At 72.3% G+C, this 54032-nt stretch carries 59 protein-coding genes and 1 pseudogene (1 of these 60 cut by a window edge); 24 read left to right on the forward strand and 36 right to left on the reverse strand.

Annotated features, from left to right (window positions below):
* Positions 1-444: 444 nt before the first annotated feature.
* Both ACZ63J_RS01820 and ACZ63J_RS01825 read left to right on the forward strand, forming a co-directional pair.
* Complete coding sequence (locus tag ACZ63J_RS01820) at positions 445-828, forward strand: effector-associated constant component EACC1 (RefSeq protein ID WP_465407987.1); 384 nt, start codon at positions 445-447, stop codon at positions 826-828.
* Positions 828-2813, forward strand: a complete 1986-nt coding sequence (locus ACZ63J_RS01825; RefSeq protein ID WP_465407985.1) for a caspase family protein — start codon at positions 828-830, stop codon at positions 2811-2813. The genes ACZ63J_RS01820 and ACZ63J_RS01825 overlap by 1 nt, the downstream gene beginning before the upstream one ends.
* Positions 2814-2822: 9 nt before the next feature.
* Here the strand turns inward: ACZ63J_RS01825 and ACZ63J_RS01830 are convergent.
* Positions 2823-3595 (reverse strand): annotated as a pseudogene (locus ACZ63J_RS01830) (isocitrate lyase/PEP mutase family protein).
* A 111-nt stretch (positions 3596-3706) separates the two neighbouring features.
* Here ACZ63J_RS01830 and ACZ63J_RS01835 point away from each other — a divergent pair.
* Positions 3707-4498 carry an FkbM family methyltransferase gene (locus tag ACZ63J_RS01835; RefSeq protein ID WP_465408030.1) on the forward strand — a complete coding sequence of 264 codons (792 nt, stop codon included), beginning with the start codon at positions 3707-3709 and terminating at the stop codon, positions 4496-4498.
* A gap of 3 nt (positions 4499-4501) precedes the next feature.
* Here the strand turns inward: ACZ63J_RS01835 and ACZ63J_RS01840 are convergent, their stop codons facing one another.
* Positions 4502-5227 (reverse strand): SDR family NAD(P)-dependent oxidoreductase, encoded by a 726-nt coding sequence (locus ACZ63J_RS01840; protein WP_465407983.1) that lies wholly within the window; start codon positions 5225-5227, stop codon positions 4502-4504.
* Between the two features lie 53 nt (positions 5228-5280).
* Here ACZ63J_RS01840 and ACZ63J_RS01845 point away from each other — a divergent pair, with 53 nt between their 5' ends.
* The 7 genes from ACZ63J_RS01845 to ACZ63J_RS01875 are packed head-to-tail and all read left to right on the forward strand — an operon-like array spanning position 5281 to position 11225.
* Entirely contained in the window at positions 5281-5817 is a 537-nt protein-coding gene (locus ACZ63J_RS01845; RefSeq protein ID WP_465407981.1) for a MarR family winged helix-turn-helix transcriptional regulator, read from the forward strand.
* Between the two features lie 40 nt (positions 5818-5857).
* Positions 5858-6490 (forward strand): helix-turn-helix domain-containing protein, encoded by a 633-nt coding sequence (locus ACZ63J_RS01850; protein ID WP_465407979.1) that lies wholly within the window; start codon positions 5858-5860, stop codon positions 6488-6490.
* 60 nt (positions 6491-6550) lie between these two features.
* Positions 6551-7702, forward strand: a complete 1152-nt coding sequence (locus ACZ63J_RS01855) for an NAD(P)/FAD-dependent oxidoreductase (RefSeq protein WP_465407977.1) — start codon at positions 6551-6553, stop codon at positions 7700-7702.
* Positions 7703-7757: 55 nt separating this feature from the next.
* Positions 7758-8033: a (2Fe-2S)-binding protein gene (locus ACZ63J_RS01860; RefSeq protein WP_465311771.1), complete on the forward strand. Its 276-nt coding sequence runs from the start codon at positions 7758-7760 to the stop codon at positions 8031-8033.
* Positions 8030-9316 carry an FAD/NAD(P)-dependent oxidoreductase gene (locus ACZ63J_RS01865; RefSeq protein WP_465407975.1) on the forward strand — a complete coding sequence of 429 codons (1287 nt, stop codon included), beginning with the start codon at positions 8030-8032 and terminating at the stop codon, positions 9314-9316. Before ACZ63J_RS01860 ends, ACZ63J_RS01865 begins: the two co-directional genes overlap by 4 nt.
* Positions 9313-10224, forward strand: coding sequence for a dihydrodipicolinate synthase family protein (locus ACZ63J_RS01870; protein WP_465407973.1), 912 nt, complete (start codon positions 9313-9315; stop codon positions 10222-10224). Before ACZ63J_RS01865 ends, ACZ63J_RS01870 begins: the two co-directional genes overlap by 4 nt.
* A complete protein-coding gene (locus ACZ63J_RS01875; RefSeq protein ID WP_465407971.1) occupies positions 10224-11225 on the forward strand; it encodes a proline racemase family protein in 1002 nt (333 codons plus the stop codon). The genes ACZ63J_RS01870 and ACZ63J_RS01875 overlap by 1 nt, the downstream gene beginning before the upstream one ends.
* Here ACZ63J_RS01875 and ACZ63J_RS01880 read toward each other — a convergent pair.
* Complete coding sequence (locus tag ACZ63J_RS01880) at positions 11222-11572, reverse strand: darcynin family protein (RefSeq protein ID WP_465311767.1); 351 nt, start codon at positions 11570-11572, stop codon at positions 11222-11224. The genes ACZ63J_RS01875 and ACZ63J_RS01880 overlap by 4 nt on opposite strands.
* Positions 11569-12459: an SDR family oxidoreductase gene (locus tag ACZ63J_RS01885; RefSeq protein ID WP_465407969.1), complete on the reverse strand. Its 891-nt coding sequence runs from the start codon at positions 12457-12459 to the stop codon at positions 11569-11571. The genes ACZ63J_RS01880 and ACZ63J_RS01885 overlap by 4 nt, the downstream gene beginning before the upstream one ends.
* A gap of 133 nt (positions 12460-12592) precedes the next feature.
* On the opposite strand from ACZ63J_RS01885, the gene ACZ63J_RS01890 reads away from it, so the two are divergent.
* Complete coding sequence (locus ACZ63J_RS01890; protein ID WP_465407967.1) at positions 12593-13363, forward strand: methyltransferase; 771 nt, start codon at positions 12593-12595, stop codon at positions 13361-13363.
* On the opposite strand, the gene ACZ63J_RS01895 is transcribed toward ACZ63J_RS01890, so the two are convergent.
* The 8 genes from ACZ63J_RS01895 to ACZ63J_RS01930 all read right to left on the reverse strand — a co-directional run bounded on the left by ACZ63J_RS01895 (position 13360) and on the right by ACZ63J_RS01930 (position 23062).
* Positions 13360-14745 carry a family 2B encapsulin nanocompartment shell protein gene (locus ACZ63J_RS01895; RefSeq protein ID WP_465407965.1) on the reverse strand — a complete coding sequence of 462 codons (1386 nt, stop codon included), beginning with the start codon at positions 14743-14745 and terminating at the stop codon, positions 13360-13362. The two genes, ACZ63J_RS01890 and ACZ63J_RS01895, sit on opposite strands and share 4 nt — an antisense overlap.
* A 5-nt stretch (positions 14746-14750) precedes the next feature.
* Positions 14751-16154, reverse strand: a complete 1404-nt coding sequence (locus tag ACZ63J_RS01900) for a family 2B encapsulin nanocompartment shell protein (RefSeq protein ID WP_465407963.1) — start codon at positions 16152-16154, stop codon at positions 14751-14753.
* A gap of 39 nt (positions 16155-16193) precedes the next feature.
* Positions 16194-17309, reverse strand: coding sequence for a family 2 encapsulin nanocompartment cargo protein terpene cyclase (locus tag ACZ63J_RS01905; RefSeq protein ID WP_465407961.1), 1116 nt, complete (start codon positions 17307-17309; stop codon positions 16194-16196).
* 29 nt (positions 17310-17338) lie between these two features.
* The gene (locus tag ACZ63J_RS01910) at positions 17339-18190 is read right to left on the reverse strand and encodes a geranyl diphosphate 2-C-methyltransferase (RefSeq protein WP_465314551.1); all 852 of its coding nucleotides are present in this window, start codon (positions 18188-18190) and stop codon (positions 17339-17341) included.
* 241 nt (positions 18191-18431) lie between these two features.
* Entirely contained in the window at positions 18432-19979 is a 1548-nt protein-coding gene (locus ACZ63J_RS01915) for a multicopper oxidase family protein (RefSeq protein ID WP_465407958.1), read from the reverse strand.
* Positions 19972-20364: a hypothetical protein gene (locus ACZ63J_RS01920; RefSeq protein ID WP_465407956.1), complete on the reverse strand. Its 393-nt coding sequence runs from the start codon at positions 20362-20364 to the stop codon at positions 19972-19974. The genes ACZ63J_RS01915 and ACZ63J_RS01920 overlap by 8 nt, the downstream gene beginning before the upstream one ends.
* A 75-nt stretch (positions 20365-20439) precedes the next feature.
* The gene (gene ligD / locus ACZ63J_RS01925; protein WP_465407955.1) at positions 20440-22419 is read right to left on the reverse strand and encodes a DNA ligase D; all 1980 of its coding nucleotides are present in this window, start codon (positions 22417-22419) and stop codon (positions 20440-20442) included.
* Positions 22420-22504: 85 nt separating this feature from the next.
* A complete protein-coding gene (locus ACZ63J_RS01930) occupies positions 22505-23062 on the reverse strand; it encodes a TetR/AcrR family transcriptional regulator (protein ID WP_465407953.1) in 558 nt (185 codons plus the stop codon).
* A gap of 121 nt (positions 23063-23183) precedes the next feature.
* On the opposite strand from ACZ63J_RS01930, the gene ACZ63J_RS01935 reads away from it, so the two are divergent.
* A complete protein-coding gene (locus ACZ63J_RS01935; RefSeq protein WP_465407951.1) occupies positions 23184-23888 on the forward strand; it encodes an alpha/beta fold hydrolase in 705 nt (234 codons plus the stop codon).
* A gap of 93 nt (positions 23889-23981) precedes the next feature.
* On the opposite strand, the gene ACZ63J_RS01940 is transcribed toward ACZ63J_RS01935, so the two are convergent.
* Genes ACZ63J_RS01940 through ACZ63J_RS01975 form a run of 8 tightly spaced genes read right to left on the reverse strand, consistent with a single transcriptional unit; the run spans position 23982 to position 30998 of the window.
* On the reverse strand, positions 23982-24314 hold the full coding sequence (locus ACZ63J_RS01940) for a hypothetical protein (protein WP_465407949.1): 333 nt from the start codon (positions 24312-24314) through the stop codon (positions 23982-23984).
* Positions 24315-24342: 28 nt separating this feature from the next.
* A complete protein-coding gene (locus ACZ63J_RS01945; RefSeq protein WP_465407948.1) occupies positions 24343-25299 on the reverse strand; it encodes an NAD(P)H-dependent flavin oxidoreductase in 957 nt (318 codons plus the stop codon).
* Positions 25296-26876 (reverse strand): AMP-binding protein, encoded by a 1581-nt coding sequence (locus tag ACZ63J_RS01950; protein ID WP_465407946.1) that lies wholly within the window; start codon positions 26874-26876, stop codon positions 25296-25298. Before ACZ63J_RS01950 ends, ACZ63J_RS01945 begins: the two co-directional genes overlap by 4 nt.
* A complete protein-coding gene (locus ACZ63J_RS01955) occupies positions 26873-27625 on the reverse strand; it encodes an enoyl-CoA hydratase/isomerase family protein (RefSeq protein ID WP_465407944.1) in 753 nt (250 codons plus the stop codon). Before ACZ63J_RS01955 ends, ACZ63J_RS01950 begins: the two co-directional genes overlap by 4 nt.
* A complete protein-coding gene (locus ACZ63J_RS01960; RefSeq protein WP_465407942.1) occupies positions 27622-28812 on the reverse strand; it encodes a CaiB/BaiF CoA transferase family protein in 1191 nt (396 codons plus the stop codon). Before ACZ63J_RS01960 ends, ACZ63J_RS01955 begins: the two co-directional genes overlap by 4 nt.
* Entirely contained in the window at positions 28809-29528 is a 720-nt protein-coding gene (locus ACZ63J_RS01965; RefSeq protein ID WP_465407940.1) for an enoyl-CoA hydratase/isomerase family protein, read from the reverse strand. Before ACZ63J_RS01965 ends, ACZ63J_RS01960 begins: the two co-directional genes overlap by 4 nt.
* A complete protein-coding gene (locus ACZ63J_RS01970) occupies positions 29525-30454 on the reverse strand; it encodes a hydroxymethylglutaryl-CoA lyase (protein WP_465407938.1) in 930 nt (309 codons plus the stop codon). Before ACZ63J_RS01970 ends, ACZ63J_RS01965 begins: the two co-directional genes overlap by 4 nt.
* Positions 30455-30506: 52 nt before the next feature.
* Positions 30507-30998: a MarR family winged helix-turn-helix transcriptional regulator gene (locus ACZ63J_RS01975; RefSeq protein WP_465407936.1), complete on the reverse strand. Its 492-nt coding sequence runs from the start codon at positions 30996-30998 to the stop codon at positions 30507-30509.
* Between the two features lie 98 nt (positions 30999-31096).
* On the opposite strand from ACZ63J_RS01975, the gene ACZ63J_RS01980 reads away from it, so the two are divergent.
* Positions 31097-32440, forward strand: coding sequence for an MFS transporter (locus tag ACZ63J_RS01980; RefSeq protein ID WP_465407933.1), 1344 nt, complete (start codon positions 31097-31099; stop codon positions 32438-32440).
* 9 nt (positions 32441-32449) lie between these two features.
* On the forward strand, positions 32450-33520 hold the full coding sequence (locus ACZ63J_RS01985) for a WD40 repeat domain-containing protein (RefSeq protein WP_465407931.1): 1071 nt from the start codon (positions 32450-32452) through the stop codon (positions 33518-33520).
* Here the strand turns inward: ACZ63J_RS01985 and ACZ63J_RS01990 are convergent.
* Positions 33509-34387, reverse strand: coding sequence for an RNA polymerase sigma-70 factor (locus tag ACZ63J_RS01990; protein WP_465407929.1), 879 nt, complete (start codon positions 34385-34387; stop codon positions 33509-33511). The genes ACZ63J_RS01985 and ACZ63J_RS01990 overlap by 12 nt on opposite strands.
* A gap of 146 nt (positions 34388-34533) precedes the next feature.
* Between ACZ63J_RS01990 and ACZ63J_RS01995 the strand changes: the two genes are divergently transcribed.
* Positions 34534-35007 carry a carboxymuconolactone decarboxylase family protein gene (locus ACZ63J_RS01995; protein WP_465314561.1) on the forward strand — a complete coding sequence of 158 codons (474 nt, stop codon included), beginning with the start codon at positions 34534-34536 and terminating at the stop codon, positions 35005-35007.
* A gap of 31 nt (positions 35008-35038) precedes the next feature.
* Positions 35039-35656 (forward strand): class I SAM-dependent methyltransferase, encoded by a 618-nt coding sequence (locus tag ACZ63J_RS02000; RefSeq protein WP_465407927.1) that lies wholly within the window; start codon positions 35039-35041, stop codon positions 35654-35656.
* On the opposite strand, the gene ACZ63J_RS02005 is transcribed toward ACZ63J_RS02000, so the two are convergent.
* The 3 genes from ACZ63J_RS02005 to ACZ63J_RS02015 all read right to left on the reverse strand — a co-directional run bounded on the left by ACZ63J_RS02005 (position 35610) and on the right by ACZ63J_RS02015 (position 37275).
* Entirely contained in the window at positions 35610-36167 is a 558-nt protein-coding gene (locus ACZ63J_RS02005) for a sigma factor-like helix-turn-helix DNA-binding protein (RefSeq protein ID WP_465407925.1), read from the reverse strand. The genes ACZ63J_RS02000 and ACZ63J_RS02005 overlap by 47 nt on opposite strands.
* Complete coding sequence (locus tag ACZ63J_RS02010) at positions 36164-36388, reverse strand: hypothetical protein (protein WP_465407923.1); 225 nt, start codon at positions 36386-36388, stop codon at positions 36164-36166. Before ACZ63J_RS02010 ends, ACZ63J_RS02005 begins: the two co-directional genes overlap by 4 nt.
* 245 nt (positions 36389-36633) lie before the next feature.
* The gene (locus ACZ63J_RS02015) at positions 36634-37275 is read right to left on the reverse strand and encodes an HAD family hydrolase (protein WP_465407921.1); all 642 of its coding nucleotides are present in this window, start codon (positions 37273-37275) and stop codon (positions 36634-36636) included.
* An 86-nt stretch (positions 37276-37361) separates the two neighbouring features.
* Between ACZ63J_RS02015 and ACZ63J_RS02020 the strand changes: the two genes are divergently transcribed.
* Together ACZ63J_RS02020 and ACZ63J_RS02025 are read left to right on the forward strand one after the other, a co-directional pair.
* A complete protein-coding gene (locus ACZ63J_RS02020; protein ID WP_465407919.1) occupies positions 37362-38084 on the forward strand; it encodes an ATP-binding protein in 723 nt (240 codons plus the stop codon).
* Positions 38085-38262: 178 nt separating this feature from the next.
* Complete coding sequence (locus ACZ63J_RS02025; RefSeq protein WP_465407917.1) at positions 38263-38676, forward strand: hypothetical protein; 414 nt, start codon at positions 38263-38265, stop codon at positions 38674-38676.
* Here ACZ63J_RS02025 and ACZ63J_RS02030 read toward each other — a convergent pair.
* Genes ACZ63J_RS02030 through ACZ63J_RS02055 form a run of 6 tightly spaced genes read right to left on the reverse strand, consistent with a single transcriptional unit; the run spans position 38667 to position 44913 of the window.
* On the reverse strand, positions 38667-38867 hold the full coding sequence (locus ACZ63J_RS02030) for a DUF2188 domain-containing protein (RefSeq protein ID WP_465339233.1): 201 nt from the start codon (positions 38865-38867) through the stop codon (positions 38667-38669). The two genes, ACZ63J_RS02025 and ACZ63J_RS02030, sit on opposite strands and share 10 nt — an antisense overlap.
* A gap of 36 nt (positions 38868-38903) precedes the next feature.
* Entirely contained in the window at positions 38904-39770 is an 867-nt protein-coding gene (gene couO / locus ACZ63J_RS02035; RefSeq protein WP_465339234.1) for a 4-hydroxyphenyl-beta-ketoacyl-CoA hydrolase, read from the reverse strand.
* Between the two features lie 13 nt (positions 39771-39783).
* Positions 39784-40671 carry a 3-hydroxyacyl-CoA dehydrogenase NAD-binding domain-containing protein gene (locus ACZ63J_RS02040; RefSeq protein ID WP_465407915.1) on the reverse strand — a complete coding sequence of 296 codons (888 nt, stop codon included), beginning with the start codon at positions 40669-40671 and terminating at the stop codon, positions 39784-39786.
* Positions 40668-42587 (reverse strand): acetoacetate--CoA ligase, encoded by a 1920-nt coding sequence (locus tag ACZ63J_RS02045; protein WP_465407913.1) that lies wholly within the window; start codon positions 42585-42587, stop codon positions 40668-40670. The genes ACZ63J_RS02040 and ACZ63J_RS02045 overlap by 4 nt, the downstream gene beginning before the upstream one ends.
* Positions 42584-43360, reverse strand: coding sequence for a crotonase/enoyl-CoA hydratase family protein (locus tag ACZ63J_RS02050; protein WP_465407911.1), 777 nt, complete (start codon positions 43358-43360; stop codon positions 42584-42586). The genes ACZ63J_RS02045 and ACZ63J_RS02050 overlap by 4 nt, the downstream gene beginning before the upstream one ends.
* Positions 43357-44913 (reverse strand): acyl-CoA synthetase, encoded by a 1557-nt coding sequence (locus ACZ63J_RS02055; RefSeq protein ID WP_465407909.1) that lies wholly within the window; start codon positions 44911-44913, stop codon positions 43357-43359. The genes ACZ63J_RS02050 and ACZ63J_RS02055 overlap by 4 nt, the downstream gene beginning before the upstream one ends.
* Before the next feature lie 365 nt (positions 44914-45278).
* On the opposite strand from ACZ63J_RS02055, the gene ACZ63J_RS02060 reads away from it, so the two are divergent.
* Positions 45279-45704: an STAS domain-containing protein gene (locus tag ACZ63J_RS02060; protein ID WP_465407907.1), complete on the forward strand. Its 426-nt coding sequence runs from the start codon at positions 45279-45281 to the stop codon at positions 45702-45704.
* A gap of 6 nt (positions 45705-45710) precedes the next feature.
* On the opposite strand, the gene ACZ63J_RS02065 is transcribed toward ACZ63J_RS02060, so the two are convergent.
* Genes ACZ63J_RS02065 through ACZ63J_RS02075 form a run of 3 tightly spaced genes read right to left on the reverse strand, consistent with a single transcriptional unit; the run spans position 45711 to position 46622 of the window.
* Positions 45711-45908, reverse strand: a complete 198-nt coding sequence (locus ACZ63J_RS02065; RefSeq protein ID WP_465407905.1) for a hypothetical protein — start codon at positions 45906-45908, stop codon at positions 45711-45713.
* A 37-nt stretch (positions 45909-45945) separates the two neighbouring features.
* Positions 45946-46275: a hypothetical protein gene (locus tag ACZ63J_RS02070; protein ID WP_465407903.1), complete on the reverse strand. Its 330-nt coding sequence runs from the start codon at positions 46273-46275 to the stop codon at positions 45946-45948.
* On the reverse strand, positions 46272-46622 hold the full coding sequence (locus ACZ63J_RS02075; RefSeq protein ID WP_465407901.1) for a hypothetical protein: 351 nt from the start codon (positions 46620-46622) through the stop codon (positions 46272-46274). The genes ACZ63J_RS02070 and ACZ63J_RS02075 overlap by 4 nt, the downstream gene beginning before the upstream one ends.
* Before the next feature lie 59 nt (positions 46623-46681).
* Here ACZ63J_RS02075 and ACZ63J_RS02080 point away from each other — a divergent pair, with 59 nt between their 5' ends.
* Positions 46682-47359 (forward strand): TetR/AcrR family transcriptional regulator, encoded by a 678-nt coding sequence (locus ACZ63J_RS02080; RefSeq protein WP_465407899.1) that lies wholly within the window; start codon positions 46682-46684, stop codon positions 47357-47359.
* A gap of 13 nt (positions 47360-47372) precedes the next feature.
* On the opposite strand, the gene ACZ63J_RS02085 is transcribed toward ACZ63J_RS02080, so the two are convergent.
* The gene (locus ACZ63J_RS02085) at positions 47373-48635 is read right to left on the reverse strand and encodes a low temperature requirement protein A (RefSeq protein ID WP_465407897.1); all 1263 of its coding nucleotides are present in this window, start codon (positions 48633-48635) and stop codon (positions 47373-47375) included.
* 482 nt (positions 48636-49117) lie between these two features.
* Here ACZ63J_RS02085 and ACZ63J_RS02090 point away from each other — a divergent pair, with 482 nt between their 5' ends.
* The 4 genes from ACZ63J_RS02090 to ACZ63J_RS02105 are packed head-to-tail and all read left to right on the forward strand — an operon-like array spanning position 49118 to position 53734.
* Positions 49118-52075: a sensor histidine kinase gene (locus ACZ63J_RS02090; RefSeq protein WP_465407895.1), complete on the forward strand. Its 2958-nt coding sequence runs from the start codon at positions 49118-49120 to the stop codon at positions 52073-52075.
* A complete protein-coding gene (locus tag ACZ63J_RS02095; RefSeq protein ID WP_465339244.1) occupies positions 52072-52569 on the forward strand; it encodes a roadblock/LC7 domain-containing protein in 498 nt (165 codons plus the stop codon). Before ACZ63J_RS02090 ends, ACZ63J_RS02095 begins: the two co-directional genes overlap by 4 nt.
* Positions 52566-52958: a DUF742 domain-containing protein gene (locus tag ACZ63J_RS02100; protein ID WP_465407893.1), complete on the forward strand. Its 393-nt coding sequence runs from the start codon at positions 52566-52568 to the stop codon at positions 52956-52958. The genes ACZ63J_RS02095 and ACZ63J_RS02100 overlap by 4 nt, the downstream gene beginning before the upstream one ends.
* Positions 52959-52969: 11 nt before the next feature.
* A complete protein-coding gene (locus tag ACZ63J_RS02105) occupies positions 52970-53734 on the forward strand; it encodes an MHYT domain-containing protein (protein ID WP_465407891.1) in 765 nt (254 codons plus the stop codon).
* Here ACZ63J_RS02105 and ACZ63J_RS02110 read toward each other — a convergent pair.
* Together ACZ63J_RS02110 and ACZ63J_RS02115 are read right to left on the reverse strand one after the other, a co-directional pair.
* Positions 53724-53984, reverse strand: coding sequence for a hypothetical protein (locus ACZ63J_RS02110; protein WP_465407889.1), 261 nt, complete (start codon positions 53982-53984; stop codon positions 53724-53726). The genes ACZ63J_RS02105 and ACZ63J_RS02110 overlap by 11 nt on opposite strands.
* Before the next feature lie 9 nt (positions 53985-53993).
* Positions 53994-54032 carry the final stretch of a DUF7617 domain-containing protein gene (locus ACZ63J_RS02115; RefSeq protein WP_465407887.1) on the reverse strand. Its footprint extends 2346 nt past the window's final position, so the window shows 39 of its 2385 coding nt (coding positions 2347-2385); the start codon falls outside the window, past its right edge — the gene reads right to left on this strand; it ends in the stop codon at positions 53994-53996.

Genomic DNA, 54032 nt, shown 5'->3' on the forward strand with positions numbered 1-54032 from the left:
GGGACAACACGAGGGAGGGACGGGCTCCGGTGGTTTTTTTCTTTCTTTCTGGTTAGGGGGCCCGGGGGGGGGGGGGGGGGGGGCAAAAACCCCCCCCCCCCCCCCCCCCCCCCCCCCCCCCCCCCCCGAGCTGAGCTCAACCCCCCGGCGACGACGACGCAAAGCCCGAACGCGCCGACCACAATGGACTTCGAAGCCGCGAACATGCGGCCGGCCCGATGCCCAGGCCCACAACGGGAACGGCAGTGCCACCGCCGCGGGCTCCTCGGCTGCCGGCCTCCGACTGTCCACAGTGCACTCGATCGCCCCCGCCCACCAGGGCTGGGTGGCCGCCGTCCTCGACGAGGACGGCGGCCTGCGGGTCGACGTGGTGCGGCCTTGAGCGCGGCCCCTTTTCCGAACCGAGGCCGCTATGCTGGGGCGATCCAAGCCACTGGGGGAGACGTGGAGAGCAGCGCCGAACTGACTGTCGCGGCAGGCACGGAGAAGTTCGACCCGGACGATCCGCGCTGGCTCGACCAGGTTTCGACCCTGCACACCGCGTTGCGCGACGAGGTCGGTGCGGTTCGGCGGGAGGGGCGCCCGGTACCCGGCGGGAAGGGTGCGGCCGACGCCGTGATCCTTGCCCTCGGCTCGTCCGGTGCCCTCACGGCTGCCGTGGCGAGCTTCCGGGCGTGGCTCAGTCGTGACAAGACTCGCACGTTGTCGGTGACCTGGACCGGCGAGGACGGCGCCGAACACACGGTGACGGTCTCCGGCACCAACGTCGACCAGGCCTCGTTCCGCACGCTCACCGACGCCGTGAGCAGGCGCCTCGGGTCTCGCTGATGGCGGCCGACCCACACTATCGCGCACTGCTGATCGGTAACGGCCATTTCACGGGTGACACGCGTTCACTGGCGAAGCTCGAGGGGCCGGCCACCGATGTCAAGGAGCTGCGACGGGTACTGACCGACGACGAAGTCGGGCTATTCCCGCGAGAGAACGTCGTCCCACTCGTGGACAACGCGATCCAGGAGCTGCGGGAGGGACTGGACACGCTGTTCTCCACCGCCGCGCGCGATGACGTCGTCTTCGTGTACTACAGCGGTCACGGTCTGCTCGACGTGAACGGCGGCCTGTACCTGTGCGCCCGGAACACGAACGAAAGATTGTTGACAACAGCGCTCGGCGCGGCCGAAATCACCGCGATGATCGATCGGTCCGCTGCCACCACCGTGATCATCGTGCTTGACTGCTGCTACAGCGGCGCGTTCAAGTCCGTCCCGCAGATCGCGGCCGGAGTCGCCGGGCGAGGCCGCTACGTCCTCGCCAGCAGCCGCGCCACGCAACTCGCCCGTGACGCCGAAAAGAACAAGGCCAGCCCGTTCACCGAAGCGATCATCGATGTCCTCCGTCATGGCGAAGCCACGGGTCACCTCACGATCGGCGAGTTGTACACACAAGTCCACGAGCGGCTGACGCGGCGGGGCGTCATCACCCCGCAACTGAAATTCGCGGGTGAGGGGGACATCGTGATCGCCCGGCGCCCCGGCGCTCGGGAAAAGCCATCGGCACCGCTTCGGCAAGCGCAGTCGCGGTGGACGGCCGAACGTGTCCGGACCGGCGGATCGAGGTGTTTGCTGCGCGTGTCGGATGGCCACGAGGTGTACTTCGTCGAGTACCGGTCGCTGTCCGACAGTGCCGCAGTCGTTCTCAACGACGGGCGGCGCGCTTACCGCGGCATCAACCTGGTCAACTGCGAATTCACCCTCGGACGCACCGGACCTCGTGCCCGGCTGGACGTCACCTCGGAACCTGACATCCGGCTGTGGGTGGGCGATGAGGAGATCTACCGCCTCAGCACTGCACCGCGTGACGCCGAGCACCGCGCGGCCGCGATCCGCGCCGCACTTCTCGCGCACTGCGCCGAGTTCGGCACAAAAATCGACGTCGCGCCGTATTTCGTTCGCGACAACCGATCGATTCTCTCGACGGTCGGCCGCTCGGCCCGTGTCTCGTCCGAGGTGATCGGGGTGGCGGAGTTCGGGAGGAAGAAGATTGTTTTCACCGACCGGGAAGTCGTCTTGAGAAGCGAACCGGTCCCGTGCTCCATCCCGTACGACACTCTCGTGACGCTGTCGGTGCAGGGGTGGCGGGGCGAGCTCGAACTCGGCGAGCGCAAGGTCCGAGTCGAGTACGGCGGCGACGAAGCCGCCAAGATGATCAACGCGGTCAAGGCCGCCGCGGAACACCAGGAGACCGGGCTCGGTGAGCCGCCGCCGGTCCACCGGTTCAGCGGCCCGGTCCGGGCGCGCCGCCGACGCCACGACTGGGCCGAGTCCTGGGCGTTCGCCGGCGGGGTCACCGCGCTGCTCGGCGTGATCGCGACGGTCGAGAGCACGTTCCAGGGGCCTCCGAAGTCGTCTTGGGCGGGACCGTGGCAGCTGCTGGTCTCGGGCATGTTCTTCGGAGCCGCCGCGTTGCTTTTGTATTGGCTGGTCGTCGTCGTGGACAGGGAGATCTACCGCGCGGGAACCACCGTGGTTCTTCTCGGTGGCGCGTGCTACGCGGTGGTGACGAGCGCGGTGTTCACGTGGGGACCGCCGGACTGGGACTGGCTGGCGCCCCACAACGGCTGGCCCGCTTTCGAATGGAGTGTGCGGCTGGCCGGCTCGGTCGTGTTCGCCATCGGCAACACCGATCACGTCGCCTCGTTCGGAGCCGGCGCCCGCGTCCTCGGCACGCTGCTCGTCACCACCGCGGCTTGGGTCCCGATGGTCGTGTGGTGCTTGGTCCGGCGCCGCCGAACGCTGAATCGGCAGGGTGAGTGACCCCCGCCCTCAGTTGAGCTTGCGGGTGTCCGCCGGCAGGCCGCCGCCGGCGTAGACGTCCTCGGCCAGCTTGGCCAGGGCGGTCAAGGCGACGTTCTGGCTCCACGGGCCGTACGACACGCGGGAGACGCCGAGCTCCTGCGCGCGGGCCAGCGGGATCGAGCCGGGGATGCCGATCAGGTTGACCTTGCGCTCGCCCAGCGCCTCGACGAGCCGCGCGACCTGGCTCTCGTCGAGCTTGCCGGGGACGAAGAAGTTGGACGCGCCCGCGTCGAGGTACGCGCGGCCGCGGGTGAGGGCTCGGCCAGCGCCTCTTCGGGGTCGGCGACCTTGAGGAAGGCGTCGGTGCGGGCGTTGAGCACGAAGTCGACGCCCGCCGACTGCGCGGCCGCGACGGCGGCTTCGACCGCCTTCACCGCGTCGGCCAGCGGCTTCATCTGGTCTTCCAGGTTGGCGCCGACCGCGCCCGCTTCGATCGCGCGGGCGATGGTGCCGCCCGGGTCGCCGTAGCCGGCTTCGAGGTCGGCCGACACCGGCAGGTCGCCCGCCGTCCGGACGATCAGCGCGACCTCGGCGATCATCTCGTCGCGCGGGATCTTCTCGCCGTCGGGGTAGCCGCGCGAGGCGGCGATGCCGTGGCTGGGGGTCGCGAGGGCCTTCGTGCCCGGGGTTTCGGCGACGACCTTGGCGGTGATCGCGTCCCAGACGTTGACAACGAGCAGCAGCTCCGGCGCGGCGTGCAGCTCCTGCAGGAGGGTGGCCTTCTCGGCGGTGGAGGTCATGCCGCCAATCTAGGCGGACCCGCGGCGGCGCGCCGACCCCGACTTAAGTTCCGTCGGCCGCCCGGAGGCTGGACCTCGGCCGCCGGTGCTGGTAGTCCTCTGCGCGTGACCATGGACACGATCGCCCTCCACAGCATCAACCCGTGGGAAGTCTCCTTCCTCCGTGAGGAGGTCGGCGGCTACTTCGCCCACGGCGTCGAGCTCGCGCCCGGGGCGACCGTCCTGGACGTCGGGGCCAACGTCGGGGTCTTCTCGGCCGCCGTCTACGAGCGGCTCGACGGCGACGTGCGGATCTTCGCCTTCGAGCCGCTGCCGCCGCTCCACGAGACCTTGGCGCGCAACGCCCGCGACTTCTTCGGCGGCCGGCTGACCGCGCTGCCGTTCGGGCTCGCCGCGGCCGAGGACGAGCTCTCGTTCAGCTACTTCCCGGCGGCGACGATCTTCTCGTCGTCGCTGCGGGACGCGGGCAACGTCGAAGCCGAACGCAAGCGCGTCACGGCCAGCATCGTCGAGATGATCCGCCAGGGCAGCCCGGCCGCGCGCCGGGTCCCGGGCCCGGTGCTGCGCGGGCTCGTCGGCCGCAAGCTGCGGGTGATGCGCGAGCTCGAGACGCACCGGGTCCGCGTCCGCCCGCTGTCGGCGGTCCTCGACGAGCACGCCATCACCGCGATCGACCTGCTCAAGGTCGACGTCGAAGGCGCGGAGCTCGACGTGCTGCGGGGCATCGAAGACCGGCACTGGCCGCTGGTGCGCCAGGCCGTCGTCGAGGTCGAAGGCTGGGCGCGCAACCGCGACCTGGTCCGCGACGTGTTCACCGCGCGCGGCTTCACCGTCGAGGCGCAGCAGGACACCGTCCAGGAGGCGGCCGACATCGGGATGGTCTTCGCCCGCCGGGCCGGCTGAGGCTCAGCGGGTGGTGTGCGCGCCGCCGTTGACGTGCAGGGTCTGGCCGGTGATGTGGCGCGCCCCCTCGGAGGCGAGGAAGAACGTCGTTTCCGCGATGTCGCCGGGCCGTCCGGCGCGGCCGTTGTGGGTCTTGCCGATCAGGGCCGTGCGCCGCTGGTCGCTGAGCTTGCCGTGGAAGAAGTCCGTCTCGGCGATGTAGCCGGGGGAGATCAGGTTGGCGGTCAGGCCCTTCGGGCCCACCTGGGCCGAGAGCCCGGCGGTCCACGCCGCGAGCGCGGCTTTCGCGGCGCCGTAAGAACTTGCGGCGTACTCGGCGCCGATGGACCCGACGTTGACGATCGAGCCGCCCGGGCGCAGCTTGCCGAGCACGGCCGTGGTCGTGAGCACGGCGCTGAGCAGGTTGGCGTCGAGGTTCGCCCGCCACGCCGAGAGCACCTGCTCCAGACCCGACTCGGTGGTGTCCGCGGGGACGAAGTCGGTGTTGCCGCCCGCCATGTTGACCACGACGTCGAGGTCCGGGCCCAGCTCGTCCGCCAGGTGCGTGACCTGCGCGGGATCGGTGCCGTCGCACGGGATCGCGCGGACGTCGAGCTGCGCGGCGGTGCGGCCGAGGCGTTCGGTGTCGCGGCCGGTGACGACCACGGTGTCGCCGTGCGCGCGGAACCGGGCGGCCACCGCCTTGCCGAGGCCGTTGCTCCCGCCGGTGACCAGCACTGTCCGGCTCATGAAGGCCCTCCTCTGCTATGTTTAGCTCTAAACGTAGCAACGAGGGAGCGCGGATGTCCAACGACGGCTACCCGATGGACGCGATCCTGCGGTGGCCCGCGGCCGACATCGCCGCGGCCTGGCAGCGGGAGCTGCCCGGCGTGCGCACCGGGTCGATCGAGATCATCACGCCGGTCTGGCGCATCGCGAAGCTCCTCGCCGACGACCGGCGGCGCACCCTCGCCGCACTGGACATCGATTCGTCCACTTTGGACCTGCTGAGCGTGATCCGGCGCGCCGGGCCGCCGTACGAGCTCACGACGCGTGAGATCACCCACCGGACGCTGGTCACCGCGGGCGCGATCTCGCAGCGCATCACCCGCGCCGAGCAGGCGGGGCTCGTCGAACGGTCGCCGTCCGCGGCGTCGCGGCGCGCGGTCGCCGTGCGGCTCACCGACGCCGGGCACGAGCTGATCGAAACGACCGTGCGCCGGCTACTCGACCACGAAGCGGACCTGATCGCCGCGCTGACGGCGGCCGAGCACGACGCTCTCACCGGCCTGCTCGCGAAGCTGGAGGCGACGCTGAGCGGCCCCGACGTGGCATCATGACGCTGGCTTCGATCGGTAAGCCGAACGGAGGACCGGCAAGATGTACGCTTTACCGAACGGCGGGCAGAAGGTGGCAGAAGACGGCGGGCCGTCCATCCGGGACATGCTGGCGGTGAACCTGCGCGCGGCGCGGGCCGCGCGCGGGCTGTCGCTTTCGGAGCTGTCGCGGCAGTCGGGCATCGGCAAGGCGACGCTGTCGCAGCTGGAGGCCGGCACCGGGAACCCGACGATCGAGACCGTGTTCAGCCTGTCGCGGGTCCTCGAGGTGGCGATCTCCGACCTGCTCGACCACCGGCCGCGCGGCGGCCTGACCGTGGTGCGCGCCGCCGATGTCGAGGTGCTCCGCGGCGAGGGTGTCGACCTGCGGCCGCTGCGCCGGATCGAAGCCGACAACAGCGTGTTCGAGGTGTACGACCAGCTCGTCCGCGGGGATGCGCCGCAGCGCTCGCAGGGGCACGTCGGGATCGAGCACACCGTCGTGCAGACCGGCGGGCTGCGGGTCGAGGTGGCCGGACGGACCGTCGAGCTCGGGCCCGGGGACTACGTCGCCTTCGACGCCCGCGAGCCGCACAGCTACACCGCGCTCGAGGCGCCGGTGCATTCGGTCCTGCTGCTGCAGTACCGCGCGGACGAGCGGCTCGACGGCCGCCCGCACCCCGTCCTGCAGGATTGACACCCTTCCCGCCGGAGATCTACCCTCCGATCGTTCGCTATACCGAACGCTGGAGGGTCGATGAACCGAACGCGGGTGGTGGTGATCGGGGCCGGCATCGTCGGCGCGGCCTGCGCCCGGGAGCTCGGCCTGGCCGGGTTCGACGTGGTCGTCGTCGACCGTGGCCGGCCCGCGGGTGGCACCACTTCGCACGGTGAAGGGAACCTCCTCGTCTCGGACAAAGGGCCAGGAGCGGAGCTCGCGCTGGCGCAGCTGTCGGCGCGGTTGTGGCCGGAGCTGGCGGCGTCGCTCGGCGAGGAGTGCGAGTTCGACCCGAAGGGCGGCATCGTCGTCGCGACCACCGAAGCCGGGGCGGCCGCGCTGACCGCGTTCGCCGCGGCACAAGCGGCGGCGGGGGTGCGGACCGAGCCGCTGTCGGCGGCGGAGCTGGCGGCGGCCGAACCGGCGCTGACCCGCGAGGTGACGGCGGCCGTCCGTTACCCGGAGGACGCCCAGGTCCAGCCGGCCGGCGCGACGCTGGCCCTGCTGCGCGCGGCCCCGGGGGTGCGGCTGCGTCCGGAGACCGAGGTGACGGGCGCGGTGGTGACCGGCGGCCGGATCACCGGAGTCCGCGCGGCGGGCGAGGTGATCCCGGCGGACGTGGTGGTGAACGCGGCGGGCCCGTGGGCGGGGCCGGTCTCGGAGCGGCTGGGCGCACCCATCGCGGTCCGGCCCCGGCGCGGCGAGGTGCTGGTGACGACGCCGATGCCGGGAGTGGTCCGCCACAAGGTGTACGACGCGGACTACGTCGGCGCGGTCGGCTCGGACGCGGGCGAGCTGCAGACGTCGGCGGTGGTGGAGTCGACCCGGGGCGGCACGGTGCTGATCGGCTCGTCCCGCCGCCGCGTGGGCTTCGACGAGAGCCTGCACCCGGCGGCCCTGAGCGCGATCGCGGCGAAGGCGCTGCGGCTGTTCCCGGCCCTGGCGGATGCGGCGGTGATGCGGGTGTACGGCGGGTTCCGGCCGTACGTCGATGATCATCTGCCGGTGCTCGGCGAGGATCCACGGCTGGGAGGACTCTGGCATGCGACGGGGCATGAAGGCGCGGGAATCGGCTTGAGCGTGGGGACGGCGCGGTTGCTGCGGGAGATGTTGACGGGGGTGGAGCTTTCGATGCCGGTGGGGGAGTTCACGGTGAACCGCCCGGCGGTGCTGGCGGAGGCGGCGGCATGAGCATCCGCCCCTGCACCGGAGATCCGGCGGACCTCCTGCTCACCGAGGCTGCAGCATGACCATCCCCCGCATCGACATCCCGATCCACATCACCGTCGACGGCGTGCCCGTCCCCGGCATCGCGGGCCAAACCGTCGCCGGGATCCTCCTCGCCGCGGGCCGGACCTCCTGGCGCACCACCCGTTCCGGCGCGCCGCGCGGGGTCTTCTGCGGCATCGGCGCCTGTTTCGACTGCCTCCTCACCGTCAACGGCGTCCCCGACGTCCGGGCCTGCCGTCGCCGGGCCGCCGACGGGGACGACATCCGCACCCAGTCGAGGCAGGACGCATGACCCACGTCCTCGTCGTCGGCGCCGGGCCCGCCGGGCTCGCCGCCGCCGAACACGCGCTCGCCGCCGGGGCCGAAGTCACCCTTCTCGACCAGGCCGACGCCCCCGGCGGTCAGTTCCACCGGACCCTGCCCGCCGTCCGGCAGCCAGCCGGCCGGACGCCGCGCCGCCCGGTGCCCGAGCGCTGCACCTGGCTGCCCGAAACCACCGTCTGGGCCCTCGAAAACCGGAAAGTCCACGTCCTGCGCGGCGAACCCGACGGAACCGGCCGCGAAAAACTCGTCCTCGAGCCCGATGCACTCGTCCTCGCCACCGGCGCCCACGACCGCACCCTGCCCTTCCCCGGCTGGCAGCTCCCCGGTGTCTTCACCGCGGGCGCCGCCCAGGCGCTGGCCAAGGGGGACGGGGTCGCCGTCGGACGGCGGGTGCTCGTCGCCGGGGCCGGGCCCTTCCTGCTGCCCGTCGCCGAATCGCTCCTGGACGTCGGGGCCGAGGTCGCGGCCGTTCTCGAGGCCAACCGCGCCACGACCGTCCTCAAAGGATGGGGCCTCCACACCGAAAAGGCCGGCGAACTGGCCCACTACCTGGCGACGCTCGCCCGCCACCGCGTCCCGTACTGCTTCGGCCGCGTCGTCGTCGAGGCTCGCGGAGACGACCGGGTCCGCGAGGCCGTCACCGCCCGCGTCCACGCGGACTGGTCCGTGGTGCCCGGCACCGAAAGGACCTTCCAGGTCGACGCCGTCTGCGTCGGGCACGGCTTCACACCCCAACCCGAACTGGCCGTCGCCGCCGGGTGCGAGCTCGACGGTGGTTTTGTCCGCGTCCGCGACGACCAGCGCACCACCGTCGCCAACGTCTTCGCCGCCGGGGAGATCACCGGGATCGGCGGCGCGCTGAAAGCCGCGGCCGAAGGCGCGGTCGCCGGGTGCGCCGCCGCCGGGGGCACGCCGAGCCCGGAACTCCGCCACGCACGCGACCGCGCCCGCGTCTTCGCGAGCCGGCTCGCGAAGGCCCATCCGGTCGGCGCCGCCTGGCCCGGCTGGCTGCGGGACGACACGATCGTCTGCCGCTGCGAGGAAACCACCTACCGCGCCCTGAAAGACGCGGCCGACGCCGGCCCGCACGCGCTCAAGCTCGGCACCCGCGCCGGACTCGGGCCCTGCCAGGGCCGGATCTGCGGCCCCGCCGTCGCCGAGCTCCGCGGCGGCGCCGAGCGCCACCACCGTCCGATCGCCCAGCCGATCCGCCTGGGCGAGCTCGCCGACCCGAAGGAGACCCACCCATGAGCACCCGCGACCTCGGGGGTGTGGTCGTCGCGGCCGCGCTGCCCTACCGGGTCGACGACACCGCCCCGGCCGGGCTGGCCGTCGACTACGACACCTACGCCGAGCACTGCCGCTGGCTCGTCGCCAACGGCTGCCGCGGCGTCGGCCCGAACGGCTCCCTCGGCGAGTACTCCTCACTCACCGACGACGAACGCCGCCGGGTCGCCCGCACCGCGATCGAGGCCGTCGGCGCCGACGGGATCGTGGTTGTCGGTGTCCACGGGCCCGGCGCGCACCAGGCCCGGCACTGGGCCGAAGCGGCGGCCGAAGACGGCGCGCACGGGGTCCTCTGCCTCCCGCCGACGCTCTACCGCGCCAACCGCCGCGAAGTCGTCGCCCACTTCGAAGCCGTGGCGTCGGTGGGCCTGCCGGTGATGGTCTACAACAACCCCTTCGACACCAAGGTCGACCTCACGCCAGACCTTCTCGAAGAGATCGCGCAGATCGACAACGTCGTGGCCGTCAAGGAGTTCTCCGGGGACGTCCGGCGGGTGCTGGAGATCCGCGAACGCGCCCCGGAGCTGGCCGTGATCAGCGGCGCCGACGACGTCGTCCTGGAGAGCCTGCTGATGGGCGCGACCGGCTGGTTCGCCGGCTTCCCCAACGTCTTCCCGGCCGAGTCGGCGCGCCTGTTCGAGCTCGCCACCGCCGGCAAGCTCGACGAGGCCAGGGCGCTGTACGAACCGCTGGTGGCCGCGTTCCGGTGGGACTCGCGCACCGAGTTCGTCCAGGCCATCAAGCTCGGCATGGACCTGGTCGGCCGCTACGGCGGCCCGTGCCGCCCGCCGCGGGGACCGCTGTCGGACGTCCAGCGCGAACAGGTCCGCGCCGACATGGGCCGCGCGCTCGACGCGCTGGGGGTGGCGTAGTGCGGTCCTCACGCGCGATCACGGCGGTCGACTCGCACACCGAGGGCATGCCGACCCGGGTGGTGACCGGCGGGGTCGCCCCGATCCCCGGCGACACCATGGCCGAGCGCCGCCGGTACTTCATGGCGCACCTCGACCACATCCGGCAGTTCCTCATGCACGAGCCGCGCGGGCATTCGGCGATGAGCGGCGCGATCCTGCAGCCGCCGTGCCGCGACGACGCCGACTGGGGTGTCGTCTACATCGAGGTCTCCGGCTGCCTGCCGATGTGCGGCCACGGCACGATCGGCGTGGCCACCGTGCTGGTCGAGACCGGCATGGTCGAGGTGACCGAGCCGACGACCGTCGTGCGCCTGGACACCCCGGCCGGGCTCGTCCACGCCGAGGTCACGGTCCGCGACGGACACGCCGAGCGGGTCAAGCTCCGCAACGTCGCGTCCTTCCTCGCCGAGCGTGACGCTGTGGTGGACGTGCCCGGCCTCGGCGAGGTGCGTTACGACCTCGCCTACGGCGGCAACTTCTACGCCATCCTCGACCTGTCCCAAGTGGACATCCCGTTCGAACGGTCCGAAAAGGACCGGATCCTGGCCGCCGGCCTGGCGATCATGGGCGCGATCAACGAGCAGCGGCCGCCGAAGCACCCGGCCGACCCGCTCATCGGCGGCTGCAAGCACGTCCAGTTCCTCGCCCCGGGCTCGGACGCGCGCGTGTCGCGCAACGCCATGGCCATCCACCCCGGCTGGTTCGACCGGTCGCCCTGCGGCACCGGCACGTCCGCCCGGATGGCCCAGCTGCACGCGCGCGGCGAGCTGCCGCTGCACACGCCGTTCGAGAACAGCTCCTTCATCGGGACGACGTTCACCGGCGAGCTGGTCGGCGAAACGACGGTCGGCGGGGTCCCGGCGGTGGTCCCGGAGTTCTCCGGCCGGGCCTGGATCACCGGGACCGCCACCTACCTGCTCGATCCCGATGACCCGTTCCCCGCCGGTTTTGTCCTCTAGGTGGTGATGGTCGTGACGGCGTCCGTCCCGTAGGTGCGGGCGTAGCCGTTTTCGACCCCGACGAGGATTTCGGCGACTTCGAAGTACCGGTCCCAGAAGGGGGTTTCGCGCAGGGCGTCGACCAGGCGCTGGTAGGCGTCGTGGTCGACGGCCTCCCAGACCCAGACGTCGGTCACGCGCGCCGAGTAGAACTCGGTGTCGTAGAAGCGCGACCGGACGCCCTCCGTCTTTTCCTCGACCACCGGGACGACCTCGGTGCGGAAGGCCTCGATCCGCTGCTCGACGGTCAGGGCCAGCCACTCGGGTGTCGTCTTGACCAGCATGAACGCCGTCACGGTCGCCTTCACGCGTATGCACCCGCTTTGATGTCCTCGACCAGCGTCGGCCCGGTCGGTGTCCAGCCGAGCAGCTCCCGGGTGACCGCGCTCGACGCGGCCATGTCGGTCGCGAAGAACCGGCCGACAAACCCGAAGTGCTCCGCGGCTCGCTCCGGCTCGACGGACACCACCGGCAGGTCGAGCGTGTGCCCGACCGCTTCGGCGATCTCGCGCGTCGTCACGGCTTCCTCGGCGACGGCGTGCAGCCGCGACCCCGCAGGCGCGCTTTCCAGGCCGAGCCGGACGAGCCGGGCCGCGGCCGGGCGGTGGACCGCGGACCACGCCGTGGCGCCGTCGCCGGGGTAGGCGGACACGCCGTGCTTGCGGGCCGCCGCGGTGATGGCCGCCAGGAACCCGTGGTCGCCGGCCCCGTGCACCGACGGCGCAAACCGCACGCTGACCACCCGGACACCCTTGGCCACGTACTCGAGCGCGAGGTTCTCCCCACCGCCGCGCATCGAGTCCGGGCCGACGGCGGGGGAGACGTCGGACTCGAGCGCGGGCCGGCCCTGGACCAGGCCCGCGAGCGCGCCGGCGAACAGGAACGGCCGGTCGGTGCCGGCGAGCGCGCCGGCCATCGTCTCGATCGCGGCCCGCTCGGTGCGGTTGTTCTCCGCGGGGTTGGCCCAGTCGTGCTTGTTGCCGAGGTGGATCACGGCGTGGGCGTCGAGCGCGCCGTCGCGGAGGCCGTCGAGGTCGTCGAGGTCGCCGCGGCGGACCCGCGCGCCCTTCTTGCCGAGGGCCAGCGCGGCGTCGTCCGAGCGGGCGAGGCCGGTGACCTCGTGCCCGGCGCCGAGCAGCTCGTTGACGACGGCCGTGCCGATCCACCCCGTCGCTCCGGTGACGAACACGTGCATGTCTTGCTCCTTCTTCGGGGAACTCGGGACAAGTCCGAAGTTAGGAGCTGCGACGGTGTTCATGCCACGCAATTTTGGCAATAGATGATTGCGTTGGGCGCAAATCGGAGCGTGTGAACGGTAGTTTGGTGCGGTGAGCGAGGACACCTGGGCCGCCCTGGCCGGCCAGTTCGCCGACGGCGCCTACGCGACGGTGAAGGGGCGCGTGCGCACGTACGTGCTGCACCGCCAGCTGCTGGAGCATCTGCCGCCACCACCGGCGACGGTGCTCGACGTCGGCGGCGGCGCCGGTCACCAGTCGTTCCCGCTGGCCGGTGCCGGGTACGACGTGACGCTCCTCGACCCGTCCGAGGCGATGCTGGACAAGGCTCGCGAGCGGCTGACCGACACCATCCGTCCGAGAGTGACGTTTGTGCACGCTTCGGGCGAGAACGCCGAGGAAGCCGTGCAGGGGAGGCACTTCGACGCGGTGTTGTGCCACGGGGTGCTCGGGTACCTCGACCGGCCGGAGCCGCTCGTCGAGCAGCTCTGCCGGTGCGCCGCTCCCGGCGGCCTGGTCTCGATCATGACGGGCAACGCCCACACGATGGCCGTGCGGCCGGCGCTGGAACAGCGGTGGGACGACGCCCTGGCGGCGTTCGACCGCACCACCGAGATCGGCGTGCTGGGGGTGCCGACCCGCGCCGACACGGTCGAGGAACTGAGCGAGATCCTGCGAAGCCGGGGTGTGGAACCGCTGGACTGGTACGGAGTCTGGCTGTTCGTCGACTGGCTCGGGTTCGGTGGCACCGAACCCGAGCCCGCGGACGCGGAGCGGGTGGCGGCGGTCGAGTTCGAAGCCGGCCGCCGCGACCCTTACCGCGCGCTCAGCCGTGTGTTCCACCTCCTGGGGCGCAAGGGTTAGCGCCCGATTTCGACGTCGTCGAGCACGCCGAGCGCGTCCGGGACCAGGACGGCCGCGGAGTGATACGCGCTGACCAGATACGAGGTCACCGCGCGGTCGTTGATGCCCATGAACCGGACGTTGAGCCCGGGTTGGTATTCGTCGGGCAGGTCTTTGGGGCGGAGGCCGATGACGCCGGCGTCGTCTTCGCCGACGCGCATGGCCAGGATCGAGGTTGTCCCGGTGTCGGTGACGGGGATTTTGTCGCAGGGCAGGATCGGGACGCCGCGCCAGGCCATCACGCGTTTCCCGTCGAGCAGGGCGGTGTCGGGGTAGACGCGGGTGGCGGTGCATTCCCGCCCGAACGCGGCGATCGCGCGCGGATGGGCGAGGAAGAACTTGGTTTTGCGGCGTCGGCAGAGCAGGTCGTCGAGGTCGAGGGGGGTGGGTGGGCCGGTGCGGGTGGTGAGGCGGTGTTTGAGGTCGACGTTGTGCAGGAGCCCGAAGTCGGTGTTGTTGACCAGTTCGTGTTCTTGCCGTTCCCGCAACGCTTCCACGGTCAGCCGCAGTTGTTGTTCGAGCTGGTTCATGGGCTGGTTGTAGAGGTCGGTGACGCGGTTGTGCACGCGCAGCACGGTTTGGGCGACGGCGAGGTCGTATTCGCGGGGTGAGGGGTCGTAGTCGACGTAGGTGCCGGAGAGGATCGGTTCGCCGTCGTGGCCGGCGGAGAGGTCGATGTTGGCTTCGCCTTTGGGGTTCTGCGGTTTCCGTGGCCGTCTGATCGCTTCGGCGACGTGGGCGCGCAGGGATTCGGAGCGGCCGTTGAGGCGGGCGTAGGTGGTGGCGGGCAGGACGAGGGCGATGACGCGGGTGGCGGCGCGGGCGGTGAACGCCCAGGTGGTGTTGTCGCGGGCGAGCAGTTCGGCGCCGAGGTGGTCGCCGTCGGTGGCGGTGCCGAGCGTGGTTTCGTCGCCGTATTCGCCGCGGCCGTGGCGGGTGACTTTGCCGTGGGCGATGAGAATCAGCGTGTCGAGCGGTTCGCCGGCGGTGAGTAGGGTGGCGCCGGGTTCGTACTCACGTTGTTCGAAAGCGTCCGCCAAGGCGGCCAGGGCTTGTTCGTCGCCGAAGCCGCGCAGGAGTTCGAGTTCGGTGAGTTCGGCGGGTACGACCTGGACTCGGGAGCCGGTGGTGAAGAAGCTGACTTTGCCGTCGCCGATGGTGTAGGTGAGGCGGCGGTTGACGCGGTAGGAGCCGGCGGGGACGTCGACCCAGGGCAGCTGGGAGAGCAGCCAGCGGGTGGTGATGCCGCGCATCTGCGGCAGGGTTTTGGTTGTCGTCGTGAGGGTCCGTGCGGCTGTGACGCTCAGCGACAGCTGCACGGACGCCTCTTCGGTGACCGTCACGGGTCTCAGCTCTCCCGGCCGATTTCGGCGCTTTCCAGCACCGCCAACGCATCCGGCACCAGCACCGCCGCCGAATAGTACGCCGACACCAGATACGAGATGATCGCCTGCTCACTCACACCCATGAACCGCACGTTCAACCCCGGCTGGTACTCATCCGGCAACCCCGTCTGATGCAACCCCACCACACCCTGGGCCTGCTCCCCGGTCCGCATCAGCAACACCGAACTGGTCCGGGTCTCGGTCACCGGGATCTTGTTGCACGGCAGGATCGGCACCCCCCGCCACGCCGGGACCTGGTGCCCGCCCAGGTCCACCGCGTCCGGATACACCCCGGCCTTGGTGCATTCCCGCCCGAACGCCGCGATCGTCTTCGGGTGCGCCAGGAAGAACCCGGGGTCCTTCCACACCAAAGCGAGCAGCTCGTCGAAGTCGTCGGGGGTCGGTGGCCCGGTCCGGGTCGGGATCCGCTGGGCGAAGTCGGCGTTGTGCAGCAACCCGAAGTCGGTGTTGTTGACCAGCTCGTGTTCCTGCCGCTCCCGCAACGCCTCCACCGTCAGCCGGAGTTGTTGCTCGATCTGGTTCATCGGCTGGTTGTAGAGGTCCGCGACCCGGGAATGGACCCGCAGCACCGTCTGGGCGACCGAGAGTTCGTATTCGCGGGGGGAGGCTTCGTAGTCGACGAAGGTGCCGGGCAGGGTCGGTTCCCCGTCGTGGCCGGCGGCCAGGGAGATCTCGGCTTCGCCGTGGTCGTTGCGGGCACTGGCCCCACCCGCAACGTAGGCGTCCAGATGCGCCTGCAGGGTCTCGGAGCGGGAGAGGACGTCGTCGAACACCTGCCGGGGGAGGGACAGGACGGTGCAGGTGGTGACGGCTTTGGCGGTGAACTCCCAGATCCCGTCGGTGCGGACCAGGGTGGTGTCGCCGAAGTAGTCGCCGTCGGCGAGGGTGCCCAGGACGGTCTGGTCGCCGTAGGCGCCGGTGCCGACCTTGGTGATCTTGCCGTGGGCGATGAGGAACACCTGCTCGGCCGGGGACCCGAACTCGACCAGGGCGTCGCCGGGCAGGTATTCGTGCTGGGTGAAGCGGGAGGCGAGTTCGGTGAGGACCTCTTCGTCGTCGTAGCCGCGTAGCGGGGCGAGCTCGCCGAGTTCGGGTGGGATGACGCGGACGTCGGCGCCGGTGGTGGTGAAGGTGACGCGGCCGTCGCCGACGGAGTAGGACAGGCGGCGGTTGACGCGGTAGGCGCCGCCGGAGACCTCGACCCAGTTCAGCAGTTTGAGCAGCCAGCGGGAGGAGATGCCCTGCATCTGCGGGACCGACTTGGTCGTGGTGGCCAGGGTGCGGGCCGCGGCCCGTCCGAGGCTCAACGGCGCCTGTTCGGTCTCCACCGGGTCGGTGACAGTCACAGCGAGAACCACCCAATCAGTTGCTTCGGTCGGAACGGGTCACTGGTAACGGGGATTGGTGGCGTGCCAGGTGAAGCCGCCGCCCATCCAGGAACGCACACCCACGAGGAACCGCTGCAGCTCCGGCGACGGGACGGCCATCAGCTCCCGATGGCCGTCCTCGAACTCGTGGACGATCTTGTTGTGCAGCTCGACGGTCGCCTCGACCGCCTCTTCGACCGGGCAGCCCCGGTCCGCGGCGATCTGCAGGACCATGTTGCAGACCGGCTTCTCGTCGGCGGCGTCCTTCGCCACCGAATGCAGGTCGTTGACCAGCACCGACGCCGTCCCGGCCCGCATCATCGCCTCCCGCACACGCGGGTCGTAGTAGAACGGCGCGGCCAGCTCGTACCCGCCGACAGCGTCGACGAGCGTCATCGAGGTGTAGAAGCTGTCGTGCTGGCGGGCCGCCAGGTACTCCCACGCGGGCGGGTAACGGCCGGTGTGGCGCCACGCCGCGTAGGCGTCCCAGCTGACGAACATCGAGAACGTCGCGTAGCAGACCCGCTGCACCAGCACGGGGGAGCCGTGCCGGCCCAGGTGCCCGACCGCCGAGTGGAGCCCGACGAGGATCGGGTCCGCCCGCAGGGCTTCGTCGAGGGGCGCCGAGAACTCCCCGGCAGGCGCGACGGGGTCCATGGCCGCCATGACGAGCGCCAGGCGAGGCGGCAGTTCGGTCGGCGCCGCGCCCAGCGTGCTGTCGTCGGCGTAGTAGTCGTCGGCCGCCCACCAGACCGCGTTCAGCTGCGCGGCGACGAGCAGGCGGTCGGGGTCGTCGCAGTCGGGGTGGGCGAGCATCACCAGCCGGCCGAACCCGGCGCCGGCGATCTGGTCCAGGCCCGCCCCCGTGAAGCCGCAGTCCGCGGCCCACGCGACCAGCCGCCGGTCGACCTCGGCGGCGAGACCGTCGTCGACGCGGCCCACCACCGGGCAGTACAGCGGCGACGCGCTGCCGTCACCCCACGGCAGGTACGCGTACGCCGGATCCTGCCCGGGCGCCGGCGCGAACTGCGTCGCGATCCGCGCCGCCGACGTCCCGAGGCCGAACGGTCCCGCCAGCAGCCCCGCGGCCCCGCCGGTGGTCCACTGTGGACACGCGGGTGCGGTTCCGGTCATGGTCGTCTCCCTCGTGACCGCCCCCTGCCTCAGACGCGGTCGGCGGCGATGAGCAGGTAGTGGAAGCTGCCTTCGCGGTAGGCGGTCAGGAACGGCTTCTCGACGCCGGTGGCGACCGAGGACCGCTCCCGCAGCTCCCAGTACGGGATCGTGGCCGCCGTCAGGTCGACGACGTTGATCGGGACGAAACCGTTGTCGGACAACGCCTTGAAGTAGTCGCCGCGGGCGTGGATGTTGCAGATGTAGTGCTGGTCGATCTGGCTCACCGCGCGCGACCGGCCGCCGGTGACGTCGTTGTAGCACCCGGTGATGGTCACGTACCGGCCGCCCGGCTTGAGCTGCCGCGCGTGCTCGGCGAACAGCTCGTGCAGGTCGACGTACATCGTGCTCTCGTTGTTCCAGATGCCCTGGAAGATCCCGGACTCGAAGCCGGTGTCGAGCATGTTGCGCAGGTGGTAGCGCACCGAGCCGTCGATCCCGCGCTGCCGGACGTGCTCGTTCGCGAACCGCACCTGCTGCTCGGAGATGGAGATCCCGTCGACCTGGCAGCCGAAGCGCTGGTGGGCCATCACGCTCGAGCCGCCGCGGCCGCAGCCGGCGTCGAGCAGCCGGTCCGAGGGCGCGACCCGGCCCAGGTGGTCGAGCAGGACGTCGGCCTGCGCCGTTTCGAGCCGGTGCATCTCCGCGATGATCGCCTGGTCGCGCGTGGCCTCCGGCGCCTCGAGCACGGCCGGGTCGTAGTCGCCGAGCCCGTAGTGGTGGTGGTAGAGACCGTCGACGTCGCCCAGCCGGAGGTTCACCGGATCCTTTTCCGCGTTCCAGTAGTCGGCGACCGACTGCTGGTACGCGGTGCGGGTCACGGGCTGGTCGGTAGCGGTCATCAGCGAGCTCCTCGTCCTTTTCCTTGGCAGGCAAGGGGATCGCCGGGCACCCCGGTGTCGTCCCCTCGCCGTCGACGCTAGCGAGGAGTGTTTCCGCTGGACAAGGAGCTTCACTCGCGCTCCGCGGGCCTTGCCCGTCTGGCCCAGCGGCGACCGTGCGCGCGGTGGTCCGTCACCCGCACCGGCCCCACGATCGGGATCGTCCGCACCCCGGACGGGGGATGGCCCGCGACAGCCGGTGTCAGGTGACTTCGAGGTTCGCCATCATGCCCATGTCTTCGTGTTCGGCGTTGTGGCAGTGGAAGAGATAACGCCCGCGGTACCCGTCGAACCGCGTGACGATCTCCGCCGCTTCCCCGGGCCGCAGCGAGATCGTGTCCTTGAGCCCCGCGTCGTGCGGCAGCGGCGCCCGCCCGCCGCGGGACCGGATCCGGAACCCGGCCAGGTGCAGGTGGACCGGGTGGTGGACGTCGGCGACCAGCCGCCACACCTCGACGTCGCCGAGCCGGACGGTGACGTCCGTGCGGGCCGGGTCGAACGGGCGCCCGCCGATCAGCCACCCGTGGCTCCCGTCGGCGAGCTGCCCGGCGCGGAAGGAGAACTCCCGCGTGCGCGCCGGCCGGTCCCAGGACGGCAGGTCCGTCGACAGGACCGCAGGAACCCGGCTGTCGTCGCGGGCGGCGCGCGCGACGACGAAGGCCATCACCTCGGCGGTGCGCCCGGACCCGAGCCGATTGAGGAGCCGGACGCGGCCGCCGGCCGGGATCCCGGCGAAGTCGACGACCAGGTCGTACCGTTCGGCCGGCGCGATCGGCAGCGAGGAGTGGGTGACGGGCGCGGCGAGCAGCCCCTGGTCGGCGCCGACCTGGACGAGCGCGAGCCGGCGGCCGTCGTCGGTGACCGCTTCGAGGTCGTAGTGGCGGGCGTTGGACGCGTTGAGGACCCGCAGCCGGTACCGGGACGCGTCGACCTCGTGCACCGGCCATGGGGCACCGTTGACCAGGATGACGTCACCGAGCACGCCGCCCAGGAAGCTCTCCCGCACGCCGGGCCGCTCCCGCAGCGTGGCGTCCACCGAGGGGTAGTCGAGCGTGCCGTCGGCGGCGAAGGCGCGGTCGGTGATCATCAGCGGCAGCTCGCGTGCCCCCGCGGGCAGGCCGAGCGCGTCCTCGGCGTCGTCGCGGACGATGTGCAGCCCGGCGAGGCCGCGCCAGAGCGCGGGAGCGGTGAAGTCCATCCGGTGGTCGTGGTACCAGAGCAGCGCCGGGCGCTGGTCCAGCGGGAAGGTGTAGTCGCGGGTCCGGGTGGTGGTGACCGCCCGCGGATCGGGCATCGTGTGATGGCTCGTCCAGCCGGCGGGCAGCACGAGGTCGGTCGGGTAACCGTCGGACTCCGCCGGCGTCCGCCCGCCGTGCAGGTGCACCACGGTCGGCACGGGCAGTTCGTTGTGGTGCGTCACGGTGATCGGGCGGCCGCGGCGCGACTCGATCGTCGGCCCCGGGAAGGTGCCGTCGTAGGTCCACAGCGGTGTCCGGATCCCGGGCAGGACCTCGGCTTCCGCGACGCGCTGGGTGATCTCGTAACGGCCGGGGCTGGTCGGCTTCAGCACGGCGGGAACCGGCAGCGGCACCTGGAACGCGGGTGGCAGCGGCACGGCGCTGCGCAGCTCGGCGCCGGTGACGGGCGGCCGCCGGGCCAGCGCGGCAGCCGTCGAAAACCCGGTGACCGCCAGCACTCCGAAGGCGCCGCCGAGGCCGAGAACCTGGCGGCGGGTGAGTCCGTCACGCATCGGCGGCCTCCCGCGCGAGCGGCCGCCGCCACACGGCGACGGTCAGCACGACGAGGGCCGCGATGGTCGTGACCCCGAGCGGGAGGTGCAGCCACAGCGCGCCGTCCAGCCCGGCGAAGTACTGGACCGTCTCGGCCGCCACGAGCGGCACGGTGGTGAGGAACGGCCAGGCCCGCCGAAGCCGGGCCCAGACGACGATCGTGACGACCAGCTGGACGTAGGCGAGCGACGAAACGACGTCCGCGCCGATCGTGTGCAGCCGCAGGCCGTCGTAGTCCCCGCTCAGGTACACCCCGGCGAACACCGGCTGCCCGGCGATCACCACGACGTGCGCCGCGGCCACCGCCCGCAGCACCCACCCGGCGGGGCTCGTCCTCGCTGTCACGCGTCCTCCTCGGTCGGCCTCTTTCGAAGCTATGACCGGGAAGTCGCGGTGTCGAAGATCAAAAGTGGTATGCCGTCATGCCCCGGAAGGCATGGCGCCGCGGCTCTGGTCGAGCCCGGCCAGCAGGTCACCGAGCTCGCCGACGCGGTCGAGGACCTCGTCCGCGGTGAACGTCAGGTGCAGCACGTGGCGGCAGGCGCGGACCTCGTCCCACGTGATCGGCGTCGACACCGTCGGGTGGTCGCGCCCGCGGAGTGAGTACGGCGCGACGGTCGTCTTGGCCGGGTTGTTCTGGCTCCAGTCGATGAACACCCGGCCGCTCCGCTGCGCCTTGGCCATCACCGCGGTGACCGTCTCGGGCGTCTCCCGCGCCAGCCGCTGAGCGAGCTTCTTCGCGTACGCGGACGGCGCCGCGGGGTCGTCGGTGCGGATGCCGCAGTACAGCTGCATTCCCTTGGAGCCGGAGGTTTTCGCGTACGGCGTGAGCCCGTCCGCGACGAGGACGTCGTGCAGCCGTTCGGCGACGCGGGCGCAGTCGACGATCGTCGTGCCCGGGCCGGGGTCGAGGTCGAAAACCAGGCGGTCCGGCGGCTGCTTTTCGGAGCCGACGACCGTCCATTGTGGAACGTGGAGTTCGAGCGCCGCCATGTTCGCCGCCCACACCAGCGCCGGCAGCTCCTCCAGCAGCGGGTAGTCGATCGTGCCGCCGCTGCCGCGGGAGCCGGTGCTCGGCAGGCGCACCGTGCGCAGCCACCCCGGCGCGCCGTTCGGGACGTTCTTCTCGAACCACTTCTCACCGCCGACACCGTGGGGGTAGCGGATGAACGTCACCGGCCGCCCGGCGAGGTGCGGCAGCAGGACGGGCGCGACGCGGGAGTAGTAGTTGATCACCTCGCCCTTGGTGTACCCGTCCGCGGGGTAGAGCACCTTGTCCAAATTGGACAGCGTCAGCCGGCGGTTGCCCGCCTGCACGGTGATCCGCTGCCCGACCGGCTCGGGCGGTGGGGGTGGCGGGTCGGCGACGGGGACCGCCCGCGGCGCGAGGACGTCGTCGGGCTTCTTGTCGGCCCGCAGGCCGCGCCAGGCGGTGTGGCGCACGCGCCCGGCGCGGGTGAACTGCCGGAAGACGATCTCCCCGACCAGCCGCGGCTCGACCCACCGGGCGCGGACGGTGTCTTCGCGCGGCGGTGTCGTGACGAACGGGTGGGTCCGGCGTTCGAGGGGTGTCAGCCGCTCGACGAGGTCGGCGCGCGCGGCCTGGGAGAAGCCGGTGCCGACGTCGCCGATGTAGACGAGGTCGCCGGAGTCCGGGTCGTGCGCGCCGAGCAGCAGGCCGCCGAGCGTGCCGGTGAAGCTGCGCTGGCCGGGCCGCCAGCCGCAGACGATGACCTCCTGCGTCCGGATCAGCGGGTGCTTGAGCCAGGAGTCCGGCCGCTGCCCGGGCACGTAGGCGGAGTTGCGCAGTTTGGCGACGACCCCTTCGTAGCCGGCGGACGCGGCGTGGGCCAGGAAGTCGGCGGGGGTGCGGCGGTCGGCGTCGAGCTCGTCGAAGGTCACCGCGCGGACGACGGACACGCGGTACGGATCGGGCATCGGCAGGCTTTCCAGCAGCTTGCGGCGCTCGTCGTAGGGCGCCTTGAGCAGGTCGCAGTCGCCGAGCCGGAGCAGGTCGAAGGCGAGGAACCGGACGGGGAGGTCGTCGAACGGCTTGGCCACGGTGGCGCTCTGGTGCCGGACGTACCGGCCACGGCGTTCCTGCATGAGCTCGAAGTCGATCCGGCCGTCTTCGCCGTAGACGACGACTTCGCCGTCGAGGTAGGCGGCCTGGCCGTCGAGCGCGGGGGCGAGGACACCGGCGAGGTCGGCGAACTCGGCGGTGAAGTCGATGTTGTTGCGGCTGGTGAGCACGGTCGTGCCGGCCGGGCCGATGCGCATGGCCGCGCGGTAGCCGTCCAGTTTGTACTCGTAGGCCCACTCCGGGCCGCTGCGCAGCCGGCCGCCGTCGGCCTTGGCCAGCATCGGCTCGACCCAGGCCGGGACTTCGTGCTCAGCCATGCGCGACCTCCTCCGCGCCCAAGGTAACCCGTTCGGCCTAGTTTTGCCGGGTTCACGCAGGTCGGAAGGCTTGATGCCCGCTGACTCAGGCGGGAAGCAGGTCCTCCACCGCCCGGTGCAGCGTCGCGCGCACCGTTTCCGCGTCGTCCAGCTCGCCGCCGTGCAAAGCGCCGTCCCGCAACAGGACCAGCACGCGGGCCGCGTGGTCGGGGTCCGGGTGACCCGCGGCCGCCGCCCGGTCGCGGAGCACGCCGAAGAACCACGTGCGGTGGTCGTCGATCACCTGGCGGACCTGGTGGTCCGGGTCGGGGAACTCCGCCGCCGCGTTGAGGAACTGGCAGCCGCGGAAGTCTTCTCCGCACGTCGCGTCGCCGACGACGCCCAGTGTCGCGGCCAGCGCCTCCCGCGGCGGCTTGCCCGCGCTCACCGCCTCGACCGCCGCGCGGATCTGGCGGCTCGTCGTCGTCAGGTAGGCCGCCACCAGGTCGTCCTTGGTCGGGTAGTGCCGGTAGAACGTCGCCCGCGTGACCGACGCCTCCGAGACCAGGCGCTCGACTCCCACCGCGTGGATGCCTTCGGCGTAGAACAGCCGGGACGCGGTCGCGAGCAGCCGGTCCTTCGGGTGCACCTCGCCGGACTTCATCCCGCGAGCATAGAGAAAGACTGATCGTTCTGCCAGATCGGCTTCGTCACATTGCGCTCCAGGGGTCGGCGCGCCAGAGTAGCTGACAGAAAGACCGATCATTCTCTCTAAGGAGCCAGCCATGAGCAAGCCCACCGTCGTCCTGGTCCACGGCGCGTTCGCCGACTCCTCCAGCTGGACCGGCGTCGTCTCGAAGCTGCAGGAACAGGGCTATCCCGTAGTCGCGGTGGCCAACCCGCTGCGCGGCGTGGAGTCCGACGCCGCGTACGTCGCCGACGTCGTCAAGGGTGTCGAAGGCCCGGTCGTCCTGGCCGGCCACTCCTACGGCGGCGCGCTGATCACGCGGGCGGCGACCGAGACGCCGAACGTCCGGGCGCTGGTCTACATCGCCGCATTCCAGCCCGACGCGGGAGAGAGCGTCTTCGAGCTGTCCGGCCGCTACCCGGGCGCCAAGCTCGGCCCGGAGACCACGAACGTCCTGGTCCACAACGGCGAGCCCGAGCTGTCCATCAAGCCGGCCGACTTCGCCGAGGTCTTCGCGGCCGACGTCCCGGCGGCCACCGCGGCGGTCCTGGCGGTCACCCAGCGCCCGGTCGCGCAGCAGGCCTTGGCCGCCCCGTTCGAAGGCACCCCGGCGTGGACGAAGCTGCCCTCGTGGACGCTGGTGGCCAACCAGGACAACGCGATCCCGGCCCAGGCCCAGCAGTTCATGGCCGAGCGCGCGTCCTCGACGGTCCGGCACATCGACGCCTCGCACGCGGTGGCGGTGTCGCAGCCGGAGGTGGTCGCGGAGGTCATCGTGGCGGCGGCGACCGCGACGGAGTGAGCGCTCCTAGGCCGCTTCGACGCCGTGCGACGCCAGCTCGGCGCGGAGCGGCCCCGCCGTCGAGGATCAGCTCGGCGAAGCGAAACGCCGGGGTCACCGCACCGCGAGGAACCAGTCGGCGGTCATCCCGACGGCGTAGACCACAACGGCGACCGGGAGGCTCAGCCACCGGGTGACGCGCTGCCGGATCAGCACCGCGCCCACCAGCCAGGCCAGGAGGATCGCCGCGAGCCAGCCGAGGAGGGGCAGCCAGAAGACGATGTGCGGCCCGGCCTCGGTGCACGGGAAGACGGTCTCGTCCGGCTCGCACGAGCCGGTGCTTGCCGCCGCCGCGGAGCCGAACCAGTACGCGCCCGCCCCGCCGAGCACCGCGAGGAACCAGCACGTCACGGCGAACCCGATCCGATGGGGCGGTTGTTCGAGCACGCCCGACAGTATCGCCGCGGTGTGACGTTCAGGTGATCGGCGGGAGGCCGGCGCGTGCCGCCCGGTACTCCCGGACGATCCGGGCCACGATCTCCGCCGCCGGGAGGACCTCGTCGACGAGCCCGGCGGACTGGCCGGCCTCCAGTTTGCCCTCCGCGACGTCGCCGTGCAGGGCGGCGTCGCGCAGGGTCGACGCCTGGAACGTCTTCCGCCGCAACGCTTCCTCGGCGCCGGACGCCTCGAGCGCGAGCATCCGCGCCGTGAAGTCGTTGTCCAGGGCGCGGATGACCCCGAGGCCGTGGCCCACCGTGCGGGTCGTGTCGACCCCGGCGTCGACCACCGCCTGCTTGTAGGCGTCGTGCACGGAGGACTCCGTGCTGGCCAGGAACCGCGTGCCGAACTGGGCCGCGCCCGCGCCGAGGGCGAGCACCGCCGCCAGGCCCGCGCCGTCCGCGATGCCGCCGGACGCGATCAGGGGCACGTCGACCGCGCGCGCCACCGCTCGCACCAGCACCGACGTCGCGACCATCGCGGGCGGCGGGTGCCCGCCGGCCTCGGCGCCGACGACGACCAGGCCGTCGACGCCGGCCGAGGCGGCTTTGCGGGCGTGGGAAACCCCGGCCACCACGTGCAGGCAGCGTGTCCCGGCGTCGTGGAACCGGCCGAGGTACCGCCGTGGGCCGCCCTGCGACGCGATCAGCACCGGCGGCTCGTGCCGCAGCACCAGGTCGATCACCTCGTCCACCCCGGCGCGGTACAGCGGGAGGTTGACCGCCCACGGCTTGTCCGTGCCCGCGGCCACCTCCGTCAGCACGCGGTCCAGGTCGGGCAGCCGCATCGGGCCCGCCGCCACCACGCCGAGCCCGCCCGCGTCCGACACCGCCAGTGGCAGCGCGGCACACGACGACGCCCACGACATGCCCGCCTGGACGATCGGCAGGTCGATCCCCAGCAGCCGGGTCACCGGCGTTTCGATGCGCGTCACGCCCGCTCCAGCAGCGACCGGGCGTGCGCGGCCAGCCGGTTCTTCTGCACCTTCGAGCTGGCGGTCATCCCGATGCCCTCGAAGCCGTCGACGATCCGCAGGTGCCGAGGCACCTTGAAGCCCGCCATCCGCGACCGCGCCCAGACCAGCAGCTCGTCTTCCGTGACCTCCGGGGAGGTCACGACGACAAACGCGAACGGCACCTCCACCAGCCGCGCGTCCGGGACGCCGACGACCGCCGCCTGCCGGACCAGCGGATGCCGGTGCAGGGTGTCCTCGATGTCGGCGGGCGCGACGTTCTCGCCGCCGACGCGGATGATGTCCTTGGTGCGGCCGGTGAAGTGGAACCGGCCGGTCTCGTCGAGCAGGCCGACGTCGCCGGTGGCCAGCCAGCCGTCGGCGTCGATCGTCTCGGCCGTCTTCACCGGGTCGTCGAGGTAGCCCACCATCACGTTCCAGCCGCGCACCAGCACCGAACCCGGCTCACCGGGGCCGCAGTCGCGGTCTTCGCCGAGCGCGCGGATCCGCACCTCGACGCCGGGCTGCACGGCCATCGCGCCGGAGGTCCGGACTTCCGCCGGCTCCCACCACGCCGACTGCGCGACGTTCGGCGAGGCTTCGGAAAGGCCATATCCCGCAACACATTCGTGCGCGCCGAGCTCGGTGACGACCCGCTGGATCACGGTCGGCGACGCCGCCACCCACGCGCCGCGCAGCGACAGCCGGCGCTGCGCGCGAGTGGGATGGTTGAGCAGCAGCAGCGCGATGGTGTCGTTGCCGGAGAAGTGCGTGCAGCGCTCGGTTTCCAGCAGCCGCAACGCTTCCTCGGGCTCGAACTTCGGCATCGTCACCAGCGTGGTCGCGTGCTGGAGCGACGCGAGCACGGACAGCGTGCTGCCGGCGACGTGGAAGAACGGCCGAGCGGAGTGGAACCGGTCGCCCGCGCGCAGGCCCATCCGCGCGCCGGAGAAGAACGCGTCCGCGCACATGCTGCGGTGGGTGAGCAGCACGCCCTTCGGCCGTGCCGTCGTCCCGGAGGTGTACTGCACGAGCAGGACGTCGTCCGGCGAAGCGGCGGGCGGCGGGACCTCGTCCCCGGCGGCGAGGAACTCGTCCCACGCCACGGCGGACGAAGGGACGTCGTCGCCGAGCACGACGACCGTTTCCAGCGCGGGCAGGGACGCGGTGTCGAGCTCCCGCAGCATCGCGGCGAAGTCCACATTGAGCACCCGGGAGGCGACGAACAGGGTCCGCACCCGCGCGTGTGCGAGTGTGTAGTGCACTTCTTCGGCGGTGAACCGGGTGTTGACCGGCACGGCGACCGCGCCCGCCGCCCCGATCGCCAGGAACAGCGCGACCCAGCCGGGGGTGTTGCCGAGGCAGATCCCGACGCGGTCCCCGCGGCCGACGCCGGCGGCGGCCAGCCCGGCCCGGATCCGCGAGACCCGCGCGGCCAGCTCGCCGAAGGTGACCCGCTCCGAGGCCGTGACGACGGCTTCGACGTCCGGCGCGAGCAGGGCCGCGCGGGCCAGGACCTCGTGGGTCGTCAGCGGGCAGGCGGTGCGCAGGTCGGTCATCGCGGTTCTCCGTTCCCGGCGGCGAAGCGGGCGACGCCGTCGCGCCAGCCGCCGTCGGCGAGGCACTGCTCGATGGCGGCCAGCTCGATCCGGATCCCGCGGTCGAGGTCGGTCTCCGAGCCGAGGTCGACCGCGCGCTTGGTCAGCGAGATCGCCAGCGGTGGCGCCTTCGTGATGCTCGCGGCCGTCTCCTCGCCGGCCGCGCGCAGCTCGTCAGCCGGGACAACCCGGGTGACGACACCCAGATCGGCGGCCTCTTCGGCGTCGAGCGCGCGGTTGGTGAACAACAGCTCCTTGGCCCGGCGCTTGCCGATGGCACGCTGCAGGCGCTGGGTCGCGCCGACGGTGCCCCAGTGCGGCTCGGGGAACCGGAAGATCGTCCCCGACGCGGCCAGCGAGAAGTCGGCGGCCAGGGTGATCTCTCCACCCGAGCCGACCACGGCGCCCTGGACCAGCGCGACCACCGGCACCCGGCACTGCTCGATGGCGGCGTACGCGGCGAAGGCGGCGACGCGCCGGCGTCGCACCCAGGCGGCGTCCTTGCCGGTGCGCTCCTTGAGGTCGGCGCCCGCGCAGAACACCGGCCCGCGCCCGCTCAGCAGCACCACCCGGACGTCGTCGCCGAGCGACTCGAACGCTTCGCGAAGCTGGTGGCACATTGGCAGGTCGAGGGCGTTGCGGGCGTCGGGGCGGGTCAGCTCGACCCGGGCGATCCCGGCTTCGACGGAGACGGACACGCGCTCGGTCATCGGATCACTCCCGCGGCCCGCAGGCCCTCGATCTCGTCGGCGCCGAGGCCCAGCTCCGCCAGGACGTCGTCGGTGTCGGCGCCCAGCAGCGGCGGCACACCGGGCGCCGGGGCCTGTCCGGCAGTCTCGCGCAACGGCGTCCGCAGCGCCGGGAACGTCCCCTCCGACGGGTGGGTGAACTCGCCCACGACGCCGCGCGCGACGGCGTGCGGATCGGCCAGGGCTTCCCGCACCGACCGGACCGCGCCGGCGGGGACGTCGGCCGCCCGCAGTTCCTTCACCAGGGGGTCGCGGTCGTGCTGCGCGATTGCCCCGCGCAGCGCCTTCATGACCCGAGCGCGCTGCTCGACGCGGCCGGAGTTGGTCGCCAGCAAGGGATCCACGGCCAGGTCGCCGAGCCCGAGGACCGTGCACAGCGGCCCCCAGTGCTGGTCGCTGCCGCTGATGTGCAGCCACTCGCCGTCCCCGGCCTGGAACGCCGCCGACGGGACCCGGCCGGGGTGCTCGGTGCCGGTCCGCACCGGGTCCTCACCGAGTGCGAAGAGCCGGGCCGCGTTGAGCGCGTGCAGGCTGAGCTGGACGTCCATCATGGACACGTCGAGATGGCGGCCGCGGCCCGACACCGTGCGCCCGGCCAGCCCGGTCAGCACGGCGATGACCACCCAGAGCCCGGACGTCAGGTCCGCCACCGGAACGCCGGTCTTCGACGGCGGCCCGGCCGGCTCGCCGGTCATCGCCATCACGCCGGACAGCGCCTGGAACACCGTGTCGTAGCCCTTGCGCTCGCGGTCCGGGCCGGTCTGCCCGAACCCGGTGGCCGACACGTAGACGAGCCCGGGGTTCGCCGCGGCGAGGTCCGCGTACCCGAGGCCGAGGCGGTCCATCGCTCCCGGCAGGAAGTTCTCGACGACCACGTCGACGTCCGCGGCCAGCCGCCGGGCGACCTCCTGGCCGCGCGGGTCCTTGAGGTCGAGCGTCACGGACTTCTTGCCGCGGTTGAAAGCGAAGAAGTACGCGCTTTCGCCGTGGGGCAGGCGGGGTTCGAAGCCACGGGTCTCGTCGCCGGTCCCCGGGCGTTCGACCTTGACGACGGTGGCGCCGAGCTCGGCGAGCACCTGGGTCGCCAGGGGAGCGGCGAGGACACGGGAGAAGTCGAGGACCCTGGTCCCGGACAGCGGGCCGGTCATCCGCGGAACCCCCGCATCAGCGCGTTGACGTCCTGGCCGGCGCGCATCGCGGCGTCCGTCGGCAGGTCGGCGACGCGGTAGAAGAGGTCCTTCGCGGCGGCGATCGCGCGCGGCTCGACCTTCGCCCAGTGTTCGGCGATCTCCAGGGCCGCGGGCAGCACGTCGTCCGGCGGAACGACGCGGTTGACCAGGCCGTGCTCGAACGCCTCGGCGGCGGTGAGGAGGCGTCCGGTGCTGACCAGCTCGAACGCCAGCTTGCGGCCGAGGTGCCGGACGAGCCCGGTCATCACCAGCGCCGGGACGATCGAGTGCTTCAGCTCGGGATAGCCGAACTTGAGGTCGGTCCCGGCGACGACCATGTCGGCGCCGAGCGCCAGCCCGGCGCCGCCGCCGACCGCCGCGCCGCGCACGGCCGCGACCACCGGGACGCGCAGCTCGCGGGCCTGGACCTGCAGTTTCGCGGTGAGCGCGGCGCGGTCCAGGACCGCGTCGGCATTGTCGGGCGTGAGGGAGGAGAACTCGCTGAGGTCGGCTCCGGCGCAGAAGCCGCGGCCGGCGCCGGTGAGCACCACCGCGCGCACCTCGCGATCGGCGTCCGCGGCGGTGAACGCCTCGCTCAGAGCGCGGGTGAGGGCCGTGTCGAGGGCGTTGAGCTTCTCGGGCCGGTTCAGGGTCAGGACGCGGACGGGTCCGTGGTCCTCGACGATGACGGTCACGGGTTCTCCTGGTTCAGGGTCGGGGTGAAGCCGGCGCGGGCGACCATGCTGTGCAGCGGGCGGCCGAGGGCGTCTTCGCAGGCGGCCGAAGCCTTCGCGAGCAGGTCGAGGTCGATCCCGGTGTCGACGCCCATCGCGGCGAACAGGCTGACCAGGTCTTCCGTGCAGACGTTGCCGGTCAGCCCGGCGCCGTACTCGATGCCGCCGGGGTGCCCGCCGACGCCGCCCATCGCGGTGTCGAAGTTCCGGCAGCCCGCGTCGAGGGCCGCGACGGCGTTGGTGACGCCGGTGCCGCGGGTGTTGTGGAAGTGCGCGACGACCGGCACCTCGGAGCCCAGCCGCGCGAACAGGGCCCGGACCGAGGGCGGCGTCGCGACGCCGGTCGTGTCGCCCAGGGTGACCAGGTCCGCGCCGAGGCCGGCGAACCGCGCGACGTCCTCGGCGACTCGCCCGGGGTCGACCGCGCCTTCGAACGGGCAGCCGAACGCCACGGAGACGACTCCGACCAGCTTGAACCGGCCGCCGGCGAGCCGGACCATCTCTTCGACCCGCTCCCACTGCCCGGCTCTCGACGTCCGGAGGTTGCGTTCGGTGTGGCTTTCGCTGGCCGAGACCAGCAGGCTCAGCTCCTCGGCGCCGTGGCCGGCGTCGAGGTCGGCGAGGGCGCGCTGCACCGCGCGCGGGTTCGGGCAGGTCGCCTTGAACGTGATGCCCGGGTGACGCCGGATCTTCGTCAGGACCTCGGAAGCGTCCGAGAAGCCGGGAACGTGCGAAGGGTGGCTGTAGCTCGTCGCCTCGATGCGCCGGAACCCCGCGTCCGCGAAGGCGTCCAGCAGCGCGACCTTCGTCGCGGTCGGCACGAACTCCGGCTCGTGCTGCAGCCCGTCGCGGGCGAAGCACTCGCAGATCGTGACGGCGTCGGGCATCGGGCCACCTCCTGTTCGGTGGCTCCAGAACTACGCGGCTCTGTTGATAAAGTCAACAGTCGTCGGTGGCGGCGTGGGCGCGCTCACGTTCCTCCACGGCCAGGGCGAGGTCAGCCAGCTTGTCGAGCGCGCCGCTCAGCACGGCCGTCTCTTCGGGACTCAGTGCCGCCAGGAACTCCGCGTCCCGCTCGTTCGCCGCCGCGATCAGCCCGCGGTAGACGCGGGTGCCCTCGCTGGTCAGGGCGAGCTGCGACGTGCGACCCGAGCCGGCCGTCCGGTCGACCAGGTCGCGCTCGGTCAGCCGGCTGACCACTCGGCTCATCTGCGCTTTGTCCAGCCCGGCCCGGCGCGCGAGGCGGTTGAGGGTCAGGGTGGGGTCGGCGGCGATGAGTGCGATCGCCCGCCATTCGCCGAGGCTGACGTCGAACTCGCGCCGGTACCGCAGCGCGGCGCTGCGCGACATCGCCGACGACGTGCGGGAGAGCCGGTAGGAGAGGAGTCCGGAGATGGGCACCAGGTCTCGGCCGTCCGCGCGTTCCGCCATGCCGGTCATCGTAGCCGTTGCCGATCCGGTGTTGACAAACACAACACCGGATGCGGAGACTGCACCGCACGCCCCGCCTGACGAAGGAGTCGAGCAGCATGGCCGAACCCCCCGCCGTCACCGGACGGCCCGCACCTTCGGTGGCCGGCGTCGACCGCGCGTCGACGTACCGGACCATCGCGCTGCGGGTCATGCCGCTGCTCGTGATCTGCTACGTCGTCAGCTTCGTCGACCGCACCAACATCGGCATCGCGCAGCAGGGCCTCAAGCGTGACCTCGGGTTCGGCTCGGCCGTCTACGGACTCGGCGTCACGCTGTTCTTCGTCGGGTTCATCCTCTTCGAGGTCCCCAGCAACGCCCTGCTCGCGAAGATCGGCGCCCGCAAGACCCTGGTCCGGATCATGGCCACCTGGGGCGTCGTCACGATCGTCACGTTGTTCGTGCGGGACGAAACCACGTTCTACATCGCCCGGTTCCTGCTCGGCGTGGCCGAAGCGGGCTTCTTCCCCGGCGCGCTCTACCTGCTGTCACGCTGGTTCCCGTCCGCGCGCCGGACGCGGATGACCGCGGTGTTCTTCATCGGCGTCCCGGTTTCCGGCGTGCTCGGTTCGGTGGTGTCCGGCTGGATCATGCACTCGCTCGGCGGGGTCGCCGGGCTGGCCGACTGGCAGTGGCTGTTCCTCATCGAGGGGATCCCGCCGATCCTGCTCGCCGTGCTGGTGGCGTTCTTCCTCGCCGACGAGCCGGCGCAGGCGAAGTGGCTGACCCCGGCGCAGAAGGCCGCGGTCGAGGCCGACCTCGAAGCCGACCGGCTTTCCAAGGGCGACGCGCCGGAGCGCCACGGCGGCATGCTCTCGGCGTTGCGCGACCCTAAGGTCTGGATCCTCGGCCTGTGCGCCTGCGGCGCCTACACGCTGGCCAACGCCGTGTCGTACTGGACACCGCGGATCATCGCCGAAGCCGGTGTCGGCGACGTGCTGAACCTGGGCTTCTTCTCGGCGATCCCGCCGCTGCTCGGCATCGTCGTGATGCTGGTGGTGGGCCGCCACTCCGACCGCACGCTGGAGCGGCGGTGGCACGCGGCGGTGAGCTGGCTGGTGGCCGCGGCCGCGATGCTGGCGCTGGCCTTCGCCGGCAGCAGCGTCCTGGTGGTGGTGCTCCTGCTCGCGGTGATGGCGGCGGCCCACTACTCGGGCCTGACCGTGTTCTACTCGATCCCGTCGATCTACCTGAGCGACCGCGCCGCCGCGACGGGCATCGCGGTGGTGACCTCGATGGGCTCGTTCGCGGCCGCGGCGTCGCCGTCCCTGCTGGGCTTCATCCAGGCGGCGACCGGCAGCCTTTCGCTCGGCCTGGTGATCAGCTCCGGCATCGTGCTGCTCGCGGTGGCCGTGCTGCTGGTGGGCGTGAAAGCGAAGGACCTCAAGGAGAAACACCGCTAGGTTGGCGGGGTGACCCTCGAGACGACGGCCCGCGTTCCGGCCGGGCACCCGGTCGAACGCGTGCTGGCCCACCCGCGGCTGCCCCTGCTCGCCTGCCTCGACGGCGACCGCCCGGCGGTGCACGTTCTCGACCACGAGGGCGGTCTGCTCGCCACAATCGGCGCCGACACCGCCGCCTACGACGCCGCCAAGCCGTGGGAACGGCACTGGCGGACTCCCGCGGCGGCCTGGCATCCCGGCGAACCCGAGCTGGTGGTGGCGAACGAGGAGGGCACCCGGCGGTGGACCCCGGCCGGGGTGTCCACTGTGGACTCCTCGACGTACCACAGCCTGGCGTTCGCGCCGGACGGCCGGGCGCTGTGGGCGTCGCCGTCGTCGAGCGAGGAGCCGACCGCCTGGAACCGGTCCGACGTCCTCGACCTCGGGTCCGGCGCGCTCACCGCCGGGCCGCGGTGGGACACCGGCGTGGCCGCACACCCCGCCGGGGGACTGCTGGCCACACTGCGCAGTGACCAGGGCGCCACCCTCGTCGTGTTCGCCGAGCCCGGCGCGGGGACCGGGGTCCGCAGCCGGGCGCTGATCCTCGACGTCGACGGTTACGGGCCGCCGATGTTCAGCCCGGACGGGCGGTACCTCGCGATCACCGGCAACGCCTACGAGGACCTGCTTCAGGTGTTCGAATTCCCGTCGCTGCGCCGGGTCCTGGCGACGGACCCCGGCCCGCGGCGGGCGGTCGCGTTCGGCGCCGGCGCGCTGTGGATCGGCGCGGCGGACGGGACGCTCCTCGGAATCGACCTCGACGGCGGGACGACCGTCGAGCACACCGTGTCCGGCTCGCCGGTGACCGCACTGGCCGCCACCGGGACGGGCGGGCTGGTCGCCGCCGCGGGGGACGAGCTGGTGGTGCTCGGCGAGGCGGCCGCCGAGCCCGATCCCGGTGCCGCGCTGGTGGCCGAGTTCCTGGCGGCGACCACCGAGGTGTCCGATGAGGACGACCTGGAGCAGGTGCCGGCCGCGCTCGACCCGGAGCCGACCTGGCTGCGGCTGCGGGCGGCGCTCGACGCGCGGTCAGCGCCGTAGCGTCGTCTCCGCTTCCAGCCGTGACAGCTTCTCGGGGTTGCGCACGGCGTACAGCCCGGTGATGAGCCCTTCGTCGAGGCGCACGGCCAGCACGGTGTCGACCGCGCCCTCGATGCGGAGGATCAGTGCCGGGTAACCGTTGACGTCGGCCGCCCGCAGCGAGCCCGCGGCGAAGTTGCGGACGCCCGCGGTCAGCGCACGCGCGACCTCGTCCGCCCCGACGACCGGCTGCAGCACCGCCTGCACGATGCCCCCGCCGTCACCGAGGAACACGACGTCCGGCGCGAGGATGTCGAGCAGCTGCCGCAGGTCGCCGGTCTCCACCGCGTGCTGGAACGCCGCGAGCGCGTCCCGGGTCGCGGCCGGGGAGACGGCGCCGCGCGGCCGGCGCGCCGCAACGTGCGAGCGGGCCCGGTGGGCGATCTGGCGGACCGCGGCCGGGCTCTTGCCGACGGTTGCGGCGATTTCCTCGTAGGCCAGGTCGAACACCTCGCGCAGCACGAAGACCGCCCGTTCGGCCGGGGTGAGCGTCTCGAGCACCAGCAGCATCGCCATCGACACGCTGTCGGCCAGCTCGACGTCCTCGGCGACGTCGGGCGCGGTCAGCAGCGGCTCGGGCAGCCACGGGCCGACGTAGGACTCCTTGCGGCGGCCGAGCGTCCGCAGCCGCATCAGTGCCTGGCGCGTGGTGATCCGGACGAGGTAGGCGCGCTGGTCGCGCACGTCGGCGAGGGTCACGCCCGTCCAGCGCAGCCAGGTCTCCTGCAGGACGTCCTCGGCGTCGGCGGCCGAGCCGAGCAGCTGGTAGGCGACGGTGAAGAGCAGGTTGCGGTGCGCGAGGAACGCGTCGGTGGCGGGGTCGGCCATGGGGTGGCTCCTCTTCGGGTCGTCGCGGAGTTTCCCATCAGATGCCGGCGGCGCGCGCGGTGTGACGGTGACGGTCGTCACTGTCACGGAACCGGGGTGGCCCGGCATCTCGTGGTCGTCAAGTTCCCGATGAATGAGGACGAACCATGGAACCCCGTTTCACCCTGACCGACAACGAGATCGGCCTCAAGTTCGCCAAGCGGTTCGGCACGGCGAGCCAGGCGATCGTCCAGTCGTCGCTGCCGAAGGTCGTCCAGGAGCTGGTGTCGCTGCGCGTCAGCCAGATCAACGGCTGCGGCTGGTGCGTCGACGTCCACACGAAGGAGCTCGCCGGCGCCGGTGAGCCGGCGGTCCGGATCAACCTGGTCGCCGCCTGGCGCGAGGCCACGGTGTTCACCGAGGACGAGCGGGCCGCGCTGGCACTCGCCGAGGAGGGCACCCGCATCGCCGACGCCGCCCCCGGCGTCTCCGACGACACGTGGGCGCGGGTGCGCAAGCACTTCGACGACGACCGGACCGCGGCGCTGGTCGCGCTGGTCGCCCAGATGAACGCGGCCAACCGGCTCGGCGTGATCCTGCACCAGCAGGGCGGCTCGTACGAGCTCGGCATGTTCGGCTGACGGCTCCCCGGCGTGGTTGGCTGGGGGGGGCATGACGAAGGCCGAGCGGTGGCGGCGGTACTGGGACCGCAAGTCCGGCAGTTACGACGCGGAGATGGGCGTCTGGGACCGCCGCCTCTTCGGCGACTCACGGGAATGGGCCTGCGCGCAGGCCTCGGGCGAGGTGCTGGAGGTCGCCGTCGGCACGGGGCTGAACCTGCCGTTCTACCCGGCCGAGGTGAAGCTCACCGGCCTCGACCTCAGCGCGGGAATGCTGGCGCTGGCCCGTGCGCGGGCGGCCGAGCTCGATCGCCCGGTGACGTTGCGGGAGGGGAGTGCGCACGCGCTCCCGTTCCCGGACGCGTCGTTCGACACGGTGCTGTGCACGTTCGGCCTGTGCGCGATCCCGGACCCGGCGACGGCGGTGGCGGAGATGACGCGCGTCCTGCGCCCGGACGGGCGGTTGATCTTGGTCGACCACGTGGTGTCGTCGGTGTGGCCGGTCCGGGTGATGCAGTGGCTGGTGGAGCTGGCAAGCGTGCCACTGGCAGGCGAGCACTTCCGCCGGCGGCCGCTGAAGCTGGTCGAGGCGATGGGGCTGGCCGTGGAGCGGCGGGAGCGGTTCAAGCTGGGGTTGGTCGAGCGGCTGGTGGCCCGGAAGGCCGGCTGAGCCGCCGCTGCCGATACGACGCCTGCCGGCACGCGTTGGAGCAGTAACGCCGAGGCCGCCCGAGATCAGACGCGGCGGACCGTGTCGGCGTGACCGGGCACGGGCACACCGAGCAGAGCGCGGATCCCGTGGCCAGCTCGAAGTACCCGTGCCGCTCGCACAGGCCGACGTCCGAAGCTTCGGTGCCGCCCATGATCAGGGCCCGTATCCGGTCCGGCACCGCCGCCTGCTCCGAGTCGACGTAGTCACGCAAGACCCGCGAACGGCTGGGGTGGCGGATTCGCCGGAAGGCGTCGGCTTCGCGGCGGAGGACCTGGGCGACGGGAAGATAGAGCATCAACGAGACTTCGGCACGGGACCGGGGAACGCCGTCCCGCAGGCCGTACCGCAGGATGATGATCTCGGCCTCGTCGGGCGGAAGGGTCCGGAGCACGGACTCGAGCTGCTCGAGAGCGAGGACCGCGGTGACGTGCCGGCTCCCGTCGAGCACGGTCACCCGCCGACGCGTCACGGCCGTGCCTCCTCTTCGTCGTCTTCAGTATCGCCGGTGGGCAGGCTTTTGCGGTCGCGCCGACCGGCTCGGTTGCTCAGCCGGCGGAACACCTTCGTGGCTTCGGTGAAGATCTGGGGCACGTCTTCGGGTCTGGCCTGGCACAGCGCCACGATCGCCACGACGCCGAAGATGACGATGAGCAACAGCATCGGGGACAGGTAGACGAGCAGCGTCAGCAAGGTGACCTCCGGGCACGGCAAAACCGCCGGGGGAGCGGGACCCGGCGGAACTGGAAAAGGGCAACAAAAAAGGCCCCGACCAGAGTGGCGGGGCCTGCGGGCACAGTCGTGCCCGATCGGAGGTCAGGTTAACACAGTCGAAAACAGCCCTGCCAGTACAGGGTGGTGCACACTTGCCCCGAATCTTCCCAGGTCAACTCTGCCCGGCGAGGGTTGCCGCCTAGTACACCTACTTTCGTAACGCGTCAGCTGAACAGCTTCGCCAGCGGGCTCTCGTCCAACCCGCCGAGCAGCGCGGCAGCGTCGTCATAGGTCGCGATCGCCCCGGCCTCGAGCAGCTCCGCCGCACTCACCCCACCCGACAACAGCGACACCGTCCGCATCCCGGCCTTCGTCGCCGAGTGGACGTCCCAAACCGCGTCCCCGACGAAGATCGTGTCCTCCGGCGATGTTCCCGCGCTCTCCAACGCCGCCATCACCGGTTCCGGATCCGGCTTGGTCGCCGAGACGTCCGCGCCCGACACGATGCCCGACACCACGTCGTCGACGTCCAGCACCCGGCGCAGCTCCTTCAGCTCGTCCGCCCCCGCTGACGTCGCCAGCACCACGCGCACCCCGCGCTCGGCCAACGTCCGGATCAGCGCGGGCGCGTCTTCGAACGGCCGCAGCAGGGAAGCCGTCTCCAGGTAGAAGCGGCTGTGCAGCTCTTTGGCCTCGTCGCCGATGCGGTCGGCGTCGGCGTCACCCAGCAGAGTGCTCAGCAGCTTGCCCGACCCCTTGCCGATCGCCCGGTGGACGCGCCACAAGTCGACGTCGAACAGGACCGCGGTGCTGATGGCCGTCGCCTCCAGATCGGAACGGACCCAGCGGATACCCCACGCCGGCACCGCCGAAACGACCGTGTTTGAGCGGTTCCGAACCGGATATCCGACCGGGTGGCCGGGTTTTCCGGCCTCGAGGAGGTTGGTCACCGATGCTTGCCCGGCGGAATTCGGTGTGGGTCGTTCCCCACCACGGCGTGACGACGACAGCCTCGGTCACGGGGGTGCTCGACCGGACCACCTACCCGCAGGTCCGCGACGGCCTGCTGAAGATCGCGGCCGAGGCGGCCGACGGCTTGCTGCTCGACATCCGCGAGCTCGAAATCACCGATCCCGAGCTGGCGGGGGTCTTCCTGCTCGTGGCGTTGCGGGTCGGGGACTGGCCGGCCGTTCCCGTCGCCGTCGTCACCGGACGGCCGGAACACCGGGCGGCGCTGGACCGGCGCCTGCTCGTCCACCCGGACGTCCCCACGGCGGAAGCCGCGCTGGCCCGGCCCGTGCGGCGGCTGGCCGCGCGGCTGCTCGCCCGGTCGCCGTTCGCCTCGGCGCGCGCTCGCCGGTTCGTGCGGGGGACCTGCGTCGAGTGGCAGGTGCCCGAGCTGGCCGAAGACGCCGAGCTGGTCGCGACCGAGCTCGTCGAGAACGCCCTGCGGCACACCGATTCGGTGCCGCGGCTGCGGCTCGACCTGCGCCGCGGACGGCTGAGCGTCGAGGTGGCCGACGAAAGCACGCGCCCGGCCGTGCTGCGCGAAGGGCTCGACATGATCGAGACGGGGCTGGGCCTGCGGATGGTCACGAAGGTCTCCCGGATGTGGGGGAGCAGCCGCGCCTGGTCCGGCGGCAAGACCGTCTGGGCCGTGCTGGCCCGCGGGTGAGGGACGTGCGTCACGTCCGGGAACACCACCGCTTTCCGCGCGTTGTAACGGATGTCCGCTTCCGCTCGCAGGTAACCCCCAGCCTTCGCCGAGCGGGAGCGGATTTTTTGTCCACAGTGGAATCCGGTTGTCGGCGCCGACGGCGGGTATCCGGTCCTCTTCGCCGGAGGAGACCGCCATGGCCCACCCGCTGCCGTGCCGAGCGCTGTTCGAACTGCTGACCTATGACGGCCAGGTGACCCATCCAGCGCTCTTCCTGCAGCCGGACGACCCGTTCGACCACCTGAACCTCTTCCGGCTGCTCGTCCCGGCCGGACTCACGCTGCCCGCGCCGTGGGAGTGGCGCAGCGGGCTCTGGCCGTTCAGCGTCCAGTGCCGCCTCGAGCTCAGCGGTGACCCGGAGACGGCGACGGTGCTGGCGCACGACCGGTCCGTGACCGCCGGCCGGCCCCCGGCGGCGTGGACCGAGCTCGCCCGGAGCGCGGGCCGGGTGCTCCTGGTCCTGCTGCCGCCGGACGACGACTTCGAGGAGATCACCGTGCCGGCCCGGCGCGGGGCGTGGCTCGCCGGCAGCGTCGAGGTTCAGCGGTAGTCGCGTTCGGTCTCGACGTCGCCCTCCGGCGTGTGGACCACGTGCCCGACCCGCCGCTTCTTCGCGATCAGCCGGCCCGAGAGCACGGCGTCGGTGCGCCGCGGCGAGGTGTTGGACGCGCGCACGCCACCCTCGACGCGGTTCTTCCAGAGCCCGTCTTCGAAGTAGGTGTGCACGTCACCTTCGGCCATACCGCCCGGATGCCCGCGGACGGACCGGGCAAACGTTCAGGCCAGCCCGAGCACCCGGACGGCGTTGTCCTTGAGGATCAGCGGCCGCACCTCGTCCTTCATCTCGAGCGCGGCGAAGTCGGCGAGCCACCGGTCCGGGGTGATCACCGGGAAGTCCGAGCCGAACAGCACTTTCCGCTTCAGCAGCGTGTTCGCGGCGCGGACCAGCTGCGGCGGGAAGTACTTCGGCGACCAGCCGGACAGGTCGATGTAGACGTTCGCCTTGTGCGTCGCGACCGAAATCGCCTCGTCCTGCCACGGCACCGACGGGTGCGCCAGGATGACCGTCAGCTCCGGGAAGTCGGCGGCGACGTCGTCGAGCAGCATCGGGTTCGAGTACCGCAGCTTGATGCCGTGCCCGCCCGGCAGGCCCGCGCCGATCCCGGTCTGCCCGGTGTGGAACAGCGCCGGCACACCGAGCTCGGCGATCGCTTCGTACAGCGGGTAGTGGCGGACGTCGTTCGGTTCGAACGCCTGCAGGCTCGGGTGGAACTTGAACCCGCGCACGCCGTGCTCGGTGACCAGCCGCCGCGCGCGGTGCACGGCGGCCTTCCCGGCGTGCGGGTCGACCGAGCCGAACGGGATGAGCACGTCTGGGTGCTCGGCGGCCGCGTCGGCGATCTCCTCGCTCGACAGCGCGGGGTGCCCGGTCGCGGCCGGCGCTTCCACCGTGAAGACGACCGCGGCCAGCTTCCGGGCCCGGTAGTGCTCGGCGATCGTGGCGACCGTCGGCGTGCGGTCCTGGCCGGCGTGGAAGTACTTCGCGGACGCGTCCAGCAGGTCCTGGTCGAGCGCGAAGCAGCCGTGGCCGTCCTGCTCGACGTGGGTGTGGACGTCGATGGCGGTCAGTGCGGAAAGGTCCATGGGAGCTCCGGCTTCAGGGCAGGTCGGGCTGCGCGGCCTTGGCGGCCAGCAGGCGGTCGAGGACGGCGTCGCGCGCGGCGACGAGGGAACGTTCGTCGGCGCCGGCCAGCTCGGCGTCGACCCCGGCGACGAGCGTCTCGGCGAGCTCCGGGGTCAGGTGGACGCGGCCGAGGTCACGCCACCACTCTTCGGTGGGCGGCCCGAGGTGGCGCAGGACGTGCGCCAGCCCGCCCGCGCCGCCGGACAGGTGCTGGTTCAGGAACGGGCCGAGCACGGCCCAGCGCAGGCCGGGCCCGTACGCGATCGCCGTGTCGATGTCGGCGACCGTCGCGACCCCGCGTTCGACCAGCGAGTAGGCCTCCTGCCACAGCGCGGCCTGCAGCCGGTTCGCGACGTGCCCGGGCAGCTCGCGCGACAACCGGATCGGCCGCTTCCCGACCGAGGTGTAGAACTCCACGGCCTGGTCGACGACCTCGGACGCGGTGTCGCGGCCCGGCACGACCTCGACGAGCGGGATCAGGTGCGGCGGGTTGAACGGGTGCCCGATCACAACTCGCTCGGGATGGTGCGCGCAGCCGCGCGCGATGACGCTCGGCAGCAGCCCGGACGAGCTGCTCGCCAGGACCACGTCCGGCCGCGCGGCTTCGTCGAGGACGGCGAACAGCGCGTGCTTGACGTCTTCGCGCTCAGGACCGTTTTCCTGCACGAAGTCCGCGGCGGCGGCCGCTTCACCGGCGTCGGCGGTGAACCGCAGCCGATCCGTGCCTTCGAGCGCCCTGCGCAGCCGCTCTTCGGCATCGGGCGCCGGATCGGTCGCGACGACGTCGAGGCCGTGCGCGAGGAACAGCCTCGCCCAGCTCACGCCGATGACGCCGGTGCCGACCACCGCGACGGTGCTCACGAGAGCGCCCCGAAGGAGTCGAGGGCGGTCGGATCGGCCAGCACGTCCCGGCCGACGACGTCCTCGGCCCGGGCGCCGAGCAGGAGTTTCTTCACCGGCAGCTCCAGCTTCTTCCCGGTGCGGTTGCGGGGGACCACCGGGACGGCGGTGATCGTGTCCGGCACGTGCCGCGGCGACAGCGCGTCGCGCAACGCCGTGACGATCTTGCGGCGCAAGGGATCGCCGAGGACCGCGTCGTCCCTGAGCACTACGTAGAGCCGCAGGTCGCCGTTGCCGCCCGCGGGGTCTTCGAGGTGCACGACGAGCGAGTCGTCGATCTCCGGCAGCTCCTCGACGACGGCGTAGAACTCGGCGGTGCCGAGCCGGACGCCGCCGCGGTTGAGGGTGGCGTCCGAGCGGCCGGTGATGACGCAGCCGCCGCCGGGGGCGAACCGGATCCAGTCGCCGTGGCGCCAGACGCCGGGATAGGTGCCGAAGTACGTTTCGCGATAGCGCGAACCCGTGGTGTCGCCCCAGAACCCGACCGGCATGGACGGCATCGGGGCGGTGATGACCAGCTCGCCGAGCTCCCCGGTCACTTCGGCGCCGTGCTCGTCGAACGCCTTCGCGGCGACGCCGAGGCAGGGCCCGGAGATCTCGCCGGCCAGCACCGGTTGCAGCGGGCCGCCCTGGACGATCCCGCTGCACACGTCCGTGCCGCCGCTGCCGACGTTGAGCAGCACGTCCGGTCCGAAGACCTCCCGCACCCAGTGGTAGCCCTCGGCCGGGAGCGGGCTGCCCGCCGCGCCGATCTGCCGGAGCGCGGTCAGGTCGTACGACGCGGCCGGGTCGAGGCCCGCCTTCCGGCACGCCATCAGGAAGCCCGGGCTCGCGCCCATCAGCGTCGCGCGGGTCTCGGCGGCGAGCCGCCACTGCCAGGCCAGGTCCGGGTGCAGCGGGTGGCCGTCGACGAGCACGATCGACGCGCCGGTGAGCAGCCCCGACACGAGCGCGTTCCACATCATCCAGGCGGTGGTGGAGAACCACAGCATCCGGTCGCCCGGGCGCAGGTCCCAGCTCAGGCAGTGGTTCTTCAGGTGCTCCAGCAGGAGCCCGCCGTGGCCGTGCACGATCGCCTTCGGCTTGCCGGTGGTGCCCGAGGAGAACAGCACGCACAGCGGGTGCGCGAAGCCGACCGGCTCGAACCCGGGCGCGCTCTCGGTGAGCAGGTCGCTCCAGGCGAGCGTGCCCGGGAGGTCGTGGTCGCCGTAGGGGACGTGGACGACGTGCTCGACGGTGGGCAGGCCGGCGCGGATCTCGGCGACCTCGGCGCGGCGGTCGACGTCCTTGCTCCCGTAGCGGTAGCCGGCCACGGTGAGCAGGACCCGCGGTTCGATCTGGCCGAACCGGTCGACCACCGAGCGGGCGCCGAACTCGGGCGCGCAGGAGGCCCAGACCGCGCCCAGGCCGGCGACCGCGAGATGGGCGACGACGGTCTCGGGGATGTTCGGCAGGTACGCCACGACCCGGTCGCCGCGGCCGACGCCGAGCCGGATCAGCCCGGCGCGGGCCCGCGCGACCTGGTCGCGCAGCTGCCCCCACGTCAGCTCGACGCGGTCCCGGGTCTGCGAATACGCGATGACGGCGACTTCGTCGGCAGGACCGCCGAGCGCGTGCTCGGCGTAGTTGAGGGTCGCGCCGGGGAACCACTCCGCGCCCGGCATCCGCCGGTCCGGCAGGACACCCGAAGCGGGGGAGTGGAAGCGGACGCCGAAGAAGTCCTTGATCGACGTCCAGAAGCCGTCGAGGTCGGTCACCGACCAGTGGTGTAGCGCGGCGTAGTCGTCGAAGACGTGGCCGCGGGCGGCCAGCCAGGTCAGGTAGCGGCCGATCTCGGTGGTCTCGCGGACGTCGGGGGCGACCGGGCGCAGGATCATCGGCCCACCTTCCCGCCGCGGCCGTCCAGGAACGCCCGCATCCGTTCCTTCGCCTCGCCGCTGCCACTGGCGACCGCGGCCATCAGCGACTCCATCAGGTAGCCCTCGGCCGGGTTGGCCTCGGCGATGCGCGGCAGCGCCTGCAGCACGGCGAAGTTCGTGACCGGCGAGTTCGCGGCGATCCGCCGGGCCAGGCCGAGCGCGTGCTCGAAGCCGTCGTCGACGCGGTAGTGCGACAACCCGGCGGCGTGGCCTTCGTCGGCGTCGAGGACCCGGCCGGTGAGCATCAGGTCGGCCATCCGGTGCGCGCCGATCAGCCGTGGCACCCGCACCGACGCCCCGCCGCCGACGAACAGTCCGCGTTGCCCCTCCGGCAGCGCGTAGAACGCCGACGGCTCGGCGACGCGGATGTGTGCGGCCGCCGCCAGTTCCAGCCCGCCGCCGACCACCGCGCCGCGGAGCACGGCGACCACCGGGACGCGCCCGCGTTCGAGCCGCTCGAAGGCGCGGTGCCACATCATCGAGTGCTCCAGGCCCTCGAAGACGTCGCGCTCGGTCAGCTCGGAAAGGTCGAGCCCGGCGGAGAAGTGGTCACCGTCCGCGGCGAGCACCACGGCCTTGACGCCCGGCGGCGGCGCGCCGAAGAACGCTTCGAGGCCGAGGACGGTGGCGTCGTCGAGCGCGTTGCGCTTCGCCGGGCGCGAGAGCCACAGCACGGCGACGTCGTCCTTCAGCTCCAGGCGCAGGGAAGGGGGCAGGAGAGCGGTGGTCATGCGGGTCCGTTCGGGAAGGTTTCGGCGGCGCGGGCGCGCAGTTCCACGCGGCGGATCTTGCCGGTGGCGTTGCGCGGCAGCGCCTCGGTGAACTGCACGTGCTTCGGGACCTTGAAGCGGGCGAGGTGCCGCTCGAGGTGGGCGCGGAACGCCGGCGCGTCCAGCCGCGCGCCGGGCCGCAGGACGACGTAGGCGGCGCCGACCTCGCCCCAGCGTTCGTCGGCCACCCCCACGACGGCGCACGCGTCGACCTCGTCGAGCCGGAGCGCGGCCGCCTCCACCTCGGCGGGGTAGACGTTCTCCCCGCCGGAGATGATCAGGTCCTTGACCCGGTCGACGACGTGGGCCCAGCCGTCCTCGTCGACGCGGACGACGTCACCGCTGCGGAACCACTCGTCGCCGGCGAAGCTCGCGGCCGACTCCTCGGGCCGGCGCCAGTAGCCGCCGAAGACGTGCGGGCCGCGCACCAGCAGCTCGGCGGGCGAGCCGCCCAGCGGTTCCGGCGTGCCGTCCGGGCCGAGTGCGGCCACGTCGGTGAAGAAGTGCGGCACCCCGGCGGCGACCGGGTGGTCGAGCGTGCCCTCATGAGTGGCCATGGAGACGCCCGGCGCGGCTTCGGTCATGCCGTAGCCCTGCAGGAGCTTCACCCCGCGGTCGAGCCAGGCGCGGGCGACGCGTTCGGCGACCGGCGAGCCGCCGTAGAGCACGCAGGTGAGCGAGCCGAGCTCCGTGCGGCCCCAGTCTTCGTGCCGGCACAGCATTTCCAGCATCGTGGGGACGGCGGAGAAGCTCGTGATCCCGGCTTCGCCGATCCGGCGGAGGACCGCGCCGGGTTCGAACTTCGCGACCGGCTCGACGCTGCCGCCCTTGAACAGCGTGGGCAGCGTGATCTGGCCCAGCCCGACGCAGTGGAACAGCGGCGCGATGCACAGCGCCTTGTCGGTGCCCAGGACGTCGAGGTGGGCGAGCTGGTTGACGGTGTTCCAGGTGAGGTTCCCGTGGGTGAGCACCGCCGCCTTCGGCCGTCCGGTGGTGCCGGAGGTGTAGAGCAGGAGGCAGGGATCCTCCAGCCGGACCCCGGCCGACGGCGGGGTGCCGCCCGCCGCGAGCTCCGCCTCGAAGTCCAGACCGCCCGCCGGGCTCGTCGCCAGGACGTGCCGCACGGTCTCCGGCAGCGGACCGGCGTCGCGCACGAGCGGGTCGGTGTCCGGGCTGTGCACGAGCACCGAGGCGCCGCTGTCGTCGAGCATGTACCGGACTTCCGTGCCGGAGAGCCGGTAGTTGAGCGGGACGAACAGGGCGCCGCAGCGGGCGGTGGCGAAGAGCGTCTCGAACACGGTCAAGGCGTTGACGCCGAGGTAGGCCACGCGGTCGCCGGGGCGGACGCCGAGCCGGGTCAGCGCGCCGGCCAGCCGCTCGACGCGGTCGGCGAGCCCGGCGTACGTCAACGTGCGGTCCGGTCCGACGAGTGCGGGGCGGCCGGGGGAGATCCGGGCCCGCCGCGCGGGCCAGCTGCCCAGGCCGAAGTCGGCCGGGCCGGGGGAGCGGGTCACGGCAGTCGCCTCCTTCACGCCGGTGACAGGGTTCCTGTTGCCACACCGGGAGTTCCCTCGCGTTCGCGGCGGAGCTCCGGAAGACTAGATATAAGGAACCCTGATACGTGTCAGGATGCGCAAGGCCGGCGTCGCTGTCAAGGGACGCCGGAGTTCACCCGGCCGGGTGGTTTGGCGCAGGGCCGGGCGGGCCGCGTGCGGGCGTGCCGGGTTCGGCCGTTGGCGGGGTTGCGCCGTTTGGATCAAAGGCTAGGCTGCGAAGTGGCGGCTGGGCTCCGAAAGCCGCTCCCCCTCCGACTTGCCAGCGTTCGAGTGGGCCGGTGCGGCCCGCTCGTCACGTCATCAGAGAATGAAGGCGTGTATTGATGTTAGTCGTCCAGCCCCCCGCGACGGCGATCCCCGTAACGCCGTCGGCGCGTGTGCCGCGCAGTGCGTTCGACATCGAAGTGATCCGCCCGTACTTCGGCGCGGTGATGATCCGGATCCGCGGCGCCCTCGACGAAGACAGCGCTCCCCAGCTCCGCTCGGCGCTGAGCACGTGGGCGCACCGCCGGTTCCCCGTCCTGGTGCTCGACCTTTCCGCGGTCGACTTCCTCGACAGCGACGGGCTCGCCGTCCTCGGGGACATCCAGGCCCGGACCGTCCGGGAGAACGCCACCCTGCGGATCGTCCTCGGGGACAACCGCATCGTCCGGCGCGCACTCGCGGCCAGCGGGCTCGACCACGCGCTCAAGCTCAGCCGGCTGCCGTCCGGCTGGGAGCGCGCGACGGAGATCCCCAGCCAGAGCTGACTCCGGTCAGCGGGTCACCGGTTCACGCAGGCTGTCGATCGTCTCGCGGAGCGCGTCGTCGGTCGGCGTCGGCTCGATGCCGAACGCCGCCGTCGCGGCCGACGAGTCGAGGACGAACGGGCCGCGCAGCTGGTACTGCACCTCGACCATCTCCCGCGCCGCCGGGGTGAAGAGCCCGGCGAGCCGCAGGGCGACGGCGGGCATCGTCGTACTGTGCTGCTCGTTACCAACCCGACCACGGTCACGGCCGAATGGCTCTCGGAGGAACGGTTACCTGTCGTTCGAGGGTCGGCCTGCCTTTGGCCGGGTTGGTAACAGGGGCCGCCGGCGCGCCCGCGAGCTCGGCGGCGCGGATCGCGAGCCGGCGGACCGAGACCGCCGGCGCGGTCGGCACGTGCCACGGCCGTCCCCATGCCTGGCTGTCGGCCGTTCTCGTGCCCAGATGGTCCGACGTGCGCACCTCTGCTGTGCGGATCCGGCCGGCCTCGTGCGCGGCCGGCGCGTCGGCCCACAGCCGTGCGCGCACCTCGCCCTTCCTGGAGTTGGGGCGCATCGGCAGGTCTTCGGTCATCGGGCCGTCGACGGCGCCGCAGAGTTGCCCGGTGTCGCCGATCCCGGCCCGGTGGTTTCGACCTTCTCCAGGCGAGCCGCGCCGATCGGCGGCCAGTCGGTGGCAGGTCTCGCGCAGCTGTAGAGCGCGACGGCGCCTTCGGTGTGCTTGGTGAGCGCGGTGGCGTCGGCAACGTCCGTGGCGACCCGCTCGACGCCGTCCGGCGCTGGGCTGCCGCCGCAAGTGAGCAGGCGGACCTCGTCACGCCGAGCGGCGAGCAGGCGGGCGGTGGCCGAGCCTACGGGGACCGGCGCCGACAACACCGTGCATGGCCATGGGAACGTCTTCGCGACGAAGTGAGAGAACACTGTTCTCGACTAAGAACACTGGTCTCGTCGAGTTCGGGTGCTCTCCGGCTGTGCCGCCCATGTCCGCCTCGTCGCTGCGCGCCCGGGTCCGCTCGGAAATGCACCAGGAGATCAAGGAGGTCGCCCGCCGGCACCTCGCCGCCCAGGGCGCGAACCTCTCGCTGCGCGCCGTCGCGAGGGACATGGGGATCGTCGCTTCCGCGCTGTACCGGTACTTCCCGAGCCGCGACGCCCTGCTGACGGAGCTGATCATCGACGCCTACGAAGGCCTGGGCACCGCGGCGACCGACGCCGAAGCGGCGGTCCCGCGCGAAGACCTGCGCGGCCGGTGGCTCGCGCTCGGCGGCGCGGTCCGGTCCTGGGCGCTCGCGCACCCCGCGGAGTACGGCCTGCTCTACGGAAACCCCGTGCCGGGCTACGCGGCCCCGCAGGAAACCGTGGCCCCGGCGGCCAAAGTCGTCCTCGCGCTCGCCGCCATCGCGGCCGAAGCGCCGGGCGAAGTGCCCGACGGGTCGCCGATCCCGGCCCCGGTCCGCGCCGACCTGCGCCTGCTGATCGAGGCGCAGTCCGGCGGGCTGTCGGAGGAACGGCTGGACCGCGTGTGCGTCGCGTGGACGCACCTGTTCGGCCTGGTCAACTTCGAGGTCTTCGGCCGGCTCGACGACCTCATCCAGGCGCGGGCCGAGTACTTCACCCATCACATGGCCCTGCTGGCCGACCTCACCGGCCTGCCCTGACGGCGCCGGGGCGTCAGTGGCGCCCTTCGGCGAGGCGCTGCAGGAACTCCAGCGGGTTCTCGCCGAAACGGTCGAGCGCCCGGTGCCGGATCGCCGACGACGCGGCGGCGGCGCCGACCCCCCAGACGGCGATCATCGCGACCACCGCGGGCGCCGGCAGCACCCGGTCCAGGAGGGCGAGGCACACCGTCGCCGCGAGCGCCACGATCCGCGCCACGCCCAGGTACCAGCGCCGGGGGCCCGCCGTGAAGACCCCGGTGCCGCCCAGGTAGATCGTCAGCCCGATGGTGGTGAACCACGACGCGGCGTGCGGCGGGGACTCGTGCAGCGACAGGTTCACCCCGGCCGCGACGAGCACGAGCGCGAAGGCGGGCGCCAGGTGGCCGGTCGCGTAGAGCGAGTACGCGAGCGCGGGGTTGCCGCCGGAGACGTCGAGCATGCGTTCGTTGAACTCCGCGGCCGAGGTGAAGTACACCCACCACAGCGCGCCGGCCAGGACCAGCCCGCCCGCCATGGCGAGCCAGTAGCCGGTGTCGTCGGCCGGGCGCTCGAGCGCCGCCGTGCCGACGGTGATCACCAGCTCGCCGAGCAGCAGGATCATGAAGAGCCCGAAGCGCTCGGCGAGGTGGGCCGAGTCGACCGCGAAGCCCGGGTCGCGCGGCGGGGCGAACATCTCCCGCATCCGCGCCGCCCGCGTCGGCCGCTCGCGGGGCTCGCCGCGCCGGCGTTCGGGATGGCCGCCGAGCAGCAGGAACCCCGCCTCCTGCAGCAGGGTGAACGCCCACAGGACGTAGACCCACGGCTGCGGGAGGAGCGTCGAGACGCCGAACAGGACGGCCGAAAACGTGTAACCCCAGCTGATCCGGCGCTGGTCGAGCCCGGGGCGGGCCGGCCACCGGTGCGCGGCCGCCAGGATCAGCCGGACCCCGGCCATGGCCGCCGCGAAGACCGCCGGGTGCCCGTCGAAGACGTGGTGGGCCTGGGTCGCGGCGATCGCGCACGGGATGGTGCCGGCGAGCACGAACAGCCGGTCGACGGCACTCCTGTCGTCACCGCGGCGGTTGTAGAGCACGGCGAAGCCGATCCACGTCCACCACAGCGTCGCGAACAGGCCCAGCGCCGCGCCGACCCGCGCCGGGTGCGGCTCGGCGACGATGCCGTGCGCCACCTGACCCACCGCGAACACGAACACGAGGTCGAAGTACAGCTCGACCCACCCGACCCGTTTGCCGTGCCCGGCCGTGTCGGTCTCCACCCCATCCGTCCCGTTCGTCACAGCGGTCGATTCTGCCGTCCGGCGCGCCAGCAGGCTCACCCGGGCGGCGCGGGAATTAATAACACACCATTCGAACAATGGCGGACTTCGCCACTGAATGTTCTCCGGCCCGGCCGCGGCAACTCCTGTGGGTAATTCTGCCGACCTTTGTCCTTTACTGCCCAGTAGGCCCTGGAGCTGGGCGAACACTCTTGTACGGTGTGCAAGCAGCGACCGTCGGAACACAATGCGTGAGCCGGGGAAAGAATTCAATACCGGCCCTTCGAAACGCCGATGCTTAGGGTTGACAAGGGCGCCGGGCGTGATGTTCTCTGCTGGTCGGCTCGATCAACGCCACGTCTTCCCCGGCTCGGGAGAGAGGCGATTCCACCGGTTCGGGAGCCGGTGCCCGGTTCGCTCGGACGTCCTTGGTCGGCTTGGGGTCTCCTCGTCCTGTCCGAGTTCGAAGTCAGCCGCACGGCTGGGAATCGAGCGGTTCCGCCATGCACGAAAGCAGGTCCACGGTCCGCCGCGCGGCGGACGCCGCGTGGTGGCCGGCCAACTGGAACGTCCGCACCAAGATCAGCGTCGTCCTGCTGTTGCCCGTCCTGGTCGCCGTGGCGCTCGCGGAGGTCCGGATCCAGGGTGAGCTCGACCGGGCCACCGAGCTCACCGCCGCGCGCGACCGGTTGCCGGTGCTGCGCGACACGATCGACCTGACCGGTTCGCTGGGCCAGGAGATGGTCGCCGCGGTCGCCGTCCCGGCCGGCGCGCCGGCCACGCTCACCGCCACCGTGGACGCGAAGGTGGCCGCGATCCAGCGCGACACGAGCTTCGCGCCGCTCCCGGGCGACGCCGGCCGGACGCTGAACACGGTGCTGGGCAAGCTCGCCGGGATCCGGGCGGCCGGGGCCGGCGTCGGCGACGTCCGCACCAAGGCCGCCGGCTACAACGACGTCATCGCCACCCTCGGCGACCTCGTGCCCACGCTCATCCCGGCCGACGTCGGGAGCGAGACCGCCGTCGGCACGGAAACCGCCCGGCTGCTGGTGCACCTGCGAGGCGAGCTCGCCACCGAAGAGACCTACGCGCGGGCGGCACAGGCCAGCCCGGACGACGCTTCGCTGCGCCCGGCCGTCGTGCGGACCGAGGCCGAGCAGGAGGTGCTCCGCGAACAGGCCGAGCACCAGCTGACGGGCGACCTGCTGGCCCGGTTCACCGCGGCGACGAGCTCCGCCGACGGCCGGCTCGACGCCGCCCAGAACCCGGGGAACAGCACGCTCGCGTCGTCCCTGCCCTCGATCACCGCCGAAGCCACCGGCGTCACGGCCGTGCTGAACGACGTCACGGCGAAGCTGTCTTCGAACGTGTCCCTGGCGGCGGACGACGCCCGCGCGGACTCACTGCGGGACACGGCCCTGGTCCTCGGCGCGCTGCTCGGCGCGCTCGCCATCGCCCTGCTGGTGGTGCGGTCGCTCGTCACGCCGGTGCGCCGGCTGCGCGCGGCGGCCCTGCGCGCGGCGCACGAACAGCTGCCGGAGACCGTCCGCCAGGTCCGGGACGGCACCGAGGTCGACTGGCGCGCGGTGCCCGCGGTCGGCATCCGGACCGAGGAGGAGATCGGGCAGCTGGCCCACGCCTTCGACGACATGCACCGCCAGGCCGTCCGGCTCGCCGTCGAGCAGGCCGACCTCCGCAAGCAGGTCAGCGAGATGTTCATGACGCTGTCACGGCGGAGCCAGTCGCTGGTCGAGCAGCAGCTGACGATCATCGAGGACCTCGAGGCGGGGGAGCAGGACCCGCACCGGCTCGACGAGCTGTTCCGGGTCGACCACATCGCCACCCGGCTGCGCCGCAACGGCGAGAACCTGCACGTGCTCGCCGGCGGCCGCCCGGTCCGGCACGGCCGCGAGCCGGTGCCCACGCGCGACCTGCTGCGGGCCGCGACCTCGGAGGTCAAGGACTACCGGCGCGTCGCGCTCGGCAACGCGCCACGCAGCTCGGTGCAGCCGGAAGCGGCCGCCGACGTCGTCCACATCCTCGCTGAGCTGCTGGAGAACGCGACGCGGTTCTCCCCGCCGGAGCACAAGGTGGCGCTCACCGCCGATCGTGGCGCCGACGGCGGCCTGCTGATCGAGGTCGTCGACCAGGGCCTCGGCATGACGGCCGCCGAGCTCGAGTCGGTCAACACCCGCCTCGCCGCGGCGGCGACGGTCGGCCCGGAGACGACCCGCCGGATGGGCCTGTTCGTGGTCGGCCGGCTCGCCGCGCTGCACGGCGTGACGGTCCGCCTGCGCGCAACCGGCCCGGGCACACGGCACCAGGGGGTCACGGCGAGCGTCCACGTGCCCGGCGCGCTGGTGATCGCCGACCTGGCCCGCCCGATCGGCGGCAGCCGGCTCGCGCTGGAGTCCGCGCACCGCAACGGACACGCGCGGCCCCCGGTGGTGCCGGCCCAGGCGTCGACGCCGATCTTCGAGCAGGTCGTGACGAGCTGGTTCACCGAGCCGGGCGCGAAGCCGGTGCTGCGGCGTAGTCCGGTGGAGTGGCCGCCCGCGAATGGGCACGCCGCCGCGGACTTCGACGGGGAGCCGGATGGTTCGGCGGAGGGAACGCCGAAGAACGGGCATGGAGCGGGAGAATCCGGCACGGATCGGGCTGGCTCGGCCGGTCGTCCAGCGGCGGAGTCCGGTGCGGATCGGGCTGTATCGGGCGGTCGTTCGGCGACGGAGCTCGGCGCGGATCGGGCGGCTTCGGCCGCGGATCGAGCCGCGTCGGCTGGTCGCTCGGCGGGAGACTCGGGCGCGGATCGAGCTGCGTCGGCTGGTCGCCCGCCGGGAGAGTCCGGTGCGGATCGAGCCGTCGCGGCTCGACGCCAAGCCGCCGCCGACTCTGCCGCCGCTTCGGGCGACCGGTCCTCGTCGGCCGAGTCCGCCGTCTCCGGAGAATTGGCCGACCCGGCCGCAGCTTCCCCGACTCCCAGCGACTCCGGCGTGTTCCCGGTCGCCGCCGGATCGTCGGACCCTTCCGGCGTGGCCGAGCCCGGCGGGATCCCGGGCGCCGACTGGCCGACCTCGATCCAGCGGCCCGTGGCGCCGCCGAACCGGTCCGCCTCGGCGGAACCCGGTGCGGCGAAACACGCGGCGAACGCCGAACTGCCCGCCGCGCGCGTCTCGGACTGGGGCGGCCCGGCCGAGCAGGCGCGCCAGGCCGCGGAAAACGCTCTCAAACCCGCGGTTCAGCAACTGACCGACGCCGGCCTGCCCACCCGGCGGCCCGGGGCCCAGCTCGCGCCCGGGGCGGCCCTGCCCCGCGCGCGGGGGCAGGCGAGCGGGGCGTTCCGCGACGCCACCGCCGTCCGCAACAGCTTGTCCCGGCACTACCAGGGCATGCGCGCGGCCCGGCAGCAGACCGCGGCCCGCGCCGAAGAATCCGGAGAGGACGGAGTGGAACCCCGATGACGGAACTTCCCGACGTGCATCTGCGACGCGAGGCGTCGGCGCGGAGCCACACCGGAACGCTGGCCTTCCCCGCACCGCCGCCGCCCGAACGGACGGCGACGCTGAACTGGCTGGTCAACGGGTTCGTCCAGGACGTCTCGGGGGTCGCGCACGCGGTGCTGGTGTCGGCCGACGGGCTGCTCGTGGCGGCCGACGACACCCTGCCGCGCGAGCGCGCCGACCAGCTGGCGGCCATCGCGGCCGGGCTGTCGAGCCTGTCGCTGGGCACCGCGGAGCTGTTCACCGCCGGCCGGGTGGTGCAGTCGGTGATCGAGATGGAGCAGGGTTTCCTGCTGCTGATGAGCGTGGGTGACGGCTCGAACCTGGTCGTCCTCGCCTCGACCGGCTGTGACATCGGGCTGGTCGGCTACGAGATGACCATGCTGGTCGAGCGGGTGGGGCAGAAGGTCGACGTGCCCGCGCGCGAGATGCCGGTGGCCCAGGACCGGCGGTGACCGGGTACGCGCCGCCCGGCCCGGACGAAGGGGAGCCGCGCCGCTGCCCGGCGCTGGCCCGCCCCTACGCCTGGACCGAAGGCCGGACGGCGCCGTCGGTGGAGATCGCGGTCGAAGCGCTCGTCGAGACCACGGCGGCCGGCCGCGCGGAGCTCGCCTACCAGTCGTCGAGCGCGTTCGCGCAGGTCACCGAGCTGTGCGTCCGGCCGCGGTCGCTGATGGAGATCGCCGCGCTGCTGGGACTGCCGCTCGGCGTGGTCCGCGTGCTCGTCTCGGACCTGATGGAGGAACGGCTGGTGATCGTCCGCGACACGCTGTCGGACACGTCCAGCTGGGGTGACCGCCACGACCTGATGGAGCGCGTGCTGCACGGCCTGCGCGACCTCTGAAAGGACTCACCATGGAGCACTTCGCGCTCGGGCACTGGCTGCTCGTGCTCGCCTATCTGACGTCGGTGGTCGGCTGCGCGCTCGGCCTCGCGTGCGCGGTGCAGGCGCGTCACGCGGCGAACGAGCGGCACCGCATCCGCTGGCTGGTGCTGGCGGCGATCTCGATCGGCGGGGTCGGCATCTGGCTGATGCACTTCGTGGCGATGCTCGGCTTCAGCACCCCGGGCATGCCGGTGCGCTACGACGTCTTCCGCACGGTGCTCTCGGCGTTGCTGTCGGTGGCGGCGGTGTTCGCCGGTTTGCTGGTGGTGGGCGGCCGCGCGAAGTTCGGCTGGTGGCGGCTGGCCCTCGGTGGCGTGATCACGGGACTGGCCGTGAATGTCATGCACTACACGGGAATGTCCGCCCTGCGCGTGAAGGGCGACTTCGGCTACGACGGTTTCCTGGTGGCGCTGTCGGTGGTGATCGCGGTGGTGGCGGCGACGGCGGCCCTGTGGTTCGCGGTGTTCCTCGACCGCCTGTCCCTGCGGCTGCTGGCCGGTTTCATCATGGCCGCGGCGGTCACGGGCATGCACTACACGGGCATGGCGGCGGTCCGCATGACCATGGACATGAGCGCCCCGGACCCGGCGGGCGTGGAGGTGTTCTCGTTTCTGTTCCCGGTGTTCGTCGTGGCGGCGATCGCGATGGCGGTCCCGCTGTGCGCGGTGCTGATGGCGCCGGCGGTGTCCCCGGAGACCGTGGCGGATTCAGCGGAAGAACCCGTCACGGTGTGAGCTGGTCGCGGAAGACGTGTTCGGCGAAGGAGACGGTCTTCCCGGCGGTCGGCAACCCGCGGAAGTCCGCGACGGGCGTGCAGTCGAACCGGATGCGGCACGCGACCCGGTCCGCGTCGCGCTCCAGGAGGGCTTGGAACTCGGCCACGCCCAAGGTCCGTCCGTTGTGGACGACCGGGTCGTGCGCGAAGTCCGGCAGGTCGGCTCGAACGGGAACGGCCCGCGGGGGAACTTCCCCGCGGGCCGTCACCTCAACCCCCTACAGGATGCACAGCAGCGAACACGCCTTCGCCGACGA

It is taken from the genome of Amycolatopsis sp. NPDC104863, assembly GCF_055582965.1.

Coding starts and splice junctions, on each gene's coding strand:
- ACZ63J_RS01835 (WP_465408030.1), top strand. CDS start 3,707: ATGGACACGATCGCCCTCCACAGCATCAACCCGTGGGAAGTCTCCTTC.
- ACZ63J_RS01990 (WP_465407929.1), bottom strand. CDS start 34,387: ATGGCCGACCCCGCCACCGACGCGTTCCTCGCGCACCGCAACCTGCTC.
- ACZ63J_RS01935 (WP_465407951.1), top strand. CDS start 23,184: ATGAGCAAGCCCACCGTCGTCCTGGTCCACGGCGCGTTCGCCGACTCC.
- ACZ63J_RS02105 (WP_465407891.1), top strand. CDS start 52,970: ATGGAGCACTTCGCGCTCGGGCACTGGCTGCTCGTGCTCGCCTATCTG.
- ACZ63J_RS01930 (WP_465407953.1), bottom strand. CDS start 23,062: ATGAAGTCCGGCGAGGTGCACCCGAAGGACCGGCTGCTCGCGACCGCG.
- ACZ63J_RS02065 (WP_465407905.1), bottom strand. CDS start 45,908: ATGCCCGCCGTCGCCCTGCGGCTCGCCGGGCTCTTCACCCCGGCGGCG.
- ACZ63J_RS02045 (WP_465407913.1), bottom strand. CDS start 42,587: ATGATCCTGCGCCCGGTCGCCCCCGACGTCCGCGAGACCACCGAGATC.
- ACZ63J_RS01860 (WP_465311771.1), top strand. CDS start 7,758: ATGACCATCCCCCGCATCGACATCCCGATCCACATCACCGTCGACGGC.
- ACZ63J_RS02025 (WP_465407917.1), top strand. CDS start 38,263: ATGGCCCACCCGCTGCCGTGCCGAGCGCTGTTCGAACTGCTGACCTAT.
- ACZ63J_RS02080 (WP_465407899.1), top strand. CDS start 46,682: ATGTCCGCCTCGTCGCTGCGCGCCCGGGTCCGCTCGGAAATGCACCAG.
- ACZ63J_RS01870 (WP_465407973.1), top strand. CDS start 9,313: ATGAGCACCCGCGACCTCGGGGGTGTGGTCGTCGCGGCCGCGCTGCCC.
- ACZ63J_RS02030 (WP_465339233.1), bottom strand. CDS start 38,867: ATGGCCGAAGGTGACGTGCACACCTACTTCGAAGACGGGCTCTGGAAG.
- ACZ63J_RS01885 (WP_465407969.1), bottom strand. CDS start 12,459: ATGCACGTGTTCGTCACCGGAGCGACGGGGTGGATCGGCACGGCCGTC.
- ACZ63J_RS01825 (WP_465407985.1), top strand. CDS start 828: ATGGCGGCCGACCCACACTATCGCGCACTGCTGATCGGTAACGGCCAT.
- ACZ63J_RS02060 (WP_465407907.1), top strand. CDS start 45,279: ATGTTAGTCGTCCAGCCCCCCGCGACGGCGATCCCCGTAACGCCGTCG.
- ACZ63J_RS01855 (WP_465407977.1), top strand. CDS start 6,551: ATGAACCGAACGCGGGTGGTGGTGATCGGGGCCGGCATCGTCGGCGCG.
- ACZ63J_RS01995 (WP_465314561.1), top strand. CDS start 34,534: ATGGAACCCCGTTTCACCCTGACCGACAACGAGATCGGCCTCAAGTTC.
- ACZ63J_RS01850 (WP_465407979.1), top strand. CDS start 5,858: ATGTACGCTTTACCGAACGGCGGGCAGAAGGTGGCAGAAGACGGCGGG.
- ACZ63J_RS01980 (WP_465407933.1), top strand. CDS start 31,097: ATGGCCGAACCCCCCGCCGTCACCGGACGGCCCGCACCTTCGGTGGCC.
- ACZ63J_RS02020 (WP_465407919.1), top strand. CDS start 37,362: ATGCTTGCCCGGCGGAATTCGGTGTGGGTCGTTCCCCACCACGGCGTG.
- ACZ63J_RS01840 (WP_465407983.1), bottom strand. CDS start 5,227: ATGAGCCGGACAGTGCTGGTCACCGGCGGGAGCAACGGCCTCGGCAAG.
- ACZ63J_RS02095 (WP_465339244.1), top strand. CDS start 52,072: ATGACGGAACTTCCCGACGTGCATCTGCGACGCGAGGCGTCGGCGCGG.
- ACZ63J_RS01915 (WP_465407958.1), bottom strand. CDS start 19,979: ATGCGTGACGGACTCACCCGCCGCCAGGTTCTCGGCCTCGGCGGCGCC.
- ACZ63J_RS02000 (WP_465407927.1), top strand. CDS start 35,039: ATGACGAAGGCCGAGCGGTGGCGGCGGTACTGGGACCGCAAGTCCGGC.
- ACZ63J_RS01955 (WP_465407944.1), bottom strand. CDS start 27,625: ATGACCGAGCGCGTGTCCGTCTCCGTCGAAGCCGGGATCGCCCGGGTC.
- ACZ63J_RS01970 (WP_465407938.1), bottom strand. CDS start 30,454: ATGCCCGACGCCGTCACGATCTGCGAGTGCTTCGCCCGCGACGGGCTG.
- couO (WP_465339234.1), bottom strand. CDS start 39,770: ATGGACCTTTCCGCACTGACCGCCATCGACGTCCACACCCACGTCGAG.
- ACZ63J_RS02070 (WP_465407903.1), bottom strand. CDS start 46,275: ATGACCGAAGACCTGCCGATGCGCCCCAACTCCAGGAAGGGCGAGGTG.
- ACZ63J_RS01950 (WP_465407946.1), bottom strand. CDS start 26,876: ATGACCGACCTGCGCACCGCCTGCCCGCTGACGACCCACGAGGTCCTG.
- ACZ63J_RS01960 (WP_465407942.1), bottom strand. CDS start 28,812: ATGACCGGCCCGCTGTCCGGGACCAGGGTCCTCGACTTCTCCCGTGTC.
- ACZ63J_RS02090 (WP_465407895.1), top strand. CDS start 49,118: ATGCACGAAAGCAGGTCCACGGTCCGCCGCGCGGCGGACGCCGCGTGG.
- ligD (WP_465407955.1), bottom strand. CDS start 22,419: ATGGCTGAGCACGAAGTCCCGGCCTGGGTCGAGCCGATGCTGGCCAAG.
- ACZ63J_RS01975 (WP_465407936.1), bottom strand. CDS start 30,998: ATGGCGGAACGCGCGGACGGCCGAGACCTGGTGCCCATCTCCGGACTC.
- ACZ63J_RS01905 (WP_465407961.1), bottom strand. CDS start 17,309: ATGACCGGAACCGCACCCGCGTGTCCACAGTGGACCACCGGCGGGGCC.
- ACZ63J_RS01845 (WP_465407981.1), top strand. CDS start 5,281: ATGTCCAACGACGGCTACCCGATGGACGCGATCCTGCGGTGGCCCGCG.
- ACZ63J_RS01910 (WP_465314551.1), bottom strand. CDS start 18,190: ATGACCGCTACCGACCAGCCCGTGACCCGCACCGCGTACCAGCAGTCG.
- ACZ63J_RS02050 (WP_465407911.1), bottom strand. CDS start 43,360: ATGACCACCGCTCTCCTGCCCCCTTCCCTGCGCCTGGAGCTGAAGGAC.
- ACZ63J_RS01865 (WP_465407975.1), top strand. CDS start 8,030: ATGACCCACGTCCTCGTCGTCGGCGCCGGGCCCGCCGGGCTCGCCGCC.